Origin of the sequence: Moheibacter stercoris, from assembly GCF_040545805.1 — a bacterium.
In the GTDB taxonomy this organism is placed as follows: domain Bacteria; phylum Bacteroidota; class Bacteroidia; order Flavobacteriales; family Weeksellaceae; genus Moheibacter; species Moheibacter stercoris.
In genome coordinates, this window is sequence record NZ_JBEPMO010000018.1 from 1 (window position 1) to 48,518 (window position 48,518).

Genomic DNA, 48,518 nt, shown 5'->3' on the forward strand with positions numbered 1-48,518 from the left:
AAGCTAGAAAAATGAAATTTTAATATCCAAGAAGCAAAAAAAAAAATATTAAGCATAAAAAAGAGACTGTCTTTTGAGACAGCCTCTTTTTTTGTAATTTAGCAAATAGAAATTGGCTTTTGCTACGTGTTGTCTAAATCGAAACTTTCGGCTTCGATTTTCCGCCACTTCGCAAAGCCCCGAACCGTTGTACGACATATTAAACAAAAACCTCGATGAAACATTTATTCCTAATTTCTTTTCTATTAATCAATTCTCTTATTTACTCTCAGGAAATTGATTTTACAAAAGTTCCTCAAGTTCAAACTAAAGCAACTTTCACAACGGAAGTTCAACCTGATATAATAACGCTATCGATAACACTTTCAGAAACTAATACGAAAGGAAAAGTTTCTATCGAAGAGATGGAAAGAAAATTAGAAAACGTTTTAAAGTCGAACAATATTGACATTAGTAAACAACTTACTTTAAAAGATTTATCTAGCAACTTCCAAAGCTATTTTTTAAAGAAAACAGACGTACAAAAAACGAAGAATTTCAATTTGGAAGTTAATAACGCAAATGTGGCGGGAAAAATATTAAAAGATTTAGCTGAAAATGATATTTCTAATGTTAGACTTCTAAAGACTGAATATTCAAAACTTGAAGAATTGAAAATTGAATTAAAAGGGAAAGCTGTTGCAAAAGCGAAAAAACAAGCTGAAGAAATGACTAAAGCCCTAAACCAAAAAATTGGTGATGCAATATTCATTTCGGATATGGAAACTAATATTGTAAATTATCTTAGCGGTCAAGTTGCTGGTCTAAATATTAGAGGTGTTAACTCAATTGGTTATAAAGAAAAAGAAGAATCCAATTTAGACATTAAATTTGATAATATTAGAGTTGACGCTACAGTAACAGTTCATTTTAAAATTGAAAAATAAATACGTCGTACAACAGTGTATTGCCAAAAGCGGGGCTAAGGTGCTAAATTCAAAGTTGGTAATTCTATCACCGCCAAAAACGAATTACTCATTTAATATTTATTTTTTATTAAGGTATTCGTGAATCTTCGATTTATATTCGTTTTTTTCTTAAATTTATCTCATAAATTCGTTTTGGCTATCCTCGGTGTAAAACCGATCCCGATAGCTATCGGGACGCTTCGATTTGACTTCGTCGAACTGACGTTTCCCCGCCTTCGGCATACGAGCGGAGCGAACTGACGAAGTAATACCCAAAACGTTATATGCCATTTTATAAAACCGAGATGAAAAACATATTCTGCCTTTTAATTTTGTGTTTGACCTTTATTTCTTGCGATGGTCAAACTAAAGAAAATACTGAAAATCAAAACAAAAATGATATCAGTAATTATCAAAATGAGATTCTTCTTGAAGAAGAAATGCGTGTAACTACTGACAAAGCTGTATTATTAATTCAAAATAAGAATTATTCTGAATTCAAAAAATTAATTGTTGAAGACATTGCAAAAAATATTTCTGATCAACAGATAATTCAAATAGTTGACCAAATAAACTCAGTATTCAGCAAAGAAGGTGTTCCAATGGGAAATGACAATATTTTGCCATCGTTGAATGCAACACTTAATGGAAATGACACAATATTTATTAATAATATTATGTACAATTTCAAACCTAAAGATAACAACCAAAAAGTTTTGACTTTTAGTTTTCTTAAAAAATACGGAACAAATAAAATTGTTGGAGTTAACTTGAATACGAACCCGCTATCAGCTGGAAATGCTAAACCAACTATCAAAAAAATTGAAAAATTTGATTTTAAAGTTTCTGACATTTCTAACTTTAGAATATATTTTGATGAAGGTGTAGAAAGGAAAACTAAGTTTAAAAATGAAATTGGATATTTCGCTATTCAAGGAGACGTAAATACACTTAGAGATTCAGAAATTTTACCAATAATTGAATCAATATTTTCAGATCTTAAAAAATCAAAATTTGAATCAGTCAGAACATTTAATTCAACATTGAACAGAGGTGAAAATACAAGATATATTCAAGCCGAATTTGGTTTTAAAAATTTACCATACTCAATTTTCATTTACTTACCTCTAAAAAATAGCGGACAATTCGACAATAAAATAATTCTAATGCAAAGGGAATATGTAAATTTAGGTTACGAGTTTACATTAAATCAAAGCGATTATCCTAAAATTCAAAGTGAATTTCCTAAAATTATAGAAATGAATCTTGAAAGTTTTTATGTAGATAAACCTTAAAATCAAAACGGCATATAACATGAACAGGGTTTTGCAAAATGGCGGGTAACGGCTAAGTTGAAAGTTTCTACATTTTTTACCGCCGAATGTGTTTCAAATTCAGCTTTTTTTGTAAGTTAGCTTCTGTGAAAACACATCGGCTACGTTCCGTCTAAATTGAACATTTTGTCCAATTTATCCGCCACTTCGCCAATTCATTTTCCGTTAGCTGCAATTATATGAAAACGTCCGCAGACAAAGTAATTATCGGAATAATTTCAACTTTTCTAATTATTTGTTTTTTAAATCAATTAAGAAATTTGCCTGGTGGATTTTTTTTCTCAGGATTGTTTTATGCAATTATAATTTTAATAATTGTTTTGATTTCAATTTTAATTTTGGCTTTTATTTTAAAATTTATATTCAAAAAGGCTGATTATTTGAAGAGAGTTTTAATTTCTTGTATTATAATTTTAAGTTTTTCGATTTATAAACTATACTCTCCTACTTTGAAAATTATTGTTCCAAAAAATTATTCTGGTGAAGTAAATTTGACCTTATCAAATCTTAATCACAACGAATTAAATATTGATAAGAATGGAATTGGTTACATAACTAAATGGACTTTTGAAAAAACTTACACAAAACCAAAAGTTTACGACTCTGATGGAAAAAATCTAGAAAAACACTTATTGAGTTACGACAACAACAAATTTTGGGGTAAATCAATTGGAACTGGTAATACAATAAAAAGTTTGAATTTTGAAATTGCAAAAGATACTCTACAAAACAAAAGAACTTATCAATCAAATTGGCTTCAAAACGTTGATATGAAAAAAGTTTATCTAGAGAATCCCAAAAAAGGTCCGGACAATATTTTAGATGTCAAAATAAAATAACTTCTGTTAACACACTTAACTGTTGCACAACTCCAAAATTTCAGTGATAACAAAAATAATTGACATCGTTTAAGCCCTTTTAAGCGAGCTTTATTATGGTTTAGTATATGCGTGTTGGATTTTCAAGATAGCTTATAGTGCAAGTGTTGAAGTCTATTTAGGCGATGTTTAAGTAACCCTAACATCTCTTTCTTGAAGCTCATTTTTAGGGCTATGATTTGCGGATTTTTACGGGTGAATTTCAGGTACTTTTTCAGATTATAGCACAAGGCTGTCATCAGTTTTTGATAAATGGTAGTTGTGCAACATGCACATCGGCCTGGCAAAACCTAACGAAGTGGTTCAGTGAAGCTAAATGCGGGATTAAGTGCAAAATTTAAAGTTTGTAACTTTTTTTATCGCAATCGCTATTTTTATTTTTCAATTTATTAAATTTAAAAATCAAAAGGGCGTTGCTTAGTTTTTGGCAATTTTTGAAGTTTGTGAACTTTTTCTTCGCTACTTCGCCAAGCTGCGTGACGTTGGCGGTCATTTAAAGACTAAAAACCTACATTCATAATATGAATAAACAAATCTAAAAATGATGACTAAAAATATCACACTATCAAAGACAGATAAAGATGATTTAAATACACTTTTTCAATTCCAGCTTGACTCTGATGCAAATTATTTAGCGGCATTCACACCAAAAGACCCTACCGACAAAGTTGCATATATTGAAAAATATTCAAAGTTTTTAACTGACCCAACTATAAATATGATGACCATCAGAATGAATGATGAAATCGTGGGAAGTATCTCCAAATTTGTGATGTTTGGAGATAACGAAATTACTTATTGGATAGATAAAAAATTTTGGGGAAAAGGTATTGCAACAAATGCTCTCGAAATCTTTCTGACAATTGAAACGAACAGACCACTATTCGGACGTGTAGCATTTGATAATTTCGGTTCGCAAAAAGTTTTAGAAAAAGCAGGTTTTACTAAAATAGGTGATGATAAAGGATTTGCAAATGCTCGTCAAACAGAAATTGTTGAATATATTTATAAACTCTCAAATTAGAAATTTAATATGAGTACATTGAATATTGAAGTAACCGAATTCCTTAATGAACTCAACCACCCGTTAAGAAAGGAGATTGAACTTCTAAGAGAAATTATTATTAATGCAACAAGCGGATTATCAAAAAACATAAAATGAAATGGACCAAATTATTGTTTTAATGAACAAGACAGAATAACTATGAGAATCCAACCGCCCAAACAAGTTCAGCTAATTTTCCCAGGGGCGCTAAAAAACAAGAGCAACCGAAAAACAATATTATTCAATCAAAGTTAAAACTTCTAATGTGAAAAGAAAATGACAAGGAAATTGTAACGTTCAAAAATATCACAGAAATTGAGAATGGGAAAAATGATTTAATATCAATTGTAAATGAATGGATATTAGAAACGAAATAAAAACGAACCGCCAACATCACCTATACGTAAGCAGGGGTTTCGTGCTTCGTAGGACAAGAAAGTGGTAAATTTAAAGTTAAGTTCTTCGTAGGAGATTCAGTGGTTAAAATCCCTGCCTGCGTATAGCTGAGAACCGTTACACGCAATATTTTCCAAACTTTACGCTGAAATTCGAGTATTAATTTTAAATTTGTGATAGTATCAAATGATAGTATCATAAAATGAAACCACCTTACGAAATAACACCAGAAATTTTAAAATATATTACTTCAATAGCACTAAAAATTGGCGAAGTAAATGCAAAATATTTAATAAAAACGAATCCGACATTAAGAAAGCAAAATCAAATTAAAACTATTCATTCTTCATTAAGTATTGAAGGTAACACCTTAACTAAAGAACAAATTACAGCCATTTTGGAAAACAAGAGAGTTATTGGTCCGGAAAAGGACATTCTTGAAGTTCTAAATGCTTTAGATGTTTATAAAAATATAAATAAACTTAAACCTGAAAGTGAAAAGGATTTTCTAAAAGCTCATAAATTGTTATTACGAAAATTAATCCAAGAACCTGGAAAATATAGAAAACAAGGTGTTGGAGTTGTAAAAGGTTCAAAAGTTGAGCATATTGCGCCACCGTATGAAAACGTTCCATTTTTGATGAAAGATTTGTTTGAATATCTAAAAGATGATAATGAATTAACTTTAATTAAAAGTTGTGTTTTTCATTACGAAATGGAGTTTATTCATCCTTTTTTAGATGGAAATGGAAGAATGGGAAGATTGTGGCAAACGTTAATTTTAATGCAAGACTACCCTATTTTTGAGTTTTTACCATTCGAAACTTTGATTTCAAAAAATCAGAACGAATACTATAAAGCTTTATCTCTTTCAGATAAAGAAGGAAAATCTACAAAGTTCATTGAGTATATGCTTAAAATTATTGAAAGTTCACTTGTTGATTTACTCAAAAATTCGACAAAAAAATTGACAGATTACGATAGAATTCAGATTTTTTTAGAAAACTATTCGACTGATTTTACCAGAAAGGATTATATGAATTATTTCAAAGATATTTCTTCTGCTACAGCAAGCCGAGATTTAAAAAACGCTGTAGAAAATGGATTGATATCGAAATTTGGAGATAAGAAGACGACAACTTACAAGCAAAATAAATACGTCATACAACATCGGTAACTATTGCACAACTCCAAAATTTCAATGATAACAAAAATAATTGACTTCGTTTAAGCCCTTTTAAGCGAGCTTTATTATGGTTTAGTATATGCGTGTTGGATTTTCAAGATAGCTTATAGCGCAAGTGTTGAAGTCTATTTAGGCGATGTTTAAGTGACCCTAACATCTCTTTCTTGAAGCTCATTTTTAGGGCTATGATTTGCGGATTTTTGCGGGTGAATTTCAGGTACTTTTTCAGATTATAGCACAAGGCTGCCATCAGTATATGCTTGTTTGCTTGTACCATTCCACGACTGTTGAGCCGTTTGAGGTTATGATGGTTGATCAGCGTTCCTAAAACCGGTTCTACTGTCGAACTGCGACGCTTGACCAACATGCGGTGATAGGATTTGTTTTGCAGGAGCTTTTGGTGCATCTTATCGTACAAGGGTTTGTGAATGCTGTCATCTAACTTCTTAAGATACAATGTGTTTAAATGCAATTGCCAGAGCAAAAAAAGATTTGGAGGAATTCAAGGGCGTCATCACTTATCCTATATGTTTCGGATGCAAATCGGTTCCTTACATTAAGGAATTTAAAGAATTAACAAAGAAAAAAGATTTTAAATTCCAATTCGAGGATTTTGGGTGTTTACAGTTCGAAGGACATACATATGGTTGTTACGGCGGCTATGTAAACCAAATTATGAAGGAAAAACTTGGCGATAATTATTACCAAAATCTTTTAAGTGAGGCTAAAAATCAATTCGTTATAAATTTGACAGAAAATGATTCCCTGATAAGCATTTATGACCTTAAAACCAATGAAAAACCTTCCTTATTAGGTCAAAAAATAGAATTAATAGATGAAGGAATTATGCCTAGAATTAGAACAAACTTGCCCCTAATTATTTCCGATCACAATTCATTATTATTGGATTTAGATTTTATTGTTGAAAAAAATGGAGCAGTTTCGAATCTAAAAATTTCGAATTGGGTCAATCAATATCCTCAGTATGAACAATACAAAGAGCAACTTTCCCAAATTGCCTTTGAAACTCTCCGTTACAAATACGGAATTTGGAATCCTGGTCGATACGATGGAAAAGTTGTTCGAACTAAAAATATCCTTCGGGTTCATTTTGATTAAAATTAATCTAAAAATTAAGCTCCTTAATTGCTCTTTAAATTCAATTATTGCCTTCTATTTCAACTTATTTTTCAAAAAAATAAAGTAGAAAATACTTGATTTTCAATCAGATTGTCTAAATTGAGTCCAATTATCCCTAAAAACAAAAACCAATGAACAAACGAATCAACATAGAAAAGGTCGCGCCAGAAGCTTTCAAAGCTATGATTGGCTTGGAAAGTTTTCTCGCAAAATCCGATTTGAATAAAACCCATTGGGAACTCATCAAAATACGAGCTTCTCAACTCAACGGATGTGCCTATTGCATCAATTTGCATACAACGGAAGCGCTCAAAGCGGGTGAAACTCCTCAACGCATCTTTCTACTCAATGCTTGGAAAGAATCGGAATTATTTGACGAAAAAGAACAAATCATTTTGGAAATGACCGAACAAATAACCTTCATCGACCAAGAAGGTTTGTCCGACAATGTCTATGAAAAAGCTTTAGAATTATTCGGAGAAAAATATGTCGCAGAAATTATTATGGCCATCGTCACCATCAATGCTTGGAACCGAATTGCCATCAGTACCCAAAAGATGATTTCTTAATAAGAAAATTTATCAATTAAAAAATTGTGAATGACCTTCGAATCCGAAAAGTTCACCCTAATTTAATCAGTATAAATTGGCATCTTTAACTTACTAAATACAATAAAATAATGAAAGATTCTAATCCAGATAGCGTCTCAAGAAATCAAGAAATAACAAAAAACTATTTTCAATTTTTGAACCAGCACATTGCAGATGTTATTTCTGGAAAGGTGGATGAATTCATGGAAATCAACCAAATTGCTTCTGAATTATTTCTTTCCCACAAGCATTTGACCGATACAGTTCAAAAAGAAACGGGAAATCACCCCTGCCATTTCTACGACTTTAAAATTTTAGAACATGCCCAAGAAATGCTGACCCAAACCGATGATTCCGTTGCCGAAATAGCCAGAAAATTAACCTATAACCCTTCCAATTTTTCTAAATTTTTTAAAAAATTTTTAGGACAAACTCCTGGTCAATATAGAAAAGCAAACAAAAAATAAAAATCCCGAAAAGTTCACCACACTACTCCTACATCCAATTTCTAATTTTGATAGGTAATATCTAATCAATTAATACTATGTCAAAAAAAGATTTAAATGGAAAAGTAGTTCTCATCGCTGGAGGTGCTAAAAATTTAGGAGGATTATTAAGCCGAAATTTCGCTGAAAAAGGCGCGAAAATTGCCATCCATTACAACAGTGATAGCACGAAAGTTGACGCTCAAAAAACCTTAGAAGACATCCAAAACATGGGTGGAGAAGCCTTTTTATTTAAGGCTGATTTAACCAAAGTGGAGAACATCAAAAAACTTTTTGAAGAAACAAAATCCAAATTTGGTAAAATAGACATTGCCATCAACACCGTTGGAATGGTTTTGAAAAAACCATTTTTGGACACAACCGAAGAGGATTATGACACCATGTTTGAAGTCAATTCAAAAGTAGCCTATTTTTTCATTCAAGAAGCCGGTCGAAATTTAAGTGATAACGGGAAAATTTGTACTATTCTCACTTCGCTACTAGCTGCTTACACAGGTTTATATTCCACCTATGCTGGTGCGAAGGCTCCTGTTGAACACTTTACACGTATGGCTTCCAAAGAATTTGGAAACAGAGGAATTTCGGTTACAGGAGTTGCGCCTGGACCTATGGATACTCCTTTTTTCTATGGTCAAGAAAGCGAAGATGCCGTGGCTTACCATAAATCTGCTTCTGCACTTGGTGGTTTGACCGACATCAAGGACATTGCTCCACTGGTTGAATTTCTAGTAACAGATGGCTGGTGGATTACCGGACAAACTATTTTTGCAAATGGCGGTTATACAACCCGATAATCAATTGATTTTTAATTTATCTTTAAGGCAAATGATTTTATTGTTTGCCTTTTTATTTTAAAACCACAAACCTATGATCCTTAAAATAATCAACTCAGTATTAATTCTTTTCGCTGTTTTTATGGGAATGAAACACGGATGGAACATTTTACTTGGAAAACACGAAATGTTGGAAATGTTTGGTAAATTTAACTTTACCAAAAATATGGTGATGATCAATGGGGCAGTTACGATCCTCGCTTCTTTAATGATTTTATTTCCCAAAACTTTTATTTGGGGGAATTTTATCATGGCGGCTGGCGTTTTGATGATTATTTGTTTTCAAATTGCCAACAAAGACCTGAAAGGTGTTGCCATTGAAATACCGTTTTTAATACTTAACTTACTCATTATTTATCTTCAACATCCGCTCAAAATCAACTAATATGAAGTTTCTCCATCCACTTTTACCCGCCATTCTATTTTCCTTAACGCTTCAAGCTTGTGCGCAAGAGAATCCGAAAACAATTCAAACAAATACTTCTTCAGAAATGCATAACGAAACCATCTTAGAGCCCGTTCAAAATCTTATTGAAGCCATGGCTTCCGAAAATGCAGAATTAATTCGTGCGCAATTTGCGCCTACTGCTACCCAAGCCTATGGTGCAGATGGATCGATGAAATCTCCCGATGAAACCAAAAAATGGATCGAATCAGATATCATCAATAGAAAAGGAAAAGTCCTCAATCCCAAGTATACAATCGAGGGTGAAAATGAAGTGGTGGTAACCGGACAATATGAAAGCATTGGGTATACCAACAAAGCCAACTTTCTATTTACAGTAGAAAATGGTCAAATTACAAGCTGGAGAATGCGTTATTAATACGCGTGCAATAATCTTTTTCTATTATTTCAATGTTAAGCCGTATAAATTGAATTATTCACTTAAAAATTTAGGAATTATAAGTTATTACTCACCAAGATTAAGCCCAAATTAGTATCATTCACCAAATCAATCCCATACTTTAAAATACGTAAATAAGTAATTGAGTATTTTCCTGATATTTTTTAGTTAATTTGCATCAAATCTCTGCCATGAAATATGCAACGCTATTGCTGTTGTTTCTAGGATCCCTCCTATTTTCACAAGAATTGAAGAAATGGAATTTCGATATTTCCTTTCAATTGAAAGTGGACGAACACGATTATACCATCCAAAATTACCAAGTTTTCCTTCACGATAAAACCTATCCATTCAATCAATCCAGCGAAGTTTTGGCCGATATGGACAGTTTGAAGTTTCAATTGAAATTGGCCTATGCTTGCGAAACCTGTAGCAATTCCAGCGATTTGCCGCCCGATATGTTTCTTAAGGTAAATTATATCGACAAAAAGACCAACAAAGAACTTAGCACCATCATTCCATTTTTTTACGAAGGTGCAGGTCCTCGAATCCTGCCTCCACTTGATATAGGAATCCTAAATCTCAACCATTTTTTGGACGATTCGATCTTCCAAGACGGCGGAATCTATCATTCTTATGTAGCGGTTCAAATTTATTTTTACCGTCGCATCAACTTCTTAACAAAATATGAATACCAATGGAAACCTATGCGCAAACTCACGGAAATTCCAATTACTGTAAAAGACTAAAAACCTTTCTACCACCCAGTAAATTCCTCAACTAAACCAATCTCATTCAATTCTTAAGAATAATTATTTTTCAAATTTTTAATATCATTTAAAACTATTATCGTAATATTGCGATATATAAATATACAATGGGAATTACCAAAACCGATCATTTTACCGAAAAACAAAATCAAATGGCTGCCATTGCCAAAGCTTTGGGACATCCAGCTCGAATTGCCATCATTGAACACCTATTGAAAGTGAATCAATGCATCTGTGGCGATTTAGTCAACGAACTTCCTTTGGCACAAGCCACCATTTCCCAGCATTTGAAAGAATTAAAATCAGTAGGACTCATTCAAGGGAGCATCGAAGGAAATTCACTTTGCTACTGCATCAATCTCGAAACCTTTGAACTTTTGAAGAATTATTTCGGTCAAATTATTTCCGTCGTTCAGAATCAAAAATGTTGTGAAACAGAAGTCAAATAACTAAATATACCATCCAATGAAATTATCAGAATTAAAAAATATCTTACCCAATTTGGATAACCTAACCTTCCAATTGGAAAATGGAACTTTCGTTCCGGAACACTTTCACGTAACCGAAGTCGGACAAATCACCAAAAATTTCATCGACTGTGGCGGAGTGATTCGCAAAGAAAATGTAGTGAATTTCCAGTTGTGGAATGCCAATGATTTCGAACATCGATTGAAACCTACCAAATTATTGAACATCATCAAACTTTCGGAAGAAAAATTGGGAATCGAAGACCAGGAAATTGAAGTCGAATACCAATCGGAAACCATCGGGAAATATGATTTGGAATTCAACGGACAACATTTCATCTTGAAAAACAAAATGACCGCTTGTTTGGCCGAAGATGCTTGCGGAGTGCCTACCGAAAAAGTCAAAGTAGAAATGAAAGATTTAGGAACAGCATCCGCTTGTTGTTCGCCTAGTTCTGGATGTTGTTAAGCCAATTAAATGAACAAAAAAATCTTAGTGCTTTGCACCGGAAATAGTTGTAGAAGTCAAATCGCGGAGGGCTATCTTCTATATTTTGCTCGCGACAAAGCGGAAGTTTTCAGCGCAGGTGTGGAAACTCACGGAGTGAATCCGCGCGCCATTCAAACAATGCTGGAAGACGGAATCGACATCAGTCATCATACCTCCAATAATCTAGACGATTATCAATCCATTTCCTTTGATTTTGTCCTAACGGTTTGTGACAACGCCAAAGAACGTTGCCCCTATATCCCTAGCCAAGCCAAAACTTTTCATTACAATTTCCCCGATCCCGCCAAAGCAAAAGGAACGGAACAGGAAATTGCCCACGAATTTCGTTTGGTCAGAGAGTTAATCAAATCCTATTGCCAAAAATTCGTCGAAGAAAATCTTTAGAATTATTTCTTTTCAAATTTTTCGGTATGCGTATAATTAGACGGATAAGCTCCAACTTGTAACAACATCGGACGAAGCACAAATTCAAAATCCAAAGCATCAACTTTGCCCATTTTGTTCAGGTGAAACTGCATAAATTCTTCACGTTGTGCTCGATTTTTCCAAACCGCACGGAAAGTATCAAAATGCCAATGTTCCAATTTCGCTTCCAAATCTTCGTCATTCCAAAAGCGCATCACCAAATCCTTTCCAACCAGCTTCACTTCTACTTTTCCATACGCCAAAGATTCGTATATCCCAACATATTCGTTCAAATTCAAACTCGGTTGGGTATTTTTCACACGCGCATTGTGAATTGCGTCTCTTGCTTCTTGCGCACGTTGGTATTGATTTTGATAATTCGTCAAAATGGTTTCGCTCCAATCTTTATCGGTTGAATTCAATTGATGATCGATTACCTGATAGGCAACTGCCGTTCCCAAACTATTGAAGGCATTTCCTGCCATCACAATTCCCAAATTCAATTCGGGAACCAAAAACATAAACGTATTGAATCCATCTGTCGCACCGCTATGCGTCCAAATTCGTTTTCCTTTGTAATCGAAAATCTGCCAGCCCAAACCATAACTCGATTGACTTGCCAAAGGATTGGACGAAGCAGTCGAAATTTGAGGTCGATGAATTTCGTTCATTGTTTTTTCGCTGATGATGACTTTGTCTTGAACGCTTCCCGAAGTTCCCAATTGCATCAACATCCATTTGTTCAAATCCGAAATCGAAGAATTCACGCCACCCGCCGGACCCGCATTGTCCCAATTTCTTCTCGGAATCGGAACGATTTTTCCATCGATTTCCTGATGCGGAAAAGCGACATTGGATTGTTTTTCCAATTCGGCAATCGTCGTTGTGGTGCGATTCATCCCAAGCGGTTGAAACAAACGTTCTTGTAAAAACTGGTCCCAAGTTCGGCCTTCGGTATATTCAATTACTTGTCCCGCCAAAGAATACATCACATTACTGTACACATATCCCGAACGAAAAGGTTCCTCAAAATCCATATAACGAACTTGTTTCAAAACTTCATCGCGCGAACTTTTGGTCATAAATTGCAAACGATTGCCCAAGATTCTGCCCAATCCAACACGATGAATCAAGGCATCACGAATCGTCAATTCTTTCGTTGCCCAAGGATCTCTGAACTGAAACCAAGGTATATGCTTCGTGATTTTATCGTCCCAAGAAATTTTGCCTTCGTCCACCAAAATCCCCAAAGCCGCTGCCGTCATATTTTTACTCACCGAAGCGATGCTGAACACCGTGTTTTCATCCACTTTATCGCCTTTCCCCAATTGTTTTTCACCAAAACCTTGGGCATAAATGACTTTTCCATCTTGCACAACACCAACCGCCATTCCCGGAATTTTCCAGTCGTTGCGGCTATTTTCCAACCATTGATCGAAATCTTTGGGCAAGGCATTTTGCGCCAAAAGAGAAAGAGAGACTAAAAAAACAAAAGCGACCAAAAACCTTTTGGATGTAGAGAAATTCATCATCTTATGCGGTATTAAATTCAATTTGCTGCCTAAAATAGGAAGAATTTTTTATTTTCAAGCGACGGAAGCCTTTCTGGATTGGGATTCAAAGTAAATTTAACCTAAAATTATGTCCAAATTAGTATTTTTGAACTGTACTGAATATGGGGAGCCTAAATTTAAATCTTAAATCTCAACCAATTATGCGTATTCATATTCTTTTATTCATAGGTTTCCTTACTTTACTAAGTTGTCAAAAGGAAAAATTTAATGTTGACCAATTCCATTCTATTATTCCTATTGTGGAAATCGAAGAACAGGAAGAGTGGGATAAAAATCCGAATTGGTTTCAATTAAAGGAAGGAGAAGGCTATCGTAACTATTTTCGCTACAATGATCATATTTATTTAGGATCTAGAAATATCAAAAATAAACCCATTGACGCAACTGCGAAGGATTTTTGGATTCTAAGTGGAACCGAATATGCCAAAGACAAATACTATTTTTTTCATCCTATTGGTACTTCTATTTGTGCCAATTCAAGAAAGTACGGATGTTATTGTTATTTTGAAGACTATATCATTGGAAAATTTAATGTCGATGATTTTGTGTATTTAGGAGAACAGTATATTTCCAACAAAGACAGTATTTATTTCAAAGGTGTGGTAATGAAAAATGTAGATGCTAAATCTTTCCAAATACATCAATTCGAAAACAAACCTAATGTAACTTCTTCTTTAACAGGCGAAGATGCTTTTGATAAATTTGCAACAGATAAAAACAATGTCTTTATGAATGACCAAATTCTGGATGAAATCAATTCAGAAGGTTTTTATTTAGAATATGATTCTATCAACACGCAATTCTTTATTGGTGATTCCACAAAGAAATACCAATATTTATTTTCAGGAATTTTGATAGAATCCAATTCATACAATTTCTGAAAGCATTATTAGTAAATTTGCAGTTCTGAATATACATAAAACATGAGCCTCAACATTTCTGCCCTAGCCATCAATGAAAACCTTCAAAATGAAGTAGAAAAACTATCCGACATTCTGGGATTTGAACTAGTTCTGGAAGAGGAAATTGATTTTGAAACCGCTTCTCAATCCTATTTGGAAGAGGAATTGATCGATGTGTATTTTGGTGAATTGGGGACCTTGGTCTTTTGTCACGAAGATTTATCGGTGAGTGAATCTTACAAACATCCCGATTTTCAGATTTTGACCTTCGCCCATTCGGAAATTAGTATGATTTCCTATTTGAATTATACCGAAAATGCGAAATCCAAACGAACGATCCTAGAATTTGAAGGAGAACGAAGCATCGACGAAGGAAATTTACTTCCCATCGAAGAAGAAGAAGAAATAGACACCGCAGAACTGATTTGGGCGCAATTTGAAGAAGTTTTCGGGGAATCCTTTTGGGATATCGATCCCAATGGGATTGTGCATCGTTTTCAACTCATCCGAAAACCAGAAAATACCAAAACCACAACTTCCGAATCGCCCAAAAAAGAATTCGATAAATTCGACTTTTCCATTCTGCTGAACCACGAAAAGCTAAAAACCGATTATTCCCAAGAAGAACTATTGGAATTGTTCAATCGGATGATTCGGTTCGCACAAGAACAAAAACTCCAAATCTTCCATCATCCCAATAATTACGAAGCAGGCGAAAACATTTTTCATAGGAATTTCTATTATTTGAAACAAGCGATTGCTTTAAATCCAACTTTGGAAGCATTGCTGCAAGAACGAATCCCAATGAACGCCTACAATGCTTTCGTTCGAATGCAAAAAGTGCAAATCAGTTCAACGGAAAACACACAAATGATGGAATTGATCCAAGCTTTACGCCCAATTACCTTAATCGATAAAACCGTTCAGACCGATAAATCTTGGTGGGAATTTTGGAAATAAATTTTATAATTTTAGGGTTGAGAAATCTGAAAATTCAATAAAAAATTCAACCATGAGCTCAGAAATGAATCAACTTCAACCCAAGGAAATCCTTTCAATTCTAGAAAAACGATTCCAAGACCATCCCAATCGTCATCCAAAAATTGAATGGTCCAAAATTGAAAAATCCTTAAATTCCAATCCAAAACTTCTCCAAGTTGTAACCAAAATGGAAATGACTGGAGGCGAACCCGATATCATCGCATTGGGCAAAAACCTATACTTTGTCGACTGTTCCAAAGAATCTCCCAAAGACAGAAGAAGTTTGTGCTATGATCAAGATGCATGGGAGAAAAGAAAACAACACAAACCCAGCTCAACAGTTGAGGCAGAGGCTGCCAATATCGGCGTGGAACTATTGACCGAAAACGATTATTTGGAATGGCAGAGATTCGGTCCTTTTGATGAAAAAACCTCCTCATGGATCGAAACGCCAAAAGAACTCAGAAAATTAGGGGGAGCTTTGTTTGGTGACCATCGATTTGGACGAACTTTTATTTACCATAACGGAGCCGATTCCTATTATGGATCTCGTGGCTTTCGTGGAAAAATAAAAATTGATTAACAGTCAAATTAGGGCTTATCCATTTCGTTTTTTGTAGTTTTGTTCGTTTTAATTTCAAAGCGAAAAACAATGTCTACCACAAAAAAATATCCGATCGATAAAATCACAACTCCTTTTCAAAAGTTCATCCAACAAGAAAAATCGGGTGGCTTGGTCTTGGGAATCAGTGTAGTATTGGCCTTATTTTTGGCAAATTCACCATGGGCAGAAAGCTATCACCATTTTTTTGAACACAAACTGGGATTTTTATGGGATGGCGAAACCTATTTCAATTTCAATCTGCACCATTGGATCAATGATGGATTAATGGCGATATTCTTTTTCGTCGTGGGATTGGAATTAAAACGAGAAATTATTGCAGGTGAATTGGCAAATCCTCGAAAAGCTCTTTTGCCCATTATAGCTGCTCTTGGGGGAATGATTGTTCCCGCATTGATTTATATTTCTTTGAATCCAGTCGGAGAAGTAAGTGCTGGTTGGGGAATTCCGATGGCAACCGATATTGCTTTTGCCTTGGGCGTTTTGTATTTATTAGGAGATCGAATTCCTCTTTCCTTGAAAGTTTTTTTAACGGCTTTGGCTATTGTCGATGATTTAGGAGCCGTTTTGGTCATTGCTTTTTTCTATACCTCTGAAATTTCCATGACCAGTTTAGGATTAGGTTTTTCATTTTTAGCCATTATGTATGCAGGAAATAAATTGGGCGTTCGTTCGAATCTATTTTATGCGATATTCGGAATTTTAGGAGTTTGGACTTGTTTCCTTTTATCAGGAGTTCATGCAACGATTGCGGCGGTTTTGGCTGCATTTACCATTCCAGCTGATGTACGTTTGAAAGAAAATACCTATGTGCAAAAAATTCAAAATCATTTGAAGAAATTTCAAGGAATTGATCCCAATGATCAAATCCCAACTTTGACCAACGATCAATTGCATATTCTAGATCATATCAAATCCGATACCCAGAAAGCCATCCCGAGTTTGCAACAATTGGAACATGCCATGCATCCGTTCGTGACCTTTTTTGTATTGCCCATTTTTGCTTTGGCCAATGCAGGAGTTTCCTTTTTGGACATCGAAATGGACCAAATTTTCAACACCCATGTTGCGCTTGGTGTAGCCTTAGGTTTATTGGTGGGAAAAGTTGTGGGTGTATTTGGCTTTACATGGATAGCTGCGAAACTTAAAATCGCTCCATTTCCAGCTGGAATGACACATCAAAACCTATTGGGTTTATCACTTTTAGCTTCCATTGGTTTCACCATGTCTTTGTTTGTCACTTCACTAGCATTCACGCATTCCGAATACGTTACCCAAGCCAAAATTGGAATTTTTGCCGCATCCCTAATTGGAGGGATATTGGGATTTTTACTTCTGAAACGAAATAAAGTAATTAAATAATTAACATACTGATTATTAGGGCATTCTACATTTTCAATTTGTATTTTATTGATTTTTTTTGTAGATTTGTAGTCCAAACTTACTTATCCTAATATTATGGCAAATTGCTTAGAATGTGGCGACAAGATCATTGGACGTTCAGACAAAAAATTCTGTAATGATGGTTGCCGAAACACGTACAACAACAAGCTGAATCGAGATTCTTCAGCTCTTATGAAAACCATTCATAAGAAACTTCGTAACAATTATAAAATTTTAGCAGATCTAAAATTTGTGGATGGCAAAATCAAAATCAAACAAGACAAAATCACGTCAGAAGGCTTTGATTACGACTACTTTACGCAAGTTAAATCTTACAAAAACGGGGCAGAATATCGTTTTTTATACGATATTGGATACAAAATTCTGGATGATGGCAACTTACTGGTTGTCAAAACTGAATCCTAAATTTAAGCATTATAAATTAAATTTCTAGGCTACAGCTTTTCCACGGCCTCTTTGGGGCTGGGAAAAATTGTACCGCTTCGAGGGTCGGATTGCTTTCCTCCAAATCCCATTCTTTCTGGAGATAATTCCTCTGACATCAACTTTAATTGTTGGATGTATTTCTCATCTCCAATCTTTTTCAGAGCCCAAATTGCTAATACTTTCTCAAAATTTGTGTGCAATTCACTTAGTTGTGAATCTATCAAATAGTTTTTGGAATTTTTGGATTTATCATTTCCCAATAATTGTATCGCCGAAACTCTTAAATGAAAATTCTCAGAAGTAACGAACTTTTCCAAGTCTTCAAATTTTACTGATAAATCCACCAAATAAGCGGTTTCCATCGCAGCATGTTGATGGTAAAAATTTTCAATTTCATTTTCTGAAAATCCTGCAGGATCCAAGGCTAAATAATAATCCACAAAATCATTGACTTGTCGTCTGTCAAATTTTTTATTTTTGATGTAATTCCAGATATTTTTATAGGTGAATTCGTAAATGTCTTGTGGTAAAATCGCTTTGTGATAACTATGTCTATAAGTTGCTTCTACAAAATGATCTTCGTCTAAGGCTGCGAAACCTGCTGTCGGTGTTGGCAAACTATAATTCCCTTTGTCATTTTTCTTAAGAAACAAATAATACAATTGGTCCTTTTTCAAACTAAAATTAGGCGCCTTATCCGAAACTCCAGTTGGACGGAATAAAAAATATCCATCAATGATCACATTGGCTTCGCGAATGTTTCCTCCAATGTTTTCCAAAATATACAAGGACATTTCCTCTCCCGAATTGGCGGTAATTTTTCCCAATACCAAATAATCTGATTGTTCTATTATTTCTTTTTGCCATGGCTCATCCCATGTTTGTGCTTTCAAGTTTGTAGGCAAACAACTAAATGCTAAGATGAAAATGAATGAGAATAAATATTTCATTTCTTAATTTTTATGAAATATAGGAAATTTTTCTAAAAAATGACTTGGCCTGGCGCAATTTCAATAGGAGATTTTCCTTTCTCAAATAATCTTGCAGTCAATGATCCTTTGAGGTTGATTTCACCATTTTGAACCTCTAGCCAACTACCTTCTCGTAAGCCCAAAACTGCTTGATCGTTGAAATGATGAAATTCTTGAATACGCATTTCTCTTGTTTCTCCTTTATGCGTCGAATTCGGATCTGGATCTAAATAATGCGGATTGATATTGAAAGGCAAAAATCCTAAGGCATCAAAACTTGGCGGATAAACAATGGGCATATCGTTGGTGGTTCCAATGGTCATTCCCGTTAAATTGCTTCCTGCACTACTGCCCATGTACGGTGTTCCGTTTGCGACGACAGTTTTCAAAGTTTCCATTAAATCCAATTCGTACAAAGTTTTCACTAACAAAAAAGTATTTCCACCTCCGACAAAAATGGCTTGTGCATTTTGAATAGCCGCTTTCGGATTCTCAAATTCATGAATTCCTCTCACTTCCACTCCTTTTTGCGCAAATGCTTTTTGGGGCGCAAGGGTATATTCTTCATAACTCAATCCAGATGGCCTAGCGTAGGGAATGAACAAAATTTCCGAAGCATTCAAAAATTCAACGGCTTCTTCTAAAATATATTCTAAATAACCGCTTCCATGAATGGTACTTGTACTAGCTGCTAAAATTCGATAATTCGGATGGATGTTCATACACTAAACTTGTCGTTAAATGAAGGTTTCTTTTCTGCAAATTTCAAACTTTTTTGTAGTTTCGTCTCCATAGACCTAAATTTTATGTGGAAAAAATCGCTTCTAACTGCTTTCAGCTTCATTCAACTAGGAATCTTTGCGCAAACCAACAACGATCCATTGTATATAAACTACAATTTCTTTCCTAGTCGAGATATGAAAAATTTTGACGGAAGTTCGACTTATAGTCAAATCGAAGCCAATTTATTTCTTCCTGGAATTAAAATTGGCGAAACAACTGAAATCTTCACCAATTTGAATTACAAATCCAATTCTTATGGAACGGAAGATTTACCAGAAGAGATTTTCCCAGAACAATTGCACGACATCCGTTTGGGATTCATCGTTCGACATAAAATTTCAGAGAATTGGGAAGCGATTTTAGCTCCGAGATTAAATGCTCGAACCGATTTCAAAGAGGAGTTTGGGAAACGCGATTTATTTCCGAGTGTCCATATGTTGGGTTTACGCACAGCTCCCAAAAATCCAAATTTAACTTACGGTTTAGGAATTAGCTATAACAACGAAGCCAAAAAGAACTTGGTGATTCCCTTGGCATTTTTGCAATACCAAGGCGAAGATTTCCGTGTGTATACCATCATTCCAAGTTTTTTTTATTTCTTAATGACGCCAACCGAGAAATTTGAATATGGACTTAGCGTCAATCTAGAAGCAGGATTATTTCACGTAGATCGCTTCAATATGGATGATTCTCCGAATTATTTAGCGATTCAAAACACTACCATTGCGCCAACGATTGGGTATAATTTTTTCAAAAATTTCTGGTTCAATGCCAAAGCTGGCTATGCAATTCCTGGAAAATACCATATGCTGGATGCTGATTTTGAAGTTTTGCCCGAATTTGAAAAAAATAATTTAAAAGGAGGATTTTATGCCAATGTTGGCGTGAGTATGCGATTAAAAAATCAACCTTAAGTTGAATTAAATTTTCATAAAATCTTCTTCCAACAAACGCTTCATTTGACCATGAACGATGGAGTCAGGAAGCAATCGGATCATTTGGTTTCTAGCAAGTGCTAAAATTGGATTGTCCAATTGTGCCACTTTTCCAGCCATCTCAGACTTATCGATGATGTATTGGGTTCGAGCCAATCGACGTTTTTCAAAATTGGAACAAGCCTTTTGCCAATCATGTTGTTTCAATTCTTCTTGTAAAACCGCCACATCTTCTATTGCCATACAAGCACCTTGACCCATATTGGGCGTGGTTGCATGGGCAGCATCTCCGAGTAATAAGATTCGATTGAAATGAAATATCGAAATCGGTTTGATGTCGACGATTGGTGTGCTGATCAATTCCTTTTCATTACTCAAATCCAACAATTCCCGAATCATTGGAAAATAAGAGTCAAACCGATTTTTTAATTCTTCTAAACTGAATTCTGGAATTCCATCTTTTAAGTTGGAATTGATGCATGCATACCAATAAATCCGATTTTCAGTCAAAGGCGAAATTCCAAATCGACCTTTCGTTCCCCAAACTTCCGTTCCTTCATGAAGTTGCATTTTTTCCCACTTAACGACCGAACGCCAACACCAATAGCCAGCATAACGTGGTTCTGAATTTGGAATCAAACTTTGTCTCAAAGTAGAATTCACGCCATCAGCCGCAATCACAAAGTCAAAATCAGAATGAGAACCGTCTTGAAAATAAAGCCTAACATTTTCATTATTTTGTTCAAATTGAATGATTTTTTTATCGGTCAAAATCAAATTCTCACCCAATTCTTTCACCAATAGTTGATGCAATTCAGCCCGATGAACCACAAAATTATCGGTATCATAGTTTTGTTTGATTCGGTCTGTAGCTGTTTTGTGGATGATTTTTTCTTGTGAATCAACAAGTTGAAACTGCGTCAAATGGTTGGAAATTTCTTTTACTTGATTTTCTAATCCTAACAATTCAAAGCCTTTCATGGCATTGGAAGCCAGTCCAATTCCGGCACCAATTCCTCTCACCTTCTCTGCCGCCTCAAAAACCACCACCTGAAAACCTAAATTTCGCAACATGATTCCAGCTGTTAATCCTGCGATTCCTGCTCCTACAATTCCTATTTTTAGGTTCGATTTCATCTCAACGAAAATACTTCTTAAATCGATGATTATCTATGATGTTTCTTAGGTAATCCAATTTATCCAAAAAATAAAATTATTTCTAATTATAGTTTCAGTTTGTTTAAGAACAATTTAATTTCTAATTTCTAATTTCTAATTTCTAATATCTAATAATTCTTACTTTCGCAGGATGAAAGTCATCAGTTACAATGTCAATGGAATTCGCGCTGCTATGCGCAAAGGTTTGAACGAATGGATCGCAGCAGCACAACCCGATGTTTTATGTTTGCAAGAAACCAAAGCCAATGAAGATCAGATTGCCGATGAAATGGCAGTTTTGACCGATTTGGGGTACCATTCGTATTGGCATTCTGCAACCAAAAAAGGATACAGTGGTGTTGCCATTTTGAGCAAAGAAAAACCTATGCATGTAGAATTTGGAACGGGAATCGACTACATCGATTTTGAAGGTCGTGTCATCCGAGCTGACTTTCCGAATTTTTCTGTGATTAGTGTTTATGTACCATCGGGAACGAATATGGACAGATTGGATTTCAAGATGAAATTCTGCCATGATTTCCTTATATACATTCGCGAATTGCGTATTTCACATCCGAATTTGGTGATTTGTGGAGATTACAACATTTGTCACGAAGCCATTGACATTTGGGATCCCATCAGAAATGCAAAAGTTTCGGGTTTCTTACCAATGGAACGCGAATGGCTTTCGAGTTACCTTCAAGAATGTGATTTGATAGATTCGTTTCGCTATTTCGTCAAAGAACCGCATCATTATAGTTGGTGGAGTATGCGTTTTCAAAGTGTTCGTTTGGAAAACAAAGGTTGGAGAATCGACTACAATATGGTCACTCGTCCTTTGGAAAAATACATGAAACGCGCTTTTATCTTACCCGAAGCCAAACATTCAGATCATTGTCCCGTTGGCGTGGAATTTGAATTTTAATTTTCAAATCATTCGTAATTGGAACAAAATTTGGTTTTCACCATTGAATTAAACATCAATTACATGGTGAAACTTTCCATTTAACCCTAAATTAACGAATGATGAAAAACAAAATTTGGATTTTAGCAATTGCATTTGCTGCAATTCTAGCTAGCTGTAACAACGATGATAACGGGAATTCTTCCGACACGGCTCAATTGGAATTGAGATTAACCGATGGACCTGCTGATTATGATGCGATTTTATTGGATATTCAACGTATAGAATTTAAATTAAACAATGAAGAAGGATTGGAATTTCCTTTTGCAAATCCTGGAATTTATGATTTATTGGAATTGAACAATGGTGTGGATTTATTGTTGGGAAACCATCATTTGCCCGTTGGAAATTTGAAACAAATGCGATTGATTTTAGGACCAAACAATACAATCATCGTCAATGGCGTGGAACATCCACTTCAAACACCTTCCGCACAACAAAGTGGACTGAAGTTCAATGTTAATCATATCCTAGAACCAGGAATGGCGTATAAAATGTGGATCGATTTTGATGCAGGAAAATCCATTGTTGAAACTGGAAATGGTGGCTATATTTTGAAACCTGTCATCCGAACTTTCACCGATTTAACAAACGGAATGATTGAAGGAAAAGTATTACCGATTGAATCTTTGACTACGGTTTATGCGATGCAAAATCAATCGGATACGATTGCGACCGCTTTGCCCAACTTAGATGGATATTTTAAATTCATGGGATTGCCAGAAGGAAACTACCGATTGGTTTTTGATGCGCAGAATCCAGCTTTTTCCGATAAAGAAATTAGTCCTGTAAGTGTTGTATTTGGACAAATCAACAACTTAGGCGATATTATTATGACTCCTTAAAAAATTAGGATATGTTTTTTTAGAAAAGATGAATTTCAATTGAAGTTCATCTTTTTTTTGTATTTTGGATAGATGAATTTCACCATTCCAAAACCTTGTCATGAAAATTGGGAAACTATGCTTCCCGAACAAAAGGGTCGTTTTTGTGAAGTATGTCAAAAATCTGTGTTGGATTTTACCAAAATTACTGACCAGCGAATTCTAGAAAATTTGAATCAATCAGAGGTTTGCGGGAAAATAACCTTAAAACAATTAGATAGAATTAATCAGAAAGAATCACAAAATCCTTTAGTACCAACTTCCTATATTTTTAAAATCTCCACGTTTCTAAGTTTTTTAACAACTCCAGTTTTATGTTATTCCCAAGAAAAGAATAAAATAGAAATAGTTGAAAAAAAGAATATTTCAGAGACCGAAATACCTACAACTGACTATTACATTTTCAAAAGTCAAGTAATAGATATTGATTCTTTTCCAATATCAGATGCTTATATTGAAGTTATGGACACAGATATTTTTGTTTTTGCAGATAGCGAAGGTATGTTTTCAATAAACATCCCAAATTGGATTGAAAATCCAATGCTTATTTTCGTAGAACCAACCAATCAGGAATCTTACACATTTCCTATCAACACCTTAAGCGACAAAATACAACTTAACAATCATCCAGAACTAGAATTATATGTTATGGGGTATTTCGTGAGAAAAAGAACCTTTGCTGGTAAAATTCTGCACACAATTTCCTATCCATTTCGAAAAATTGTTCAACTCTTGGATTAATGTCGAAAATTCAAATACTTAATTTCTTAGAATTTCAAATTTACTATCTTTGCAATCCAAAATAATCGAGAGCAATGTTTCAAAGTTTACAGGATAAATTAGATAAAGCGTTACATACCCTAAAAGGGAAAGGTCAAATTACGGAAATCAACGTAGCAGAAACCATCAAAGAAGTTCGTAGAGCTTTGGTAGATGCCGACGTTTCCTACAAAGTTGCCAAAGATTTCACCGACAAAGTGAAAGAAAAAGCAATGGGCCAAAACGTAATCACCTCTTTGAATCCCAACCAATTGATGGTCAAAATCGTCCACGACGAATTGGCGGAATTAATGGGTGGAGAATTTTCTGACTTGAATGTATCTGAAAATCCAACGATTATTTTAATTGCGGGTCTTCAAGGTTCAGGGAAAACTACTTTCTCTGGAAAATTAGCGAATTACCTGAAAACTAAGAAAGGAAAAAATCCGATCTTGGTAGCAGGTGACGTATATCGTCCTGCGGCAATTGACCAGTTAAAGGTTTTGGGTGAACAAATCGGTGTTCCTGTTTATGCTGAAACCGAAAATAAAAATCCGGTTCAAATTGCTCAAAATGCAATGCAAGTTGCCAAAGAAGGCAAGCACAATGTGATCATCATCGATACCGCGGGTCGTTTAGCGATCGATGAAGCGATGATGAACGAAATTCGTCAAGTTCACCAAACCGTTCGTCCACACGAAACTTTATTCGTTGTTGACTCCATGACAGGTCAAGATGCGGTTAATACGGCAAAAGCTTTCAACGATGTTTTGGATTACAATGGGGTTGTTTTAACCAAATTGGATGGTGACACGCGTGGTGGTGCAGCTTTGACCATTCGTACCGTTGTTGATAAACCAATCAAATTTATCTCTACTGGTGAAAAAATGGAAGCCTTGGATATTTTCTATCCTGAACGTATGGCTGACCGTATTTTGGGAATGGGAGACGTTGTTTCCTTGGTGGAACGTGCGCAAGAGCAGTTCGACGAAGAAGAAGCAAAACGCTTACAAAAGAAAATTGCGAAAAATACCTTCGATTTTGACGATTTCTTGAAACAAATCCAACAAATCAAACGCATGGGAAACATGAAAGATTTGATGGGAATGATTCCGGGTGCTGGAAAAGCCTTGAAAGATGTGGAAATCGACGATAACGCTTTCAAAGGTGTAGAAGCGATCATCCATTCGATGACGCCGAAAGAAAGAAAAAATCCTCAAATCATCGATGCATCTCGCAAAAAGAGAATTGCCAATGGTTCTGGAACCTCCATTCAAGAAGTAAATCAATTGTTGAAACAATTCTCTGAAATGGGTAAAATGATGAAATTTATGCAATCTCCAGGTGGTCGTCAAATGATGCAAGCCATGGGAAAAAACATGCAAAATAAAGAAGGCTAATTTCAAATATTTCTTTGGTATTTAATTTTAGGTTGTCATCAATTTGATTGAGAATGAATCCAGCGAAATAGGTATTTCTATGGTTTAGAACTGTGAAATAATTTCATCCTAAATCAAAGAATTGACGTATAACGCTCTAAATCAGGACTTCCAATAAATTCAATTCCTAAAGGAAACCTATTAAATTTACAGTAAGACTTAGTATATTTGTTCTCTCTAAAAAATAGTTATGGAATATTTAGAATTTGAGCAACCCATCAAGGAACTTCAAGAGCAATTGGACAGTTGTAAAATTGTTGGAGAAGACAATGGTGTGGATGTAAAGCAGGCTTGCAAACAAATTGAAGTAGCAATAGAAGAATCCAAAAAGAAAATATATTCAAATTTAACCGCTTGGCAAAAAGTTCAATTGTCAAGACATCCATCAAGACCTTACACCCTTGATTATATCTACCATATGACCGAAGATACCTTCTTGGAATTGCATGGTGATCGTAATTTTGGAGATGACAAAGCGATGGTCGGTGGAATGGGAAAAATCAACGGTGTTCCATTTATGATCATCGGTCAACAAAAAGGGAAAAACACCAAAGAAAGACAATACCGTCGTTTTGGGATGCCCAATCCAGAAGGCTATAGAAAAGCTTTGCGTTTGATGAAAATCGCAGAAAAATTCAACATGCCAATTGTTACGTTGATGGACACTCCAGGAGCTTATCCAGGATTGGAAGCAGAAGAACGCGGACAAGGTGAAGCTATTGCAAAGAACATCTTCGAAATGATGAATTTGACTGTACCAGTCATCAGCATTGTGATTGGTGAAGGAGCTTCTGGTGGAGCTTTGGGAATCGGTGTTGGAAATAAAGTTTTCATGATGGAAAACACTTGGTATTCGGTGATTTCACCTGAGAACTGCTCGGCTATTCTTTGGAGATCTTGGGATTACAAAGAACAAGTGGCGAGTCAAATGAAAATGACGCCAAACGATATGTTGGGATTGAAAATTATTGACGGAATCATCAAAGAACCGCTTGGAGGAGCTCATTATGATCCAAGAAAAGCAGCGGAATCTTTGAAAGACCAAATCTGGAAATCCTATACGGAATTATCGAAATTATCGGCAGCTGAATTGAAAAAACAACGTCAAGACAAATTCTTGGCAATGGGTGAATTTGCTGGATAATTCAACGTATAAAACCACAAAAAGCCATCTTTTCAGATGGCTTTTTGCATTATTTGTATTCAGGTTTTAATTTGTTGTAAAACTTTTCAACGAATTTGTCGATTTTGGGTTTCACCACAACTGTACAATAGGGATTTTGTCCGCCATCGTTTTCGTAATAGTTTTGATGGTAATCTTCTGCCGGATAAAAAATTTCCAAAGGTTCAACCTGAGTTGTAAAACTTCCATCATATAAATCAGAAGCTTCGTATTGTTGAATCGATCTTTGCGCCATCAATTTTTGTTGCTCCGTTTCATAAAAAATTACCGAACGATATTGGGTTCCTACATCATTTCCTTGACGATTCAATTGTGTTGGATCGTGAACAGTCCAAAAAACATCCAACAATTCGTCAAACGAAATCATTTCTGGATCAAATTCAATTTGAACCACTTCTGCATGTCCTGTTGTTCCTTCGCAAACCTGCTTGTACGTTGGGTTTTCTACATGTCCTCCTGAATATCCTGAAGTAACTGATTCCACTCCTAAAAGCTGATCAAAAACCGCTTCAACACACCAAAAACATCCTCCACCGAATGTTGCTTTTTCAAAAGTATCACTGCTCATTTTTTCTATATTCAATTTTTTCGTTTTCAAATCTGTTGGTTGTTGACATGAAAAATTCAGTCCAATCATTGCTACGAATGTAAGGATTAGTTTGATTCGATACATCCCAAATGGATTTGTTTTCGTTTGAATTTTCATATAAGAAATTCCTTAAATTTAAATGAAATCTGACACCGATTGTCGTTATCAAACCTTATTTTTGAACTCCAAACCGATAGGCAACTATCTCTCAAAAATCACACCATGAATTGTCCTTGTTGTTCAGGAAAATCTTATTCCGATTGTTGTGAACCATTTCACATTGGGAAATCAACTGCTCCTACTGCAGAAATTTTGATGCGTTCTCGATATGCTGCATTTGCTTTGGTTTTGGAAGATTATCTTTGGGAAACCACTACACCTTTGGCGAGAAAATTTCATCCCAAACAAGAATACAAATCTTGGGCAATAGCGAACCAATGGCAAAAATTGGAAATCGTGAATACGCCTTCTTTTAATCAAGTGGAATTTAAAGCCTATTTTGTAGATGAAGATGGAGAAAATCAAATTCATCATGAACTTTCGAAATTCGAACGAATGGATGGAAAATGGTATTATGCATTCGGAACATTTCTAGACTAAAACGAACAGAATGAAAATTTTACATACAGCCGATTGGCATTTGGGAAAGCGACTGGACAGTTTTTCTAGATTGGAAGAACAAGTCAAGGTGATGAATGAAATCATTGAAATTGCTGACAACCAAAACGTAGACATGGTTTTGGTAGCGGGCGATTTGTTTGATAATTTCAATCCGAGTACAGAAGCAATCGAATTGTTCTACAAAACCTTGAAAAGATTGACCAACAATGGGAAAAGACCTGTAATTGCCATTGCCGGAAACCATGATTCCCCAAGCTTTATTGATGCTCCCGATCCTTTGGCGCGCGAATGTGGAATCATCTTGATTGGATATCCCAACGACAAAGTTCAACCCTTTGCCCTACCCGATTTTAAGATTTCGAAATCCGTAGAAGGTTTGATTGAACTTCAATTGGAAAATTGGAAATTTCCCGTTCGAATTATGCATACGGCTTATGCGAACGAAACTCGATTGAAACAATATTTAGGCGAAGAAAAAGAGGACGAACTCAATCGTGTTTTAGCCGAAAATTGGTCTGAAATCGCGACGGAACATTGTGATGAAAAGGGAATCAACCTTTTGATGGCGCATTTGTACATGAACAAACGTGGTACAGAACTTTTGGAAGAACCAGAAGGCGAAAAACCCATCAAAATTGGAAATGCCGACATGATTTATTCCGATGCCATTCCACCTCAAATCGATTATACCGCTTTGGGACATTTGCATGGATTTCGAAATATTGGAACCCCAGAAAAACCTGTGATTTATTCGTCTTCTCCTCTTTGCTATAGCTTTAGCGAAGCGGGAAAAACCAAATATGTTTCTTTGATTTCCATTGATGATAATCGGAATTTAAGTTTTGAAAAAATCCAACTAACCGAAGGAAAACCTTTGCATCGAAAAACGTTTCAAGATATTTCTGCTGCTTTGGAATGGTTAGCAGACAATCAAAATGCCTTGGTCGAATTGACGCTTGAATCGGAAACCTTTTTAAGTGCTGAAGATCGAAAAGCTTTGTACCAAACGCATCAAGGCATCATACATTTGATTCCAAAACTGAAAAATCAATCCGAAAATTCAACGGATTTGAAAGAAATCAATTTAAGCCAAGACCGACGTGAATTGTTTCGTGATTATTTCAAATCGAAACACGGAAACCAAGAACCCAACGAGGATATTTTGAATATGTTCAACGAAATTCTAAACGATTTAGCATGATTCCACTAAAATTAACCTTAGAAGGATTGTATTCCTACCAAGAAAGACAAACTATTGATTTCACCGAATTAACTCAAGCAGGATTATTTGGAATTTTTGGATCGGTCGGATCAGGAAAATCGTCCATTTTGGAAGCCATTTCTTATGCGCTTTATGGCGAAACCGAACGTTTGAATGCGCGCGACAAGCGTTCTTACAATATGTTGAACTTAAAATCGGATAAAGCGTACATTGAATTTGAATTTGAAAATCACGAAGGAAGAAAATTCAAAGCCACCAAAGAATTCAAACGAAATTCCAAGAATTTTGAAGACATCAAGACGCCCGTTTCGGTATTGTACGAAAAAATTAATGGCAAATGGATTCCTTTGGAATCTTCCAATGTAGAAGGAATTTTAGGACTGAGTTACGAGAATTTCAAGCGTACAATCATCATCCCACAAGGTCAATTCAAGGAATTTTTGGAATTGGGCGACACGGAAAGAACCCGAATGATGAAAGAAATTTTCAATCTTCATCAGTATGATTTACAGGATAAAGTCGCTCGTTTAAACAAGGAAAATACCGCTCAACTCAATCAACTTCAAGGTCAATTAATCGGTTTCGAAACGATTTCAGAGGAAATTATTTCGGAGCAAAAATTAAATTTAGGTGAACTTCAAAAAGAATTGGAGCAACAAGAAATCCGATTCAAGGAAGTTTCAGAACGTTTTCAATTCTTGAAAAATCTCCAATCCGATTTTGAATTATTGGAAAAAAAACGAGCAGAATTTTCACAAATTTCGACCAAAAAAGAAGAAATACTGCGTTTAGAGGAAAAATTAATCCACTACGAAAAAACGCATCAATTGTTTTTCAATTCTTTGCAACAAGCTGAATCTACCGAAAAAGAATCGCAGGCGAAAAAACTCGAATTAACTCAACAAAAGGAAGTTTTGACCCAAATCGAAACGGAAACAAAACTTGTTGAAGAAAAATTACATGCCCTTCAACCTGAATTTGAAAATCTCGATTTGCTGAAACGAAAGGAAATAGATTTTCAATTGATTGGAAAAATTAAAGAGCATTCTCAAAAAATTCAAGAACTGAAGTCCCGAATTGAAAAGGGATCGACATACGTTTCCGATCTGGAAAAACAATTGGAAGAGAAACAAAAACAGATAGAACAAAAAGAATCCGAAGCGGATAAATTCGCCAAAACATTGATTGATCCAAAGATTTTGTTGGAAATAAGCCAATGGTTTCAACGTCAAAATTCTTTGCTGGAAGATCAAAAGAAAATCGAAAAATTAAAAAAATCGGGATTGGAACGAATTCAAGCAGTTGAAAAAGAATTGAATGAAGAAGGAATTCAACTTGATTTGTATTATCTACAATCCGATGAATGGCTGGGACTTTGGGAAGAAAAAAGCAAGGAACTTGAATCCCAACGAGCGCATTTGGCCTTACAGGAAAAGTTGAGTGAATATTCGCAACAATTGGTAGAGGGCGAACCTTGCCCACTTTGCGGCTCATTGGATCATCCGCAGATTTTGGAAACGGAAAATGTTTCGGAACATCTTGCTTCTGTTTTAAAGGATATTTCGGAACATCAAAAATCCTATGAAAATTGGCGTAAAATCCGTGAAAAAGTAGAACAAGCCGAAACGAAAATTCGGGTTTATCATGAAGAAATCAATCGGTTGAACGAAGAAGCGCATCTAAACGAAACCCTGAGAAAGGCTCATTTGGATCAATTTCAATGGACAAATATTTTAAGTGCCAATTCTACCGAATTCGAATCAATTCAAAATCAACAAATTAAAACCTCTCAATTGATTCAAGAATTTCAATTGGAAATCAAAGAATTACGTACTAAAAACGAAGAAAATCGAACAAAATTAGACACTTATAAAAAATCGCTTGACGAATTTAAACAAGAAGAATCTACCAAATTGGGCGAAATCAATTCCTTGGTTTCCCAATTAAAAGAACTTCGTTTAGTGGATTTTGAAACATCTGAACTTTCAGAAATTCAATCAGAATTAGAATTTCATTCAAAAGAAATTTCACGAATCGAAAACAATTATACGGAACTTCAGAAATCTCAACAATCTCTCGTTCCTCGATTGTCTTCTCAAAAAACTTTGGTAGAAACTTCTGAAAAAAGAATTCAAGAAATTGAGTCGGAACAGCAAACAATTCAGCATCATATTCAGGAGAATTTAAAAATTTCCGCCTATGCCGATTTGGAACAAGTTCATCAAATTTTGGCAATGAACCTTAATGTAGAAACCACTCGAAAAGAAATTCAAGATTTCAAAATTGGTTTGGAAACCCTTATAAATTCGATTAAAGAATTGGAAGTAAAATTAGCTGGAAAATCTTTGAGCGCAGAAGAATTTGAAGCTGAAAAACTAAAACTTCAAGAAGTTGAAATCGCTAAAAAAACGGCCACAGAAGAAGTTGCCAAACAAACAGCGGAAATCAGCCGTTTGGAAAAAGAATTTGCTACCAAAGCGGGATTATTAAAAGAATTGGCGCAACTTCAAAAACGGGAAGAAAACCTCAAAACGATGTTCAATTTGTTCAAAGGAGCGGGTTTTGTGCAATATGTTTCCTCTATCTATTTGCGTCAATTGTGCGACAATGCCAATGTGCGTTTCCACCGAATGACGCGCAATCAATTGAGTTTGCAACTTAACGAAAACAATAATTTTGAAATTATTGACTATTTGAACGAAGGTCGAAGTCGCAGTGTCAAGACTTTATCGGGCGGACAAGCCTTTCAAGCCTCTTTGAGTTTGGCGTTGGCTTTGGCAGAAAGTGTTCAATCTCAAGCGAAATCGGAGAAAAATTTCTTCTTCATTGACGAAGGATTTGGAACCCAAGACAGTGATTCGGTCAACATTGTGTTTGAAACTTTGACCAGTTTGCAAAAAGAAAACCGAATTGTTGGAATCATTTCGCACGTAGAAGAACTTAAGGAACGAATTCCAATGGCTTTATCCATCCGCAAAGACGAACAACGCGGTAGTTTGATTGAAGTACTTTAGTCCAAAACAACCTGATAAACATCGGTTTGATTGCGTGGAATGTTAGGAACATGAAAAGCTCCTGGCGCAGGAATGATTTCCATTAAATCAAAGGACAAACAAGATTTGGGCAACCCTTTGAAATACAAAGAAAATCGCATGGTTACTCCTTCTGGAATTCGCGTCCAAACGGGATACATGGTGATTCCATCTGCGTAAACCAACGGATATTTCAATCCCGTTGCATTGTCAACCAAATATGTTGTAGGCCAAATTCGTGCAAAGTTCTCTTCTGGAATTGGCGAAATTTCACAATGAACAATCACTTGTGACTCCTCCTCTATTTCGGCCAATAATTCGGGATCGATGAAAATTTCTTCTTGGATATCCGTTTCGATCATTTTTTTGCAATTTTTTCGATGTACAATTCTTCTACTTCCTTTCGCGCCCAATCTGTTTTGCGTAAAAATTTCAGCGAAGATTTCAAACTTGGATTCTCATTGAAACATTTGATCTTGATTTGTCTACCCAAACCTTCCCATCCGCCATAATACAAAACCAAAGCTTCGATGATCTCATCCAATCTTTTTCCGTGCAGCGGATTGTTTTTTTGTTCCATTGGGCAAATTTAAATCAAATTTTAAGAGTTAGTTCAAAAGAAAATGCGCGAATTCAGCAAAAATTATACCCTAGTAATTTCATCTTTGTTAATTATGCTTAATTTTGTAGCATTAGTTGAATAATTATGAAGAACTATACTATTAAGGAAATATTAGAAAAAGGAAAGACAATCGCGTTACAAGAAGTAACGGTTCAAGGATGGGTTCGCGCATTTAGAAGCAACCGTTTTATCGCCTTAAACGATGGGTCTACCATTAAAAATATACAAATTGTTGTGGATTTCGAATCTTTTGATGAAGAGCTATTAAAGAAAATTAGTACGGCTGCTTCCTTAAAAGTTAGAGGAGAAATCGTAGAAAGTCAAGGAGCTGGACAAGAAATTGAAGTTATTGCCAAAACGATTGAGATTTTGGGTGAAGCCAATCCAGACGAAATTCAAGCAACAATTTTACAACCAAAACAACATAGCCTAGAAAAATTAAGAGAGCAAGCACATTTGCGTTTTAGAACCAATACGTTTGCTGCTATTATGCGTGTTCGCAATAGTTTGATGTTTGCGATTCACCAATATTTCAATGAGCAAGGATTTGTGTATGTCAATACACCGATTATTACCGGATCTGATGCTGAAGGTGCAGGTGAAATGTTCTCTGTAACTTCTTTGGATATGGACAATTTGCCAAAAGATGAAGAAGGAAAAGTTGATTATAGCAAAGATTTCTTTGGAAAACATACCAATTTAACGGTTTCAGGACAGTTAAATGGTGAAGTTGCGGCAATGGGATTGGGTAAAATTTACACCTTTGGTCCTACTTTCCGTGCTGAAAACTCCAATACAACACGGCACTTAGCAGAATTCTGGATGATTGAACCCGAAATGGCGTTCTACAATTTGGATATGAATATGGACTTAGCGGAAGATTTATTGAAATATGTCATTCGTTATGCCTTAAAAAATTGCCCAGATGATATGCAGTTCTTAGCAGAACGTTTTGACAAGGAACAAACGCAAAAACCTGCAAACGAACGTTCAGAATTGAGTTTGATGGATCGTTTGGATTATGTATTGAACAACCAATTCATTCGATTGACCTATACCGAAGCGATTGATATTTTGATGAAATCCAAACACAACCAAAAAGGAAAATTCCAATATCCGGTTGAGGGTTGGGGAACTGATTTACAATCGGAACACGAACGTTATTTGGTAGAAAAACATTTCAAAACACCTGTAATTTTATTTGATTATCCAGCAGAAATCAAAGCATTTTATATGCGATTGAATGAAGATGGAAAAACAGTTCGTGCGATGGACATCTTATTCCCTGGAATTGGAGAAATCGTAGGTGGATCTCAACGTGAAGAACGTTTGGATGTTTTGGATCAAAAAATTGAACAATTCGGCATCCATGCAGAAGATATGTGGTGGTACCGTGACACAAGAAGATTCGGAACCGTTCCACACAGTGGATTTGGATTGGGTCTTGAAAGATTGGTATTGTTTGTAACGGGTATGGGAAATATTCGCGATGTCATTCCATTCCCAAGAACACCTAAAAACGCAGAATTCTAACTATATTTAAACTATGTTAAAGCAGGAATTAAATTTAAAACTTCAACAAAAGTTATCGCCTCAACAAATCCAATTGATGAAATTGGTTCAATTGCCCACGATCGCATTTGAACAAAGAATCAAACAGGAAATGGAGGAAAATCCTGCTTTGGAAGAAGGAAGTGAATCACATGATGATGAATATGGAGAATCCAATGAATGGGATTCTGACGAATACAATGATGACAACAATTCCATCGATACGAGCGACATCAATATAGATGAATATTTGAGTGATGATGAAATTCCGAATTATAAAACCTATACCAATAATTATAGCGATGACGATGAAGAGCGTTCTGTTCCCTATGCGCAAGGAATAAGCTTTTTGGATTATTTGGAGGAGCAATTGTCCATGTATCGTTTGGATGAAGAGGAATTTGTCATAGCGGAATTCATTATCGGGAACATGGATGATGACGGATATATTCGTCGAGATTTGCAAGCGATTGTTGATGATTTGGCATTTACCCAAAACATTTACACCGATAAAAATGAGGTTGAACATCTTTTAACGAAATACATTCAGAAATTAGATCCTGTAGGAGTTGGTGCGAGAGATTTGCAAGAATGTTTGAAAATCCAATTGGAAAACAAACAACCTCAAAATGAAACGACGGAACTTGCCCTTGATCTGATTACGAAATCCTTTGAAGCTTTTACCAAAAAGCATTACAAGCGATTGATGTTGAAACATGATGTGACGGAAGATCAACTCAAGGCAGCTGTTTCAGAGATCGAAAAATTAAATCCAAAACCCGGAAAATCTTTTTCTGGAAATACGAAAGAGGTAGAGCATATCACCCCCGATTTCACTATCAAAATTGTCGATGGCGAATTGGAATTAACCATCAACGGAAGAAATGTTCCAGAGTTGCGTGTGTCCAATTCTTACGCAGAAATGTTGGATACCTACAAAAACACAGAAAAGAAATCAACGGAGCAAAAAGAAGCTGTCATGTTTGTGAAACAGAAACTAGATGCTGCGAAATGGTTTATTGATGCTGTTACCCAAAGACGAAACACCTTGATGTATACCATGTCTGCTATTATGGAGTTCCAAGAAGAATACTTCTTAACGGGAGACGAAACGAAAATCAAACCAATGATTTTAAAAGACATTGCCGACAAAATAGGAATGGACATTTCGACGGTTTCTCGTGTGGCCAATAGCAAATATGTTAACACTCCTTACGGAACTTTCTTAATCAAAGATTTATTTTCAGAAAGTTTAACCAATGAAGAAGGTGAAGAAGTTTCGACAAGAGAAATCAAAAGAATATTGCAAGATGTGATTGGTGAAGAGGATAAAAAGAAACCTTTGACCGATGAAAAGCTGACTGAAATTTTGAAGGAAAAAGGGTATCCGATTGCGAGAAGAACGATTGCGAAATATCGGGAGCAGTTGAACATTCCGGTTGCGCGTTTACGCAAAGAAATCTAAACTCCCCTTAAAGTTTAGATTCTTCTTTAGTTTATACAGTTACCAATTTATTCATAACAGCAACTTTCACCATTTGAGCAGTATTTTTCACATCCAATTTTGCCAATAAATTTCTTCTATGGGTTTCGGCTGTATGCATACTGATGAATAATTCTTCGGATATCTCTTTGGTGTTTTTACCATTACAGATCAAACAAAGAATTTCTTTTTCTCTTTTGGTCAAACCATATAGTTCTTGAAAATGATTGATATCATCCTCGTACATCTGCGTTGCAAATGGTTGGTTGAAGTTCTTGTCAATTTGACAAAATTGCCCAATAACTAATTTTTGAAATTTTGGAGCAAGAGCCTTATTTCCTTTTATAATGTCTCGCATAAAATCAACAAAATCTTTGGGATTTATGTCTTTATTGGCGACTCCAGTAAAGCCCAAATTATACAATAGCTTTAAATGATGGTAGTCAATTGCCCTAACCAATAATACTGATTTTAATGTAGGATTACTTTTGAGCAAGTTCAACAACATTAAATTGTTTTTTTCGCTACGAAAAGATTCATCATAAATTAAAATTTGAGTTGATTTTTCATCTTGATTCCAATCAAGTTGAAATAAATCTTCGGGACATAAAATACATATCGTTTTTGCATTTGAGTTTATTTGGGAAAGAATCAGGCTTTCAATACCTTTTAACAACATGGGGTTTTCTATTGCTAAATAGATGAAAAGATTTCTGTCCATATTTTATTTTAAGAGTTAGTAGAATTTTTATTACGGGAAAAGCCTCGTCTTGTGAAATTCTCACATTGGTCTATTGTTTTAGAGAGTAAGGTTTTTGAGTCTATTTCATTGGCACATAAATTTTTAAGTTATTGTAAAGTTAAGCATTTAACTCAGAACTTGGAAAATTTATAACTAGTTTTCTGTATCACGGAAAATGAGTATTTTTTTAAAAACCACTATTTCCCATGATAAATATCAGTTTACATAGGTATAGCTTTGCAGTACTAACTAAAATTTTATAATCATGAAAAAATTATTTTTAAGTACAGCTGCACTAGTTATCGCATCTGTAGGATTTGCTCAAAGCAACAGTGACAACACCCAACAATGGGGTAATGGAAACAGCGCTGTTGTAAGCCAAGATGGTATGAGCAATGTAAACTCTATTATGCAAGTTGGAGATTCTAACATTGCAGAAACTACTCAGTGGGGTGTTGCTAACATTAACGATACTGATAGTTATGGAAACTCCAATGAGGCATATGTAGACCAATGGGGATTTGGAAATGAAAACATTACTTACCAGGATGGTGATGGAAACTATGCAATAGTTGATCAAGACGGCACCGATAACTTCAACATCCAAGAGCAATTCGGAAATGGTAATGAGGCTGAGTCAACGCAAAATGGAACTGACAATTTTGCTTACCAATATCAAGATGGTTCTATCAACTGGGCTGTAAACTCACAGGGAGGAAATGCAAATACTGCGTATCAAGTACAATTAGGTTTTTGGAACTGGGCATTTAATACACAAACAGGATCTGGCAACTATGCTGTTCAATACCAAGATGGTGACATTCATACTGCTACAAATGTTCAGTCTGGAGATAACAACTTAACATACCAATACCAATATGGTCAATGGCATAGTGCGAATGATCAAACCTATGGTAATGACAACTATGTTGACGTTTTACAAACAGGTACATCACACTCTCACACTGGATTACAGTTCGGAGACAACAACTCAATGATTATTACTCAACAAGACTAATCATCTAACTTAACAGCATAGATTCCCCCCAATCTATCTAAAAGTACACTTATAGAGCTGTCCTATTATTTACCACTAAAATGGGGGAGGTAAATTTATAGGACAGTTCTTTTTAAATTCATTTCATTATGAAAACCTTATTTATACTTACCGCCTCCTTGATAGTGGGAATTTCCCATGGTCAGGAAATCTCTGAAAGAGACTTAATTCAGTTTATCTCAAATAATTCTGGATTAAATATTACCCAAGTCATCCAAGTAGGTAATTTTAACCATGCTGATGTTGCTGCAAATAGTATCAATGTAGTCCAAGCAGGCACCAATCAAGAATTTTATTTTCAAGAATCTTCCCATAATCCTTCTAATATTAATGTAGAAATGAAAGGGACCAATAATTATTTGGAAATTCTGGGAAGCAATTCGATAATGGAAAACATGAAAATAAATTTAGATGGAGATTATAGAAGTATCATCATAAACAACTACCCATGAAACTCTTTTTATTTTGGCTAATTCTAATCAGTTTGCCCCCATTCGGCTTGTCTCAAGAATCTAATGATAATTTAATTATCGCTAGTATCGAAACCGAAACCGATGAAAATGGAATTACCTTTATTCCAATAGTTCAAAATAAATCCCTACTTCACAATGAGTTTAATTATTTATTTCTAGTGAAGAAAACAGATGAGAAAAATAATGTATCCATCAATAAACAATCAGGAAAATTTACTCTTACCCCAGACGAGACAAAAAAATTATCGACTATCCATTTAAACAATTCCCCTAAATTAAACTTAAAAGCACTTCTTTACATACGAGACGAAAATCAAAATCTACTCATCGCAAAAGATTCTTTGGAAATAAAATCCATTGAAACAACTTCAACCGAAAAGGAAATGAACCTAATGCCGCTCGGCATTTTAGTAGATGATACCAAAACTAAATTTGGAAAAGACTATTATGATAGCTTTTTCACAGCCTATAATCAACTTCCTCAAAAATTTGATTTCATTGTTCAAGTTTCCGAATTACCCTATCGTGGACAAACAAGCGTCATCAATGTTTATGCTGAAAATGAAATGATCTATGAATTTTTTAGCCGACCCGACGAGGAATATATCAAATATCAAGTTTCGCAAACTTTAAAATCCCTCAGCCAATTGGCTCAAAGTAAAAGCTTAAAGAACGAATTTAAATACTAAAACGCTACCGTCATGAAAACACTATTAATTACCATACTCTTATGCATTTTAAGTCAATTTAGCAATGCACAACAATTATCTTACACGCCTATCAATCCAGCATTTGGAGGCAGTTACTTGAATTACTCCTGGTTATTATCCTCTGCCAATGCGCAAAATTCATTTGATGATAATAAAACTAACTTGTTATCCCAAAGTTTACTGGGTAGCTTTTCTGATTCCTTAAAACGACAAATATTGAATCAGTTAACCCGCTCACTTTTAAACCAAGGCGGTGAAGGAGGTGCAGAAGAAGAGACCATTGAAATTGGAGGATTGATCATCACCATAGAAAATACCCGAACTGGGTCTATTATAACCATCATTGATTCCGAAACTGGAGAAACCACGGAAATCATTCTATAAATTCTACATCATGAAAACCCCCATTTATTTATTTTGTATTAGTGTTATACTATTGCTTTTTCAAAGCTGTGGTATATTTTTGATTCCCCCAGCAAATGTGGATCTAAAGTCCAATGTTGGAGAACCAACCGCAACCGGATTGGATTTTCGTAATTTACCCAAACCAAAAGAAGAAGTCATAGTCGGTGTCTATAAATTTAGAGACCAAACGGGTCAATATAAGGCTTCAGAAATGGGCTCAAACTGGAGTACAGCTGTACCTCAAGGTTTAACCACCATTCTGATCAAATCTTTGGAAGATAGCAAATGGTTCATCCCAATCGAACGAGAAAACATAGGAAACCTTTTAAATGAAAGGCAAATCATCCGTACCACAAGACAAGAATATTCCCAAAATAACCAAGTTACACCTTTACCACCTCTCCTATTTGCTGGAATCATCTTAGAAGGAGGTGTAATTTCCTATGATACCAATGTATTGACAGGTGGTGCAGGTGCAAGATATTTTGGTATCGGCGGTTCAACTCAATACCGTCAAGACAGAATTACTGTTTATTTACGAGCTGTTTCCACCAATAGTGGAAAGATTCTCAAAACGGTTTACACATCCAAAACCATTCTTTCTCATGCCATCAATGCCAGCATGTTTCGATATGTCGATTTTGAAAGGCTAATGGAAGCCGAAGTGGGAATCACAAACAACGAACCTGTTCATATGGCCGTTACAGAAGCCATCAATAAAGCTGTGTATATGTTAATTTTAGAGGGAATTCAATCCAAATTATGGGAAACTGAATCCAGTGAAATGGCCGTAGCCGATAGCCTTATGAAACAATATGAACAAGAAATTAAACTAATTGATAAACAAGTCGTTGGAAAAGGCGAATGGGAAAAAGGAAGAAGATCTACCTTATCAGCTGGATTAGCCATGACTTTTAACACAATGAAGGGAGATTTCGCTTCCTCCACGATGAGACCTGGCGGTATAGGAAATGTCAAATACCAGTTTGCTGATTATTTTAATACCTATTTAGCATTTGGCTACCAAGAATTAGGCTCCAAGGAAAACTACCGTTCGACCTATTCTATATATGAAGCAAATTTAGAATACTTAGTTCTACCCTATAATAATTTCACCCCATTCTTTCATGGTGGCGCAGGCTTAATAACAGATTCCAACGGACCAGACAAAAACCCGAAATTCAAGGTTCAATTTGGCGGCGGACTAGAATACCTTGCATCACCCGCAATTGGTGTAAGAGCTTTCGGAACCTACCATATGGGATTTGACGATGATTGGGATCAATTGGTTTCTGGTAAGCGTGACGATCATTTCCTACAAGTTGGACTTGGATTACAATTCTATTTCGGAAAAAGACAAATTAAATAACCCCCACTTATTATGAAAACAATACATATTCTATCTATATTTCTTTTTTTGCTATTTGGATGTAGCGAAGATTTGGTTGAAAGCAATGCAAAAGGAACTATCAAAGGATCTGTTCGTATTGATCTTACAAATGAACCCTTAGAAAATGTCAAAATCACGACAACCCCTTCTACCTTGACAGTTTATACAGATGAAAATGGAGAATTTGAAATTTCAGGAGAAGTTCCACTTGGGGATTATACTATAAAAGCTGAATTGGACGGTTATCTCACAGAGGTTGAGGCTGTCAATTTAACCCAATACAACCAAACCATTACTGTTGTGATTGAAATGGTCACTGACGAAACATTGAATACACCTCCAACAACACCCATCCTAATTTCACCTACCAATTTAGCAACAGACCTCCCAAGAGATCTCACCTTAATTTGGGTAAGTACAGATGTTGATGAGGATAGCCTTACGTATCGAGTAAAACTTACAAATAATTCCACCAATCAAATAGTAGAGTTTGAAGAAATTATAGGAAATAATTTAGAGGTAGAAGATTTGGATTTTGGCACAACTTACACCTGGCAAGTGATTGTTTCAGACGGAATAAATCCTGAAGTGTTTAGTGAATCAAGTCAATTTACCATCAAAGCAGATCCGGAATATCGTCACCAATTCGTTCGTTTAGAAAACGGCAATTATGTTGTTTATTCCACGAATTTAGACGAAACCATCCCAATCACCAATTCCACTACTTCGAGTTGGCGACCGCATAAAAACAATGTAGCGCAAAAATTAGCCTTTTTACAATCGATTGGAGGACAAACTCATTTGGTCACTTCCCATTTAAATGGAAGCAATTTCCATCAGGTTAGTCAAATTCCCTTAAATGGTTTCAGACAAGAACAATTGGATTTTGCCTGGAAAACAGATGGAAGCCAATTTATTTTTCCAAGTTTTGACAAATTATACAAAATCAATTATGACGGAACTGGCCAACATCAAATTTATCAAACATCCGATGGGCAATTCATTACCAAAGTTGCTTGGAGTTATGATAGTTCCAAAATTGCCATCACGACGAATAATCTGATGGGTTACGAAGCGAAAATCATCCTACTTGACAGCAATGGAAACTTTCTCGAAACGATTGTAGAAAATCAACAAGGAGCAATTGGAACACTAGATTTCAACATTACAGGTACGCAATTGCTTTACACTCACGATATTTCTGGATATCAAGATGCTCAATACAGACAATTGGACACACACATCTTTTTGTATGATTTTGGTACTCAAAATACAACGGATTTATCACTAGTATCAGAAAAACCAATTGGAACCATTGATATTGACGCAAGATTTTCTCCTGATAACGGATCCATTATTTTCACCAATACACCCAACGATATGATTTCCATAAAATCTGTTTATAGTATTTCTTTGGATGATTTAGAAGAACGAAATCTTCTTATTTACAATGCAGAAATGCCAGATTACGAATAAAATCCAACCTTATTTTTTACTCAAAGAAAGCATCGGATTGAAAGATTTGATGCTTTTTTTTACAATTTAAATCCGACTTCATTTTTCACTTCATTGATGACGAAAATACTATGACTACTTCCAATGCACGAAATAGTCGTCAATTTATTCACCATAAAATCTCGGTACACATCCATATTGGGAAAGGTCATTTTTAAAATATAATCGTAATCTCCACTCACATGAAAGCATTCATGCACTTCGATCAATTTAGAAATCTGACGTTCAAATAAGGCAATATTTTCCTGCGAATGCTTTTCTAATTTGATATGCGAATAAACCATCAATTCTCTTCCTAATTTCTTTCGATCCAAAATCGCAGAATATTTCTTAATAATGCCCAAACGCTCCAATTTCTTGATTCGTTCATAAATAGCCGTCGTAGACAAATTCAATCGAATGGAAAGTTCCTTATGGGTTAATTTTGAATTTTCCTGCAATAAATTCACCAAGTTTTTATCAATTTCATCCATCACCAATAATTTAAGTAAAAATCCAAATTTCAGTATAATTTTAGAATATTATTCTATAAACTAAATTTTTTAATCATAATTATTCTAATTATTAATAATTCAATTGATTTTTAATCTTAACAAAACTTATTTTGCTTTTGATCTCAAAAATTAAATAAATAAAATATGAACACACACAAACCCGCAGACAGAATTCAAGATTTACAATATTTCGGAGAATTTGGTGGCGTAAACCCATCAATTACAGACTCTTCAACTTATACCTTCTTATCGGCTAAAACCATGTTTGACACCTTTGAAGGAAATGCTGAAGGCTGTTATTTGTATTCGCGTCATTCTACACCGAGCAATTTGTATTTAGGCGAAGCTTTGGCAGCAATGGAAAACACAGAATCCGCAAATGTTGCAGCATCCGGAATGGGTGCTATTACTTCTGTTCTATTGCAATTATGTGGGAGCGGAGATGAAATTATTTCAAGTAGAACCATTTACGGAGGAACTTATGCCTTCATGAAAAATTTCCTTCCAAAATTGAAAATCGATACCAAGTTTGTGGACATCACCAATTTGGAATCGGTGGAAGCTGTTATTAATTCCAACACCAAAGTATTGTACTGTGAAACTTTAAGCAATCCTCTTTTGGAAATTGCTGACATCGAAGCCTTATCAAAAATCGCCAAAAAACAAAATTTGAAATTGGTTGTGGATAATACGTTTTCTCCTTTGATGGTTTCTCCTAAAAATTTGGGAGCAGATGTTGTAATTCATAGTTTAACCAAATTCATCAATGGAAGTAGTGATGCTGTTGGAGGTGTAATTTGTGGAACCCAAGAATTCATCAATGATTTACGCAATGTCAATGACGGAGCTTGCATGCTTTTAGGCCCAACCATGGACAGTTTACGTGCGGCAAGCATTTTAAAAAACATGCGCACCTTACACATCCGCATGAAACAACACAGCCGAAATGCTCAATTCTTGGCAGAATCATTCCAAAAGGATGGATTAAGAGTAGTTTACCCAGGATTGAAAGATCATCCAGGACACGAAACCTTCAAAAGAATGTACAACGAAGATTATGGATTTGGAGGAATGATGACCCTTGACGTTGGTTCTTTGGACAAAGCCAATGAATTAATGGAAATGATGCAAATGCAAAACTTAGGATACTTGGCAGTTAGTTTAGGATTCTACAAAACCTTATTTAGCGCACCAGGAACTTCAACTTCAAGTGAAATCCCAATGGAAGAACAAAAAGAAATGGGCTTATCAGACGGATTGATTCGTTTTTCAATAGGTTTAGATGATGACATCCAACGTACTTATGAAAAGATGAAAGAATGCATGAATAGTTTAAACATTTTAAAATAATTTGTAATTCGATAGAAACTGCGTAATTTTGCGCCATACAAATTGGGAGGATGGATTTGTCTGATTGCAACCTCGTTAAAAATTGCTAAAGCAGGAAGCTTCTATCAATCATCGACTCCCCATAAATAATAACTATCTATGCCTTATTTATTTACATCAGAATCCGTTTCTGAAGGACATCCAGACAAGATTGCAGATCAAATTTCTGACGCTTTAATTGATAACTTTTTAGCGTACGACCCTACTTCAAAAGTAGCTTGTGAAACCTTGGTTACAACTGGTCAGGTAGTTTTAGCGGGAGAGGTTAAGTCCCAAGCTTATTTAGATGTTCAAAACATTGCAAGAGGAGTAATCAACAAAATTGGTTATACGAAGAGTGAATACATGTTTAATGGTGATTCTTGTGGGGTTATTTCTGCTATTCATGAACAATCTCCCGATATCAATCAAGGAGTTGACCGTGTAGTGAGTTCCGAAAATTTTGAAGAAAAAGCAAATGCTCAGGGTGCAGGAGACCAAGGAATGATGTTTGGGTATGCGACCAATGAAACAGAGAATTACATGCCGTTGGCGTTGGATTTGGCGCATTCTATTTTGAAAGAACTTGCTGATTTACGCAGAGAAAATGATGCCATCAAATATTTACGTCCCGATGCGAAATCTCAAGTTACGATTGAATATTCAGATGATCACAAACCGATTAGAATTGATTCCATCGTTGTTTCAACTCAACATGATGAATTTGGCGCTGAAGAAGCGATGTTGGCTAGAATCAGAAAAGACATCATCGACATTTTGATTCCACGTGTATTTGCGAAGCAAAAAGCTGAAATCAAAAATTTGTTCAACGATCAAATCAAATACCACATCAATCCAACTGGAAAATTTGTAATCGGTGGTCCACACGGAGATACAGGTTTAACGGGTCGTAAGATCATTGTGGATACTTATGGTGGAAAAGGTGCTCACGGAGGTGGTGCTTTTAGTGGGAAAGATCCATCCAAAGTGGATAGAAGTGCTGCTTATGCTACACGTCATATTGCCAAGAATTTAGTAGCAGCTGGTGTTGCTGACGAAGTTTTGGTTCAAGTATCTTATGCAATTGGTGTTGCTAAACCATGTGGTTTATACATCAATACGTACGGAACTTCTAAATTATCAATCAACGATGGTGAATTAGCAGAAAGAGTTCAAAAAATATTTGATCTTCGTCCGTATGCAATTGAGCAAAACTTGAAATTGAGAAATCCAATCTACCAAGAAACCGCTTCTTATGGTCATATGGGTAGAGAGTCTTATGTTGCAAACAAAACCTTTAACGCAGGTCAACCTAACGAACTTACCATTGAGAATTTAGAATTCTTTACATGGGAGAAATTGGATTATGTAGACAAAATCAAAGCTGAATTCGGATTGTAAGAAATTCAAATTCTACAAAATACCAAAGCCAGATGAATTAAATCATCTGGCTTTATTTTTGCATTTTCTTCACATAATTAGTCAGATTAATTGACGAAATTTGCACCCTCAAATCCAAAATATTGAAAAATACCTTTTTCATTTTATTCTTCTTAGTAAGTTTTCACATCCTCCATTCACAAGTCACCATTACTTCAACCAAAGATTTAAGTATTTGTGATGAAAATGCTGATGGACAGATTTCTATACCTTTATCAGAATTACAAAATTACGCATTAGATGTCTTGTCGGAATTCAATGAATCACCCGAAATATACCTGACGCAAGCTTACTCTGGAATTATTAAGATCACCAATCTTTATGATAACAATCCCCAAATTCAAAACGTATGTTTGAATTCTGGCGGCGGTGGCGGATATTACGATATCGCGATCAACAGCAACAAAGAAATTTTTGTCGTTCGAAATGCTAGCTATTTACAAAAAGTCAACATCACAAATAGCGGATGTCAATTTCAAAACATCTCCCAAATCCACGCCAATGGACAAAGTGTATTAGCGCTTTCTTTTGATCATTTGGATAATTTGTATGAAGGCGGATGGACAAGTGCTGTCTACAGAGCAAATGCCAACGATTTAACGAATTTTCAGCTTTGGCATGACTTCGGAGAAGGTAGAGCTGCTGGCGACTTTGTTCAAATTGGAGATTTTATGTATGTTGCTTGGACCATGCCTGGAGGCGTTGATTTCCTTTACAAGGTAACATTAGGCCCAAACAATGAATACCTAAGCCATGTGAACTTAGGAATGATTGACGCAGGAACTTTTGGACTTGCAGCGGAATACGGGAAACTTTACGGGAACACGGTTGATTATTTATACGAAATCGATTTAGAAACCATGCAAACCCAGGTTATCAAATCAAGACCTGGCGTTGCCAATACGTCCAATCATTGGTGGGGAGCCGCAGGATGGCACGAAGCTCTGAATTTGGAAATCTCCTACCATCGTGAACAAAACCATGCCGAAAATGGCTCCAATCCTTTAAGCAACCCATTCACCAATGACGCCAACCCCATCGATTGGGTGTACGTACGTGTACATGAAGCAACCGAAAACAAAACCTACGTCATTCCCATTCGAATCACAATAACCACCGCGCCAAACGCAACCAACACAAGCCTATCAAGCTGTGCCGATTTCGAAACAGGTTTAGCTAGTTTCGACTTAACAGAAGCTGAACCAATCATCAACGGAGGAAGCGTCGATTACACCTATTTCGAAAGCTTAGAAGATTTAGAGAATAATCAAAATCCATTACCACTAACCTACTCTACGACAATAAATAAAACCATTTATGTTAAAGTATCAAATGAAGCGCCTGGATGTTATAATATCGCTGAATTAAACTTGATTGTGAATGCTTTGGACATCGATTACGAACCGACGGTTGCCTTTTGTACAGGAAATACCGCTATTCTATCTGTTCCAAATAATTTCGTCTCGTATCAGTGGAGTGGATTAACAGGAAATGATTTAAATCAAGACTTAAATTCAAACCAAGTAATTATTTCAAATTTAGGGATTTACGAAGTTATCGTATTAGATGAAAACGGATGTGAATTTAGAATTCCATTCGAAGCAGTTCAAGGAAGTGGCCCTATCATTACAGACGTAAAAAATAACGGAAATTCCATCGCCGTGAATGTGAGTCCTTCTGGGATTTACGAATATTCCTTAGATGGAGTGTTCTGGCAAAGCTCTCCAACTTTCTACAACATTGAAGTAAACGATTACGATATACATGTACGAGATTTGAACGGATGTTATGCCGATGTTTATAAATTCACCTATTTCTTTGTTCCGAATTTTATTTCACCCAATGGAGATGGAATCAATGACGAATGGGTCATCAGAGGAATTCAACAATATCCTGATGCGAAAATTCAGATTTTTGATCGTTATGGAAAATTATTTGCAGATCGTAAACCATCAACCAAAGGATTAATCTGGGACGGGAAATATCTGGGCAATCCTGTTCCTTCTGGAACCTATTGGTATGTTATTACTTTAAACGATAAACAGAAATTAACGGGTTATATCACCGTGAAAAATTAAATCGGTACATTAGTTGATTAGGAACATCAAAACACAAACATGAAAAAAACAATCTTTACACTAGCCATACTTCCTGCATTCTTTTCGCTAAACAGCTGTGCAGAATTGCAAACAATCGCTTCACAAATTCCCATGGAAACTGGTTCTGGAACTGGAATTGGCGGAGTTTCTAGTATGAGAATAGCCGATGGTCTGAAACAAGCTTTGGAATTTGGTGTGAATGAAGGAGTTGAAAAATTGGGTAAAAAAGATGGATTTTTTGGCAATAGTTTGACCAAAATTCTTCTTCCTCAAGAATTGCAAAAAGTAGATCAAACCTTACGAAATATTGGTTTGGGTAGTTTGGCCGATGAAGGAATTAGACTATTGAACCGAGCTGCAGAAGATGCAGTTTCGGAAGCTACCCCAATTTTCAAAAATGCAATTATGTCCATGACCTTCAACGATGCGAAAGGAATTTTATTGGGAAATGATACTGCAGCTACTTCCTATTTACAAAATAGAACATCGACTCAATTGTTCACTTCATTTGAACCAAAAGTGAAAAATTCCTTGGGTAAAGTGGGTGCCGATAAAATTTGGACCAATATCATGACTCAATACAACAATTTCACAGGACAAACCGTAACGACTGATTTGAATAAATATGTAACGGAACAAGCAATCAATAGCGTATTCAAAATGGTTGCCCAAAAAGAGCAAGGAATTCGTAATAATATTGGTTTGAGAACAACTCCTTTGTTACAAGAAGTGTTCAAATTGCAAGATAAATAGACCAATTTACTAGAAATAGAAGAGGCTGTCTCAAAAGTGAGATAGCCTTTTTTATAAATAAAAAAAGGAAAGCCAAAGCTTTCCCAATTGAAGCAATTTTAGTAAATTGCTTTG

51 protein-coding genes are annotated in these 48,518 nt (G+C 35.5%); 41 read left to right on the plus strand and 10 right to left on the minus strand.

Annotated elements, in window-relative coordinates; translation table 11 throughout:
- Window positions 1–215 precede the first annotated feature (215 nt).
- The 5 genes from ABID46_RS11440 to ABID46_RS11460 all read left to right on the plus strand — a co-directional run bounded on the left by ABID46_RS11440 (window position 216) and on the right by ABID46_RS11460 (window position 5,777).
- Window positions 216–926, plus strand: a complete 711-nt coding sequence (locus ABID46_RS11440) for an SIMPL domain-containing protein (protein WP_354510207.1) — start codon at window positions 216–218, stop codon at window positions 924–926.
- A gap of 326 nt (window positions 927–1,252) precedes the next feature.
- Complete coding sequence (locus tag ABID46_RS11445) at window positions 1,253–2,242, plus strand: hypothetical protein (RefSeq protein ID WP_354510209.1); 990 nt, start codon at window positions 1,253–1,255, stop codon at window positions 2,240–2,242.
- A 218-nt stretch (window positions 2,243–2,460) separates the two neighbouring features.
- Window positions 2,461–3,120, plus strand: coding sequence for a hypothetical protein (locus tag ABID46_RS11450; RefSeq protein WP_354510211.1), 660 nt, complete (start codon window positions 2,461–2,463; stop codon window positions 3,118–3,120).
- A 580-nt stretch (window positions 3,121–3,700) separates the two neighbouring features.
- Window positions 3,701–4,183 carry a GNAT family N-acetyltransferase gene (locus ABID46_RS11455; protein ID WP_354510213.1) on the plus strand — a complete coding sequence of 161 codons (483 nt, stop codon included), beginning with the start codon at window positions 3,701–3,703 and terminating at the stop codon, window positions 4,181–4,183.
- Window positions 4,184–4,802: 619 nt separating this feature from the next.
- Window positions 4,803–5,777 carry a Fic family protein gene (locus ABID46_RS11460; RefSeq protein WP_354510215.1) on the plus strand — a complete coding sequence of 325 codons (975 nt, stop codon included), beginning with the start codon at window positions 4,803–4,805 and terminating at the stop codon, window positions 5,775–5,777.
- 103 nt (window positions 5,778–5,880) lie between these two features.
- On the opposite strand, the gene ABID46_RS11465 is transcribed toward ABID46_RS11460, so the two are convergent.
- Complete coding sequence (locus tag ABID46_RS11465; protein WP_354510217.1) at window positions 5,881–6,192, minus strand: transposase; 312 nt, start codon at window positions 6,190–6,192, stop codon at window positions 5,881–5,883.
- A gap of 269 nt (window positions 6,193–6,461) precedes the next feature.
- Here ABID46_RS11465 and ABID46_RS11470 point away from each other — a divergent pair, with 269 nt between their 5' ends.
- The 10 genes from ABID46_RS11470 to ABID46_RS11515 all read left to right on the plus strand — a co-directional run bounded on the left by ABID46_RS11470 (window position 6,462) and on the right by ABID46_RS11515 (window position 11,832).
- Window positions 6,462–6,905 (plus strand): hypothetical protein, encoded by a 444-nt coding sequence (locus ABID46_RS11470; RefSeq protein ID WP_354510219.1) that lies wholly within the window; start codon window positions 6,462–6,464, stop codon window positions 6,903–6,905.
- A 152-nt stretch (window positions 6,906–7,057) separates the two neighbouring features.
- Complete coding sequence (locus ABID46_RS11475; RefSeq protein WP_354510220.1) at window positions 7,058–7,495, plus strand: carboxymuconolactone decarboxylase family protein; 438 nt, start codon at window positions 7,058–7,060, stop codon at window positions 7,493–7,495.
- A 110-nt stretch (window positions 7,496–7,605) separates the two neighbouring features.
- Window positions 7,606–7,983 (plus strand): helix-turn-helix domain-containing protein, encoded by a 378-nt coding sequence (locus ABID46_RS11480; RefSeq protein ID WP_354510222.1) that lies wholly within the window; start codon window positions 7,606–7,608, stop codon window positions 7,981–7,983.
- Between the two features lie 77 nt (window positions 7,984–8,060).
- Window positions 8,061–8,816 carry an SDR family oxidoreductase gene (locus ABID46_RS11485; protein WP_354510224.1) on the plus strand — a complete coding sequence of 252 codons (756 nt, stop codon included), beginning with the start codon at window positions 8,061–8,063 and terminating at the stop codon, window positions 8,814–8,816.
- Between the two features lie 73 nt (window positions 8,817–8,889).
- Window positions 8,890–9,240 (plus strand): hypothetical protein, encoded by a 351-nt coding sequence (locus ABID46_RS11490; RefSeq protein WP_354510226.1) that lies wholly within the window; start codon window positions 8,890–8,892, stop codon window positions 9,238–9,240.
- A gap of 1 nt (window position 9,241) precedes the next feature.
- Window positions 9,242–9,679 carry a nuclear transport factor 2 family protein gene (locus ABID46_RS11495; RefSeq protein WP_354510228.1) on the plus strand — a complete coding sequence of 146 codons (438 nt, stop codon included), beginning with the start codon at window positions 9,242–9,244 and terminating at the stop codon, window positions 9,677–9,679.
- Window positions 9,680–9,891: 212 nt separating this feature from the next.
- Entirely contained in the window at window positions 9,892–10,449 is a 558-nt protein-coding gene (locus ABID46_RS11500; RefSeq protein WP_354510230.1) for a hypothetical protein, read from the plus strand.
- Window positions 10,450–10,577: 128 nt separating this feature from the next.
- On the plus strand, window positions 10,578–10,919 hold the full coding sequence (locus ABID46_RS11505; protein WP_354510232.1) for an ArsR/SmtB family transcription factor: 342 nt from the start codon (window positions 10,578–10,580) through the stop codon (window positions 10,917–10,919).
- 16 nt (window positions 10,920–10,935) lie between these two features.
- Window positions 10,936–11,406 carry a DUF6428 family protein gene (locus ABID46_RS11510; RefSeq protein ID WP_354510234.1) on the plus strand — a complete coding sequence of 157 codons (471 nt, stop codon included), beginning with the start codon at window positions 10,936–10,938 and terminating at the stop codon, window positions 11,404–11,406.
- 9 nt (window positions 11,407–11,415) lie between these two features.
- Entirely contained in the window at window positions 11,416–11,832 is a 417-nt protein-coding gene (locus ABID46_RS11515) for an arsenate reductase ArsC (protein ID WP_354510236.1), read from the plus strand.
- A gap of 2 nt (window positions 11,833–11,834) precedes the next feature.
- Here ABID46_RS11515 and ABID46_RS11520 read toward each other — a convergent pair whose 3' ends face one another.
- Complete coding sequence (locus ABID46_RS11520; RefSeq protein WP_354510238.1) at window positions 11,835–13,385, minus strand: serine hydrolase; 1,551 nt, start codon at window positions 13,383–13,385, stop codon at window positions 11,835–11,837.
- 182 nt (window positions 13,386–13,567) lie between these two features.
- Between ABID46_RS11520 and ABID46_RS11525 the strand changes: the two genes are divergently transcribed.
- The 5 genes from ABID46_RS11525 (at window position 13,568) to ABID46_RS11545 (ending at window position 17,741) form a co-directional block, all read left to right on the plus strand.
- Window positions 13,568–14,308 (plus strand): hypothetical protein, encoded by a 741-nt coding sequence (locus ABID46_RS11525; protein WP_354510240.1) that lies wholly within the window; start codon window positions 13,568–13,570, stop codon window positions 14,306–14,308.
- A 42-nt stretch (window positions 14,309–14,350) separates the two neighbouring features.
- Window positions 14,351–15,289: a hypothetical protein gene (locus ABID46_RS11530; RefSeq protein ID WP_354510242.1), complete on the plus strand. Its 939-nt coding sequence runs from the start codon at window positions 14,351–14,353 to the stop codon at window positions 15,287–15,289.
- A 52-nt stretch (window positions 15,290–15,341) separates the two neighbouring features.
- Window positions 15,342–15,893 (plus strand): DUF4256 domain-containing protein, encoded by a 552-nt coding sequence (locus ABID46_RS11535; RefSeq protein ID WP_354510244.1) that lies wholly within the window; start codon window positions 15,342–15,344, stop codon window positions 15,891–15,893.
- 69 nt (window positions 15,894–15,962) lie between these two features.
- Window positions 15,963–17,294, plus strand: a complete 1,332-nt coding sequence (nhaA, locus tag ABID46_RS11540) for a Na+/H+ antiporter NhaA (RefSeq protein WP_354510246.1) — start codon at window positions 15,963–15,965, stop codon at window positions 17,292–17,294.
- Window positions 17,295–17,390: 96 nt separating this feature from the next.
- A complete protein-coding gene (locus ABID46_RS11545) occupies window positions 17,391–17,741 on the plus strand; it encodes a hypothetical protein (protein ID WP_354510248.1) in 351 nt (116 codons plus the stop codon).
- A gap of 29 nt (window positions 17,742–17,770) precedes the next feature.
- On the opposite strand, the gene ABID46_RS11550 is transcribed toward ABID46_RS11545, so the two are convergent.
- Window positions 17,771–18,712 carry a hypothetical protein gene (locus ABID46_RS11550; protein ID WP_354510250.1) on the minus strand — a complete coding sequence of 314 codons (942 nt, stop codon included), beginning with the start codon at window positions 18,710–18,712 and terminating at the stop codon, window positions 17,771–17,773.
- A 32-nt stretch (window positions 18,713–18,744) separates the two neighbouring features.
- On the minus strand, window positions 18,745–19,455 hold the full coding sequence (gene pepE, locus ABID46_RS11555; protein WP_354510252.1) for a dipeptidase PepE: 711 nt from the start codon (window positions 19,453–19,455) through the stop codon (window positions 18,745–18,747).
- Between the two features lie 84 nt (window positions 19,456–19,539).
- Between pepE and ABID46_RS11560 the strand changes: the two genes are divergently transcribed.
- Window positions 19,540–20,430, plus strand: coding sequence for a DUF6268 family outer membrane beta-barrel protein (locus ABID46_RS11560; protein ID WP_354510254.1), 891 nt, complete (start codon window positions 19,540–19,542; stop codon window positions 20,428–20,430).
- 6 nt (window positions 20,431–20,436) lie between these two features.
- Here the strand turns inward: ABID46_RS11560 and ABID46_RS11565 are convergent, their stop codons facing one another.
- On the minus strand, window positions 20,437–21,588 hold the full coding sequence (locus tag ABID46_RS11565; RefSeq protein WP_354510256.1) for an FAD-dependent monooxygenase: 1,152 nt from the start codon (window positions 21,586–21,588) through the stop codon (window positions 20,437–20,439).
- A 172-nt stretch (window positions 21,589–21,760) separates the two neighbouring features.
- Here ABID46_RS11565 and ABID46_RS11570 point away from each other — a divergent pair, with 172 nt between their 5' ends.
- From ABID46_RS11570 to ABID46_RS11590, 5 genes are all read left to right on the plus strand, one after another.
- Window positions 21,761–22,534 carry an exodeoxyribonuclease III gene (locus ABID46_RS11570; protein ID WP_354510258.1) on the plus strand — a complete coding sequence of 258 codons (774 nt, stop codon included), beginning with the start codon at window positions 21,761–21,763 and terminating at the stop codon, window positions 22,532–22,534.
- Window positions 22,535–22,635: 101 nt separating this feature from the next.
- Window positions 22,636–23,418 carry a DUF4382 domain-containing protein gene (locus tag ABID46_RS11575; RefSeq protein ID WP_354510260.1) on the plus strand — a complete coding sequence of 261 codons (783 nt, stop codon included), beginning with the start codon at window positions 22,636–22,638 and terminating at the stop codon, window positions 23,416–23,418.
- 117 nt (window positions 23,419–23,535) lie between these two features.
- Window positions 23,536–24,198 carry a hypothetical protein gene (locus ABID46_RS11580; protein WP_354510262.1) on the plus strand — a complete coding sequence of 221 codons (663 nt, stop codon included), beginning with the start codon at window positions 23,536–23,538 and terminating at the stop codon, window positions 24,196–24,198.
- A 74-nt stretch (window positions 24,199–24,272) separates the two neighbouring features.
- Entirely contained in the window at window positions 24,273–25,616 is a 1,344-nt protein-coding gene (ffh, locus tag ABID46_RS11585) for a signal recognition particle protein (protein ID WP_354510264.1), read from the plus strand.
- Between the two features lie 229 nt (window positions 25,617–25,845).
- Window positions 25,846–26,799, plus strand: a complete 954-nt coding sequence (locus ABID46_RS11590) for an acetyl-CoA carboxylase carboxyltransferase subunit alpha (protein WP_354510266.1) — start codon at window positions 25,846–25,848, stop codon at window positions 26,797–26,799.
- Between the two features lie 49 nt (window positions 26,800–26,848).
- Here the strand turns inward: ABID46_RS11590 and msrA are convergent, their stop codons facing one another.
- On the minus strand, window positions 26,849–27,544 hold the full coding sequence (gene msrA, locus ABID46_RS11595) for a peptide-methionine (S)-S-oxide reductase MsrA (RefSeq protein ID WP_354510268.1): 696 nt from the start codon (window positions 27,542–27,544) through the stop codon (window positions 26,849–26,851).
- A 105-nt stretch (window positions 27,545–27,649) separates the two neighbouring features.
- On the opposite strand from msrA, the gene ABID46_RS11600 reads away from it, so the two are divergent.
- Genes ABID46_RS11600 through ABID46_RS11610 form a run of 3 tightly spaced genes read left to right on the plus strand, consistent with a single transcriptional unit; the run spans window position 27,650 to window position 32,284 of the window.
- On the plus strand, window positions 27,650–28,027 hold the full coding sequence (locus tag ABID46_RS11600; RefSeq protein ID WP_354510270.1) for a YchJ family protein: 378 nt from the start codon (window positions 27,650–27,652) through the stop codon (window positions 28,025–28,027).
- 10 nt (window positions 28,028–28,037) lie between these two features.
- Entirely contained in the window at window positions 28,038–29,249 is a 1,212-nt protein-coding gene (locus ABID46_RS11605) for a metallophosphoesterase family protein (RefSeq protein ID WP_354510272.1), read from the plus strand.
- The gene (locus tag ABID46_RS11610) at window positions 29,246–32,284 is read left to right on the plus strand and encodes an AAA family ATPase (protein WP_354510274.1); all 3,039 of its coding nucleotides are present in this window, start codon (window positions 29,246–29,248) and stop codon (window positions 32,282–32,284) included. The genes ABID46_RS11605 and ABID46_RS11610 overlap by 4 nt, the downstream gene beginning before the upstream one ends.
- On the opposite strand, the gene ABID46_RS11615 is transcribed toward ABID46_RS11610, so the two are convergent.
- Both ABID46_RS11615 and ABID46_RS11620 read right to left on the minus strand, forming a co-directional pair.
- Window positions 32,281–32,664 (minus strand): hypothetical protein, encoded by a 384-nt coding sequence (locus ABID46_RS11615; RefSeq protein ID WP_354510276.1) that lies wholly within the window; start codon window positions 32,662–32,664, stop codon window positions 32,281–32,283. The genes ABID46_RS11610 and ABID46_RS11615 overlap by 4 nt on opposite strands.
- Window positions 32,661–32,882, minus strand: coding sequence for a VF530 family protein (locus ABID46_RS11620; RefSeq protein WP_354510278.1), 222 nt, complete (start codon window positions 32,880–32,882; stop codon window positions 32,661–32,663). Before ABID46_RS11620 ends, ABID46_RS11615 begins: the two co-directional genes overlap by 4 nt.
- Window positions 32,883–33,008: 126 nt before the next feature.
- On the opposite strand from ABID46_RS11620, the gene asnS reads away from it, so the two are divergent.
- Window positions 33,009–34,457, plus strand: coding sequence for an asparagine--tRNA ligase (gene asnS / locus ABID46_RS11625; protein ID WP_354510280.1), 1,449 nt, complete (start codon window positions 33,009–33,011; stop codon window positions 34,455–34,457).
- Between the two features lie 13 nt (window positions 34,458–34,470).
- Entirely contained in the window at window positions 34,471–35,940 is a 1,470-nt protein-coding gene (gene rpoN / locus ABID46_RS11630; RefSeq protein ID WP_354510282.1) for an RNA polymerase factor sigma-54, read from the plus strand.
- Window positions 35,941–35,971: 31 nt separating this feature from the next.
- Here the strand turns inward: rpoN and ABID46_RS11635 are convergent, their stop codons facing one another.
- On the minus strand, window positions 35,972–36,679 hold the full coding sequence (locus ABID46_RS11635; protein WP_354510283.1) for a LuxR C-terminal-related transcriptional regulator: 708 nt from the start codon (window positions 36,677–36,679) through the stop codon (window positions 35,972–35,974).
- Window positions 36,680–37,088: 409 nt separating this feature from the next.
- On the opposite strand from ABID46_RS11635, the gene ABID46_RS11640 reads away from it, so the two are divergent.
- The 6 genes from ABID46_RS11640 (at window position 37,089) to ABID46_RS11665 (ending at window position 42,211) form a co-directional block, all read left to right on the plus strand.
- Window positions 37,089–37,718: a hypothetical protein gene (locus tag ABID46_RS11640; protein ID WP_354510285.1), complete on the plus strand. Its 630-nt coding sequence runs from the start codon at window positions 37,089–37,091 to the stop codon at window positions 37,716–37,718.
- 128 nt (window positions 37,719–37,846) lie between these two features.
- Window positions 37,847–38,209, plus strand: a complete 363-nt coding sequence (locus ABID46_RS11645; RefSeq protein ID WP_354510287.1) for a hypothetical protein — start codon at window positions 37,847–37,849, stop codon at window positions 38,207–38,209.
- A complete protein-coding gene (locus ABID46_RS11650) occupies window positions 38,206–38,919 on the plus strand; it encodes a CsgE family curli-type amyloid fiber assembly protein (RefSeq protein WP_354510289.1) in 714 nt (237 codons plus the stop codon). Before ABID46_RS11645 ends, ABID46_RS11650 begins: the two co-directional genes overlap by 4 nt.
- A 12-nt stretch (window positions 38,920–38,931) precedes the next feature.
- Complete coding sequence (locus ABID46_RS11655) at window positions 38,932–39,324, plus strand: curli assembly protein CsgF (RefSeq protein ID WP_354510291.1); 393 nt, start codon at window positions 38,932–38,934, stop codon at window positions 39,322–39,324.
- A gap of 79 nt (window positions 39,325–39,403) precedes the next feature.
- Complete coding sequence (locus ABID46_RS11660; protein WP_354510293.1) at window positions 39,404–40,714, plus strand: CsgG/HfaB family protein; 1,311 nt, start codon at window positions 39,404–39,406, stop codon at window positions 40,712–40,714.
- 12 nt (window positions 40,715–40,726) lie between these two features.
- A complete protein-coding gene (locus tag ABID46_RS11665) occupies window positions 40,727–42,211 on the plus strand; it encodes a carboxypeptidase regulatory-like domain-containing protein (protein ID WP_354510295.1) in 1,485 nt (494 codons plus the stop codon).
- Between the two features lie 59 nt (window positions 42,212–42,270).
- Here the strand turns inward: ABID46_RS11665 and ABID46_RS11670 are convergent, their stop codons facing one another.
- Window positions 42,271–42,723: an Lrp/AsnC family transcriptional regulator gene (locus tag ABID46_RS11670; protein ID WP_354510297.1), complete on the minus strand. Its 453-nt coding sequence runs from the start codon at window positions 42,721–42,723 to the stop codon at window positions 42,271–42,273.
- A 165-nt stretch (window positions 42,724–42,888) separates the two neighbouring features.
- On the opposite strand from ABID46_RS11670, the gene ABID46_RS11675 reads away from it, so the two are divergent.
- The 4 genes from ABID46_RS11675 to ABID46_RS11690 all read left to right on the plus strand — a co-directional run bounded on the left by ABID46_RS11675 (window position 42,889) and on the right by ABID46_RS11690 (window position 48,404).
- The gene (locus ABID46_RS11675; RefSeq protein ID WP_354510299.1) at window positions 42,889–44,094 is read left to right on the plus strand and encodes an aminotransferase class I/II-fold pyridoxal phosphate-dependent enzyme; all 1,206 of its coding nucleotides are present in this window, start codon (window positions 42,889–42,891) and stop codon (window positions 44,092–44,094) included.
- 138 nt (window positions 44,095–44,232) lie between these two features.
- On the plus strand, window positions 44,233–45,513 hold the full coding sequence (gene metK / locus ABID46_RS11680; protein WP_354510301.1) for a methionine adenosyltransferase: 1,281 nt from the start codon (window positions 44,233–44,235) through the stop codon (window positions 45,511–45,513).
- A 122-nt stretch (window positions 45,514–45,635) separates the two neighbouring features.
- On the plus strand, window positions 45,636–47,630 hold the full coding sequence (locus ABID46_RS11685; protein WP_354510303.1) for a T9SS type B sorting domain-containing protein: 1,995 nt from the start codon (window positions 45,636–45,638) through the stop codon (window positions 47,628–47,630).
- 39 nt (window positions 47,631–47,669) lie between these two features.
- Window positions 47,670–48,404: a DUF4197 domain-containing protein gene (locus ABID46_RS11690; RefSeq protein ID WP_354510305.1), complete on the plus strand. Its 735-nt coding sequence runs from the start codon at window positions 47,670–47,672 to the stop codon at window positions 48,402–48,404.
- Window positions 48,405–48,518 lie beyond the last annotated feature (114 nt).

Excerpts from the sequence above, each read along its gene's own strand:
- ABID46_RS11590 (WP_354510266.1), top strand. The coding sequence starts at position 25,846 with ATGGAATATTTAGAATTTGAGCAACCCATCAAGGAACTTCAAGAGCAA.
- ABID46_RS11505 (WP_354510232.1), top strand. The coding sequence starts at position 10,578 with ATGGGAATTACCAAAACCGATCATTTTACCGAAAAACAAAATCAAATG.
- ABID46_RS11520 (WP_354510238.1), bottom strand. The coding sequence starts at position 13,385 with ATGATGAATTTCTCTACATCCAAAAGGTTTTTGGTCGCTTTTGTTTTT.
- ABID46_RS11450 (WP_354510211.1), top strand. The coding sequence starts at position 2,461 with ATGAAAACGTCCGCAGACAAAGTAATTATCGGAATAATTTCAACTTTT.
- ffh (WP_354510264.1), top strand. The coding sequence starts at position 24,273 with ATGTTTCAAAGTTTACAGGATAAATTAGATAAAGCGTTACATACCCTA.
- ABID46_RS11515 (WP_354510236.1), top strand. The coding sequence starts at position 11,416 with ATGAACAAAAAAATCTTAGTGCTTTGCACCGGAAATAGTTGTAGAAGT.
- msrA (WP_354510268.1), bottom strand. The coding sequence starts at position 27,544 with ATGAAAATTCAAACGAAAACAAATCCATTTGGGATGTATCGAATCAAA.
- ABID46_RS11570 (WP_354510258.1), top strand. The coding sequence starts at position 21,761 with ATGAAAGTCATCAGTTACAATGTCAATGGAATTCGCGCTGCTATGCGC.
- ABID46_RS11485 (WP_354510224.1), top strand. The coding sequence starts at position 8,061 with ATGTCAAAAAAAGATTTAAATGGAAAAGTAGTTCTCATCGCTGGAGGT.
- pepE (WP_354510252.1), bottom strand. The coding sequence starts at position 19,455 with ATGAACATCCATCCGAATTATCGAATTTTAGCAGCTAGTACAAGTACC.
- ABID46_RS11475 (WP_354510220.1), top strand. The coding sequence starts at position 7,058 with ATGAACAAACGAATCAACATAGAAAAGGTCGCGCCAGAAGCTTTCAAA.
- ABID46_RS11610 (WP_354510274.1), top strand. The coding sequence starts at position 29,246 with ATGATTCCACTAAAATTAACCTTAGAAGGATTGTATTCCTACCAAGAA.
- ABID46_RS11445 (WP_354510209.1), top strand. The coding sequence starts at position 1,253 with ATGAAAAACATATTCTGCCTTTTAATTTTGTGTTTGACCTTTATTTCT.
- nhaA (WP_354510246.1), top strand. The coding sequence starts at position 15,963 with ATGTCTACCACAAAAAAATATCCGATCGATAAAATCACAACTCCTTTT.
- ABID46_RS11600 (WP_354510270.1), top strand. The coding sequence starts at position 27,650 with ATGAATTGTCCTTGTTGTTCAGGAAAATCTTATTCCGATTGTTGTGAA.
- ABID46_RS11535 (WP_354510244.1), top strand. The coding sequence starts at position 15,342 with ATGAGCTCAGAAATGAATCAACTTCAACCCAAGGAAATCCTTTCAATT.
- ABID46_RS11615 (WP_354510276.1), bottom strand. The coding sequence starts at position 32,664 with ATGATCGAAACGGATATCCAAGAAGAAATTTTCATCGATCCCGAATTA.
- ABID46_RS11440 (WP_354510207.1), top strand. The coding sequence starts at position 216 with ATGAAACATTTATTCCTAATTTCTTTTCTATTAATCAATTCTCTTATT.
- ABID46_RS11480 (WP_354510222.1), top strand. The coding sequence starts at position 7,606 with ATGAAAGATTCTAATCCAGATAGCGTCTCAAGAAATCAAGAAATAACA.
- ABID46_RS11545 (WP_354510248.1), top strand. The coding sequence starts at position 17,391 with ATGGCAAATTGCTTAGAATGTGGCGACAAGATCATTGGACGTTCAGAC.
- ABID46_RS11465 (WP_354510217.1), bottom strand. The coding sequence starts at position 6,192 with ATGCACCAAAAGCTCCTGCAAAACAAATCCTATCACCGCATGTTGGTC.
- ABID46_RS11655 (WP_354510291.1), top strand. The coding sequence starts at position 38,932 with ATGAAAACACTATTAATTACCATACTCTTATGCATTTTAAGTCAATTT.
- ABID46_RS11635 (WP_354510283.1), bottom strand. The coding sequence starts at position 36,679 with ATGGACAGAAATCTTTTCATCTATTTAGCAATAGAAAACCCCATGTTG.
- metK (WP_354510301.1), top strand. The coding sequence starts at position 44,233 with ATGCCTTATTTATTTACATCAGAATCCGTTTCTGAAGGACATCCAGAC.
- ABID46_RS11560 (WP_354510254.1), top strand. The coding sequence starts at position 19,540 with ATGTGGAAAAAATCGCTTCTAACTGCTTTCAGCTTCATTCAACTAGGA.
- ABID46_RS11490 (WP_354510226.1), top strand. The coding sequence starts at position 8,890 with ATGATCCTTAAAATAATCAACTCAGTATTAATTCTTTTCGCTGTTTTT.
- ABID46_RS11620 (WP_354510278.1), bottom strand. The coding sequence starts at position 32,882 with ATGGAACAAAAAAACAATCCGCTGCACGGAAAAAGATTGGATGAGATC.
- asnS (WP_354510280.1), top strand. The coding sequence starts at position 33,009 with ATGAAGAACTATACTATTAAGGAAATATTAGAAAAAGGAAAGACAATC.
- ABID46_RS11525 (WP_354510240.1), top strand. The coding sequence starts at position 13,568 with ATGCGTATTCATATTCTTTTATTCATAGGTTTCCTTACTTTACTAAGT.
- ABID46_RS11580 (WP_354510262.1), top strand. The coding sequence starts at position 23,536 with ATGCTTCCCGAACAAAAGGGTCGTTTTTGTGAAGTATGTCAAAAATCT.
- ABID46_RS11550 (WP_354510250.1), bottom strand. The coding sequence starts at position 18,712 with ATGAAATATTTATTCTCATTCATTTTCATCTTAGCATTTAGTTGTTTG.
- ABID46_RS11650 (WP_354510289.1), top strand. The coding sequence starts at position 38,206 with ATGAAACTCTTTTTATTTTGGCTAATTCTAATCAGTTTGCCCCCATTC.
- ABID46_RS11470 (WP_354510219.1), top strand. The coding sequence starts at position 6,462 with ATGAAGGAAAAACTTGGCGATAATTATTACCAAAATCTTTTAAGTGAG.
- ABID46_RS11495 (WP_354510228.1), top strand. The coding sequence starts at position 9,242 with ATGAAGTTTCTCCATCCACTTTTACCCGCCATTCTATTTTCCTTAACG.
- rpoN (WP_354510282.1), top strand. The coding sequence starts at position 34,471 with ATGTTAAAGCAGGAATTAAATTTAAAACTTCAACAAAAGTTATCGCCT.
- ABID46_RS11645 (WP_354510287.1), top strand. The coding sequence starts at position 37,847 with ATGAAAACCTTATTTATACTTACCGCCTCCTTGATAGTGGGAATTTCC.
- ABID46_RS11690 (WP_354510305.1), top strand. The coding sequence starts at position 47,670 with ATGAAAAAAACAATCTTTACACTAGCCATACTTCCTGCATTCTTTTCG.
- ABID46_RS11500 (WP_354510230.1), top strand. The coding sequence starts at position 9,892 with ATGAAATATGCAACGCTATTGCTGTTGTTTCTAGGATCCCTCCTATTT.
- ABID46_RS11675 (WP_354510299.1), top strand. The coding sequence starts at position 42,889 with ATGAACACACACAAACCCGCAGACAGAATTCAAGATTTACAATATTTC.
- ABID46_RS11575 (WP_354510260.1), top strand. The coding sequence starts at position 22,636 with ATGAAAAACAAAATTTGGATTTTAGCAATTGCATTTGCTGCAATTCTA.
- ABID46_RS11460 (WP_354510215.1), top strand. The coding sequence starts at position 4,803 with ATGAAACCACCTTACGAAATAACACCAGAAATTTTAAAATATATTACT.
- ABID46_RS11665 (WP_354510295.1), top strand. The coding sequence starts at position 40,727 with ATGAAAACAATACATATTCTATCTATATTTCTTTTTTTGCTATTTGGA.
- ABID46_RS11455 (WP_354510213.1), top strand. The coding sequence starts at position 3,701 with ATGATGACTAAAAATATCACACTATCAAAGACAGATAAAGATGATTTA.
- ABID46_RS11640 (WP_354510285.1), top strand. The coding sequence starts at position 37,089 with ATGAGCAATGTAAACTCTATTATGCAAGTTGGAGATTCTAACATTGCA.
- ABID46_RS11670 (WP_354510297.1), bottom strand. The coding sequence starts at position 42,723 with ATGGATGAAATTGATAAAAACTTGGTGAATTTATTGCAGGAAAATTCA.
- ABID46_RS11510 (WP_354510234.1), top strand. The coding sequence starts at position 10,936 with ATGAAATTATCAGAATTAAAAAATATCTTACCCAATTTGGATAACCTA.
- ABID46_RS11605 (WP_354510272.1), top strand. The coding sequence starts at position 28,038 with ATGAAAATTTTACATACAGCCGATTGGCATTTGGGAAAGCGACTGGAC.
- ABID46_RS11565 (WP_354510256.1), bottom strand. The coding sequence starts at position 21,588 with ATGAAATCGAACCTAAAAATAGGAATTGTAGGAGCAGGAATCGCAGGA.
- ABID46_RS11530 (WP_354510242.1), top strand. The coding sequence starts at position 14,351 with ATGAGCCTCAACATTTCTGCCCTAGCCATCAATGAAAACCTTCAAAAT.